Here is a 57,671-nt window from a genome sequence, read left to right as displayed (position 1 = left end):
CTCTTCGAGAAACACCTTGCCGATCGTGTCGTTCAGCTCCAGCGCAGAGGCGAGGTCGCGGCCGATCGGCTTTTCGACGACGATGCGGGTGGACTTGGTGATCAGCTTGTTGTCGCGGATGCGCTCGGAAATATCGCCGAAGATCGCTGGTGCCACGGCCAGATAGAAGGCGCGCACACGCTCCTTGCCCTCGTCGAGCAGATCCTTGAGCTCTTTCCAGCCGTTGTCGGACTTGGCGTCGACGGAGACGTAATAAAGGCGATTGCAGAAGGCCTTGACCTGGTCGGCATCGTATTCGCCGGGCTTCAGGTGTTCTCTCAGCGCCTCGTCGGCGAATTTGCGGTATTCTTCATGGGTGAGGTGGCTACGCGAGGCGCCAATGATGCGCGTCGGCTCGGTCAACTGGCCGTCCAACTGGCGGTGATACAGGGCGGGCAGAAGCTTGCGCTCGGCAAGATCGCCCGTGCCGCCGAAAACGACGTAATCGAACGGCTCGACTGGAATGATTTGGCTGCTCATGAAGCGTCTCTCAATCAGGCTGTTTGCGGGTCTTGTAATCTAATCGATTTAAAAACGCCAGCCCCTTTGATGAAAAAGAGTCTCAAACGGCGCGTCCCGCCGGTTTGACGGGCGGGACGCAGGCCTGTTTAGGTCGGTGTTCCCGGTTCAGAACCGGTCACGCAGCGCGTACCAGGTGAGCGCCAGGAACAGGAGCGGCGAGCGGAAACGCGGCCCTCCGGGGAAGGCCGGGATCTTCAGGGCGCGCAGGCCGTCCAGATCCGTCTTCGCCCCCAGGATTTCGTCGGCATAGAGCTTGCCGCAATAGTTCGACAGCATGACGCCATGGCCGGAATAGCCGCCGATCGAGGTGACGCCCGGCATCACCTCCCGCACGAAGGGCTGGCGCGGCAGCGTGATGCCGACGAACCCGCCCCAGGCATGGGTGATGTCGATTTTCTGAAGCTCCGGATAGAGCTCGCAGATCTGCCGGCGGATATGGATCGAGATGTCGCCGGGATCATCTTTGGTATAAGCCTCTCGGCCGCCGAACAGCAGTCGGTTGTCTTTCGTCTTGCGGAAATAGCGCACGACGAATCGCGAATCGGCAATCGATTCCCCACCCGGAATGATGTGCGGAAAATCGGTAAGCGGCGCGGTGGCGCCGATGAACGAGCCGATCGGCATCACATGCGCTGATGTGACCGGCTCCAGCCCGTCGATATAGGCATTGGTGGCGATCAGCACGCGGTCGGCGGTGATGCTGCCGCGCTCCGTCTCGACGACGATCTTGCCGCCGACCCGCTCGATCGATTTTGCCCGCGTCAGCTCGTGCAGCGAGGCGCCGGCGGCCTGCGCCGCCTTCGCCACGCCGGTCACCAGCTTCAGCGGGTGGATATGGCCGGTGCCGCTGTCGAACAGGCCGCAATGGAAGCGTTTGGAGCCGACCCGCTCTGCCGTCTCCGCCGCATCCATGAAGCGCATGTGCGGATAATTGTAGCGCGTCGCGGCGATCTCGACCTCGTCGCGATACTCCTTCTCGTGGCCCGGCTTGTGAGCGACGTTCATCTGGCCGGGATGGTAGTCGATGTCGATACCATGCTCGGCGGCGAAGGCGTGGAGATGGCGCTTGGCGTCCTCGGCCATGTCGAACAGGCGTTTTGCCGCTTCATAGCCGTATTTCGCTTCCATCTCCTCCGGGGTCCAGCGCTGGCCGGTGCCGATCTGGCCGCCGTTGCGGCCGGAAGCGCCGTCACCGAAGCGCGCGCCGTCGATCAGGGTGACCGAGACGCCCGCCTTCGCCAGATGATAGGCCGCCTGCAGCCCGGTGAAGCCGCCGCCGATCACGGCGACGTCCACCTGGCGCGAACCGTCGAGAACGGCATAGGCGGACCTTTCCCCCACGGACGCCTGATACCAGGAAATCCCCGGCGCGATGGGGCTCTGCCATGTCATGATGGTCAAGCTCCCCTCAGACGTTGAGAAGCAGGAACTCCCGCTCCCAGGGGCTGATGACCTGCATGAAGGTCTCGAATTCCCCCCGCTTGACGCCGGCATAGAGGCCGATGAACTCGGCGCTCAGCACATCCGTTAGTGCCGGATCGGATTCCAGCAGCGACACGGCTTCGAGAAGCCCGCGCGGCAGGTCGATCGATCCTTCGTTGGCGGTGTCCTCGGTCGGTGCGGTCGGCTCGATCCGGTTCATGATGCCGAGCAGGCCGCAACCGAGCGAGGCCGCCAGCGCCAGATACGGATTGGCGTCCGACCCAGGCAGGCGGTTTTCGACGCGCCGCGCCGCCGCATCCGACACCGGCACGCGGAAGGCCGTCGTGCGGTTGTCGTAGCCCCAGGCATTGTTGACCGGCGCCGACATGTCCGGCGTCAGGCGTCGATAGGAGTTCACATAGGGCGCCATCATCACCAGCGTCTTCGGCACATAGGCCTGCATGCCGCCGATGAAGTGGAAGAACTCCTTCGAGGCCGATCCATCCGGATTGGAAAAGACGTTCTTGCCCGTCTCGATATCCACCACCGACTGGTGGATATGCATCGCCGAACCCGGCTGGCCCTGCATGGGCTTGGCCATGAAGGTCGCATAGATCCCGTGCTTCAGCGCCGCCTCGCGGATGGTGCGCTTGAACAGGAACACCTGGTCGGCCAGTTCCACGGGATCGCCGTGGCGCAGGTTGATTTCAAGCTGCGCCGGGCCTTCCTCATGAATGAGGGTATCGATTTCGAGGCCCTGTTTTTCCGAGAAATGATAGATGTCGTCGATCAGTTCGTCGAATTCGTTGATGCCGGCGATCGAATAGCCCTGGCCGCCCTGGATGGAGCGGCCGGAACGGCCCTTCGGCGGATGCAGCGGATAGTCCGGATCCTCGTTCATGGCGACGAGGTAGAACTCGATTTCCGGCGCGACCACCGGCTTCCAGCCGCGGTCGCGATACATCTGCACGACGTTTTTCAGCACGTTGCGCGGCGTATAGGGCACGCTTTCGCCGGTCGAGCCGACGATGTCGCAGATCACCTGCGCGGTCGGATCGGTTTCCCACGGCACGACCGAAAGCGTCGACAGATCCGGCAGCAGCTTCAGGTCGCTGTCGCGCGGCTCATAGCGGAAATTGCCGGTTTCCTCCGGGTATTCGCCCGAGATCGTATGGCGATAGAGCGCCGACGGCAGCGCCAGCGAAGTGTTCGAGGTGAATTTCGACGACGGCATCATCTTGCCGCGTGGCACGCCGGCCAGATCCGGCGTGATGCATTCGATATCCTCGATGCCGCGGGTGCGCAGCCATTGGGCGGCATCGGCCCAGGCGGCGACGCCGCGCTTGGAGTCCATGGGATCGGGGGGGACACTCTCCAGATTCGATGCGGCGCCGAGTGCGTTGGGCATTCTCTTCTTGGGGGGCATGTCTCACCGGTTGGATGTTGATAACGCCGGCATCATAACCAGCTTCGCGCAATTGGCGAGGGGGCAAAAGCATTGACTTTTGCGAAACCATGGAAAAGACAAGGACCTTCAACGGGAAAGACGGACATGACCACACGAGGCGACGCGATCGTGATCGGCGCCGGCGCCGCCGGCATGATGTGCGCGCTCAGGGCCGGCAGCCGCGGCCGTAAAGTGATTCTGCTCGATCATGCGAAGGCGCCGGGCGAAAAGATCCGCATTTCCGGCGGCGGTCGCTGCAACTTCACCAATATCCATGCCGGACCGAAGAATTTTATCTCGGCCAATCCGCATTTCGCCAAGTCGGCGCTCGCCCGCTTTACCCCGCGCGATTTCCTCGGCATGGTCGAGGCCCACGGCATCGCCTGGCATGAAAAGACGCTGGGGCAGCTGTTCTGCGACGACAGCGCCAAGGACATCATCGCCATGCTGTTGAAGCTGATGCGCGAAGGCGGCGTTTCCCTGCGGCTCGGCTGCGCCATCGAATCGGTGGAGAAGGGGGAGGGCGGCTTTACCGTCAGAACCTCTGAGGGCGTCTTCACCGCCGGGCGGCTGGTGATCGCCACGGGCGGCAAGTCGATCCCGAAGATGGGAGCGACGGGCTTTGCCTATCGCATCGCCGAGCAATTCGGCCTCGGCCTTGTCGAGACGCGCCCCGGCCTCGTGCCGCTGACGCTGGAGCCGAACCTGCTGGCAAAACTCTCGGAACTGGCGGGCGTCTCGGTCTTCGCCGAGGTCGGCCATGGCAAGACTTCGTTCCGCGAGGCGCTGCTGTTTACCCATCGCGGCCTGTCCGGCCCCTCGATCCTGCAGATCTCCTCCTATTGGCGCGAGGGCGACGACATCCGCCTGCGCATCGAGCCGGACCTGGACTTCTTCGACCTGCTGAAGGCCGCCCGCAAGGCCAACGGCCGCCAGGCGGTGCAGACCGCGCTCGGCGACCACCTGCCGAAACGGCTGGCGTTATACATCGCCGAAGCCAATGCCGCCGCCGGCCCGCTTGCCGACCGCTCCGACAAGGCGCTGCAGGCGCTGGCCTCGGTCCTGTCGGACTGGACCATCCGCCCCGCCGGTTCGGAAGGCTATCGCACGGCGGAAGTGACGCTTGGCGGCATCGACACCGCCGGCCTCGATTCGCGCACGATGGAGGCGAAGACCGTGCCCGGCCTGCATTTCATCGGCGAATGCGTCGACGTTACCGGCTGGCTCGGTGGCTACAATTTCCAATGGGCCTGGGCGTCTGGCCATGCGGCGGGCGAGGCGCTGTAATCCATTCTTCATCATATGCGCCGGACAGTCGGGCCGCCGGTAGTTCCGGCCGTAGGGTTTTCAGATCTTGTTAATACACCGGGTGCAAGCTGGGGTTTACGCCGGCGCAGTTCGAGGACTGCCGACATGAGGTCTGGCTGGCGTGCCGGAGGACCGGCATGGTTTCGTCATTCCTGAAAGGCTTCGCTTATGAACACGCCGTCGCGTCGTGCCACTGCCATCGCCATTGCCGAAGACCGCCATGCCCGCCTGGTGTTTATCGCCCGGGCGCTGGTGAGCGCGCTGTGTGCCAGCGTCGCCCTTCTGAGCCTGTCCGGCATCGATCCGGTCTGATTTTTCTCGAAAGACCGATCCTTTTCCAGATGCCGGCCCTGCACCGGCCTTCGCGCGTTTCGCCGTGCCCGCGGCGGGCGATTGACCCGCCCTGCGACAATCCCGGCGCGTCGTTATCAGAATATTAACCCCGAAAACCAATCATCGGTCCCATTTGGAGCGCCCCGCCATCCGTCGCCTCGCCCGGCCTCGGGCAATGACGGCGTGGCGGCGCAAGCAAACAGCAAATGGCCAGGGCGAACGGCTGCGAGCAACGGGCGCGTAGGATGTCTGGGAAGGGAAAGCGGATGCAGGACAAGGTGAGGGCGCGATGATCGACAAGGTTCTTTCCCGCTTCAAGATCAAGACAAAGGTGGTGCTGTTCGTGCTGCCCTTCGTCATCTCGATCTCGGCCGTCGGCCTGACGGGGCTCTATGCCTCCGGCATGCTGCAGAGCCGCATGGAGATTTCCAACAACGTGCTGCAGTCGCTGACCGGCTTCAAGGAATTGTATGCCTCTCTGGATGCCTTCCTGAAGGACACGACCGAGGCCAACCGTGACAAGGTGCATGCCGATCTCGCCGATCAGGCAGCGGTTCTTGCGGTCACGCGCGGTCAGATCGGCGCGGGCGGCGTCGGCGCCGGCACGCTCGACGAGGCCGTGCAGCACGTCAATGTCGTCGACGGCATCGTGCAGAAGCTCTGGACGCTGAAATCGCAGCAGAACGACACCACCGCCGCCATCGACAAGGTGCGCCAGGAGGTGATCAACCGCCGCATCGCCGTCACCATGGCCGTCAACCAGATGGATCAGTCGATCCGCGCCGACGAAGGCAAGGCCAAGGCCGTGCTGCGCGACGCCGACAACCTGTGGAAGGGCGGCGACTATCTTGCCACCTTCGGCAACGATTTCCGCAACGTCTTCAATCCCGATGCCAAGCTGAAGCTGGTCGGCGAGCGCATGTCCGATCTTGGCCGTTACCAGCGCTCCGTCTCCGCCTCGCTGCCGCCGACCAAGAAGAATCTCGGTCAATCGCTGGAAACCACGGTCAAGGCGCTCGACGCCGCGCTCGGCGCCACGGACAAGCCGGTCGAGGACCGCGCCGCCGAAATCGGCAATCTCGTGTCCCGCTTCATGCAGACGTCGTCGCAACTCCAGCTCGTCGCCCAGGCCAAGGCGCGCGAGGCGACCCGCATCTTCGGCTCTATCGACCAGCGCGTCGTCACCGCGCAATCGATCCTCTCCGATACGCGCCAGCTCGTCGAAGCGGTGTACACGCTGGAATCGATCACCGGAAAATTCCTCAATGACCGCTCATCCGGCAACCTGACGCTGCTGAAGAACGCGGCCAGCGATGTCGCCGGCGCCATCGCCGTTCTCGGCGGCAATGCCTCCGACCTCGATTTCTACCGCGACCTCTCCGGCACCACCATGCCGCAGGTCAACAGCCTGCATAAGCTCGCCGACCAGCTCATCGCCATCGACGCCGAGCGCGAAGAGCAGTTCAAGGCCTCGCGCGTCGAGATCGACGCCATCTGGAACGGCTTGACCGCCTTTGCCGAATTGCAGAAGCAGACCGCCGGCAACGAGCGCCAGGAGGCGAACGGCATCTCCATCCTCGCCACTGCGCTCGGCATCATCCTCGCCATCTCCGGCGGCATCGCGCTGGTGCTGACCCTGCAGCGTCCGATCGGTCAGATCACCGGCGCCATGCGCCGTCTGGCCGAAGGCCGCCTCGACACCAGCATTTCCGGCGAGGCCCGCGGCGACGAGATCGGCGACATGGCGCGCGCGCTCGGCATCTTCAAGGAGAACGCGCTCGCCAAGATCCGCATCGAGGCCGAAGGCGAGCAGCAGCGCAGCGAAGCCGACGACGAGCGTCGCCGCAACGATGCCGAGAAGCAGGAGATCGACCGCCAGATCGGCTTCGCCGTCGATCAGCTCGCCGCCGGCCTCGGCCGTCTCGCCCAGGGCGACATCTCGACCACCATCGACACGCCGTTCACCGGCCGGCTGGAGCGCCTGCGCCAGGACTTCAACCAGTCGCTGGCCCGCCTGCAATCGACCATCAGCCGCATCAGCGACAATGTGCGGATGATCCAGGGCAACGGCAACCAGATGGCCTATTCGGCCGAGGATCTGTCGAAGCGCACCGAGCAGCAGGCCGCCTCGCTGGAGGAAACCGCCGCCGCCGTCGAAGAGATCACCGTCACGGTGCGCTCCTCGGCCGAGCGAGCCCGCGAGGCCGACGCCATCGTGCGCGACACCAAGCGCAGCGCCGACGATTCCGCCGTCGTGGTCGGCGACGCCATCCAGGCGATGCAGCGCATCGAGGATGCCTCGCGCCATATCGAGCAGATCATCGACGTCATCGACGAAATCGCCTTCCAGACCAACCTCCTGGCGCTGAATGCCGGCATCGAGGCGGCGCGCGCTGGCGAAGCCGGCAAGGGCTTTGCGGTCGTGGCGCAGGAAGTGCGCGAACTCGCCCAGCGCTCGGCCTCGGCCGCGCAGGAAATCAAGAGCCTGATCGACAAGTCGTCCGCCGAAGTCTCCAGCGGCGCGCGCCTGGTGCAGCAGACCGGCGAGGTTCTGACCCGCATCGGCCAGCAGATCGCCACGATCAGCCAGCATGTCGAGACCATCTCGACGGCGGCGCAGGACCAGTCGCGAGCGCTCGCCGAAGTCAACGGCTCCGTCAACCAGATGGACCAGATGACCCAGAAGAACGCCGCCATGGTCGAGGAAACCACCGCCGCCAGCCGCGAACTCGCCAACGAGGCCGATGCGCTCCTGGCGCTGGTCAGCCAGTTCAAGCTCGGCACCGCCCTCCACGGCCAGGTTGCCCGCGCCGCCTGAGCGGCCGGCATCGACACAAGCAAAAAGCCGCGCATCGGAGGGTGCGCGGCTTTGCGTCAAATCGGGTGCGGCCCCTGGATTTTGCCGCGCGTCCCTGCTTCAAAAAAACACCGAAACCCGGATGGCCTCTCCAAATCCGGGTTTCGGGTTGTGCGCCGCCGCCGGACAGGGCGGTATCAGGCGCCTTTCTGGGTCACGATGACCGGGATCATCAGGTCGCCCCAATTGCCCTCGCCGCTATGGTGGCGGCCGGAGCGGACGAGTTCGACGGAGACGCCGGCCTCGACGGCCTTCATGATCGAATGGTTGAGCCGGTGCAGGTCATTGGCCAGCATGCGGATGGCGGCCTGCTGATCGTCGCTCATGGCCGACGACTGTTCTTCGGCACGCTCTTTGACGCGGGTCTGGACGTTCATGGCATTTCTCCTCTAGCGGGGTTCTTGATGGGTTTTTTCACGCAATTCCGGACGCAAAACCGCTTCACACTTTTGCTGGAATTGCTTTGACTGATGATCTTGGGGGAGGGCTGCGGGAGGGACGCTCCCGCAGCGATGTCTTATTCTGCGGCCGGGAGGAACTGTTCGTGCTCGGTCGATTCATGCATTGCGGTCGTCGAGGACTGGCCGCCGGTGATCGCCATGGAGACGGCGTCGAAATAGCCGGTGCCGACTTCGCGCTGGTGCTTGGTGGCGGTGTAGCCGTTGGCCTCGGCGGCGAATTCCGCTTCCTGAAGTTCCGAATAGGCGGCCATCTGGCGATCCTTGTAGCCGCGTGCGAGTTCGAACATGCCGTAGTTCAACTGGTGGAAACCGGCGAGCGTGATGAACTGGAACTTGTAGCCCATCGCACCCAGCTCGCGCTGGAACTTGGCGATCGTCGCGTCGTCGAGGTTCTTCTTCCAGTTGAACGACGGCGAGCAATTATAGGCGAGCAACTTGCCCGGATGCGCCTTGTGGACGGCTTCCGCGAACTTGCGCGCCTGTTCGAGGTCGGGCTTGCCGGTTTCCATCCAGATCAGGTCGCAATGCGGCGCGTAGGCGATGGCGCGCGCGATGCAGGGCTCGATGCCGTTCTTGACCTGGTAGAAACCTTCGACCGTGCGGCCCTTGTCCCGGTCGACGAAGGGCTGGTCGCGCTCGTCGATATCGGAGGTCAAGAGCTTGGCCGCTTCGGCGTCGGTGCGGGCGACGATCAGCGTCGACGTGCCCATGACGTCGGCGGCCAGGCGCGCGGCATCGAGGTTGCGGATATGGGCCGCGGTCGGGATCAGAACCTTGCCGCCGAGATGGCCGCACTTCTTTTCCGATGCGAGCTGGTCTTCGAAGTGAACGCCGGCAACGCCCGCCTCGATGAAGGCCTTCATGATCTCGAAGGCATTGAGCGGACCGCCGAAGCCGGCTTCCGCGTCCGCGACGATCGGTGCGAACCAGGTATCGACGGAAAGGCCGTTGCCTTCGGCGGTCTCGATCTGGTCGGCGCGCTGCAGCGTGCGGTTGATGCGCTTGGCCAGTTCCGGTGCGGCGTTTGCCGGGTAGAGCGACTGGTCGGGATACATGGCGGACGCCGTATTGGCGTCTGCGGCAACCTGCCACCCGGAGAGATAGATCGCCTTCAGGCCGGCGCGGACCATCTGCATGGCCTGGTTGCCCGAGAGCGCGCCGAGCGCGTTGACGAAGTCTTCCTCATGAATGAGCTTCCAGAGACGGTTCGCGCCGTTTTCCGCCAGCGTGTAGCGGATCTGGACCGAGCCGCGCAGCTTCTCGACCGTCTCGGCTGTATAAGGGCGCTGGATTCCGTCGAACCGGCCTTTCGGCGCGCTGGGGACGAGGTTGTAAAAATCGGTCATAATGCTGTTTCCTTCTGGCGGTGAGAGCGTTTGCGGTCATTGCTGCGTCGGCTCTTGATGTGACTGAATTTACATTGCGTCGCAAAATACACCAGAAAAATAACGTAAATCGTCGCTGGAAACGGGTTATCTTGTCTTGCCTGTGACAGGTGGGCGGTGTAAATTTGTAAAAACTGTAAATCCGCATCTCGGACCGTTCCTGTCGAGACTGTGACAAAGGGCTGAAAAGACCCATGGCTGAAAACAAGATCTTCGCCGGCCCGCGCGTGCGCCGCATCCGCAACAGCCTCGGCTTGACGCAGACGGCGATGGCCGAGGCGATCGGCATCTCGCCCTCCTATCTCAACCTCATCGAGCGCAACCAGCGGCCGCTCACCGTCCAGCTCCTGTTGAAACTCGCCTCCGTCTACAAGGTCGATCTCGACGCGCTGCAGGGCGAGGCCGGCGGCGGCATGGCGGCGCTGAAGGAAGTGTTTTCCGATCCGCTGCTCTCGGGCGAGGTGCCGGGCGAGCAGGAGCTTCTCGAACTCTCCGAAGCCGCCCCCAATGCCGCCGGCGCCGTGGTGAAACTCTACCGTGCCTATCGCGAGCAGGCGGCGCGGCTGACCGATCTCTCCGAGCTCCTCGCCCGCGAGGGCCATGTGACGGCTCTGTCGGCGGCGCGCCTGCCGGCGGATGAGGTGCGCGACCTGCTGGAGCGCCGGCCGCATTATTTCGGCCTGATCGAGGAGGCGGCCGAAACCTTCTATGCCGGCCTGCTGGCCGGCGAGGAACGGGGTGCTGCGCTGAAAACCTGGCTGCGCAGCCAGCACGGCATTGCCGTGCGCAGCCTGCCGGCCCATGCCATGCCGACGCTGCGGCGGCGCTACGACCGCCATTCCATGCGGCTGTTCCTGTCGGAGCGCCTGTCGCCGGCCGACCAGTTGCGCGAGATCGCCGCCGAAACCTGCCTGCTCGCCTTTCCCGAGGCGATCAATGCCGAACTGGAGGCTCTGTCGCCCTCGACCTCGGAGGCGCGGCGCATCGCCCGTTTCGCGCTGGCGCGCTATGCCGCCCATGCGCTGATCATGCCCTATGACGCCTTTCTCTCGGCGGCACAGCGCCTGCGCTACGATGTCGAGGCGCTTGCCGCCCGCTTCCAGGTGTCCTACGAGCAGGCGGCGACGCGGATGACGACGCTGGCGCGGCCGGGGGCCGCCGGCATTCCCTTTTTCCTGATGGAGATCGACACTGCCGGCAACCGGCTGCGCCGCGCCGGCGCGCAAGGCTTTCCGCAGGCGCGTTTCGGCGGACAATGTCCGCGGCTTTCCGTCCATGCCGCCTTCGCGCAAGCCGGCCAGGTGCTGGCCGAGGCGGTGGAACTGCCCGATGGCGCCGTTTTCCTGACGGTGTCGCGGACGCTGGAAGGCCCGATGGCCGGTTTCGGCGAGCGCCTGCGCCGCACGGCGCTGCTTCTGGGATGCGATCTGAGCCATCGCGACGAGGTGGTCTACGGACAGGCCGCCCCCGCCGGAATCCGGCCGGTGCCGGTCGGCAGCGCCTGCCGCTTCTGTGAGCGTCAGGGTTGTCTGTCGCGCGCCGAGCCCCCCGTCACCCGTCCGCTCGGCCTCGACGAGATGGTCGCGGGCCTCAGCGTCTTCGATTTTCAGTAGAGGCCCGTGTGACGCGCGCCCAGACCGGTTTCCGTTCCATGCATGCTGCGAACGGGTTATGGTCTTTCCATGTTCCGAAGAAAAACGAAACACGTTCGCGTTAACTCTTGCAGAAAATTAGCAATTTCCGCTTGTCGAGCTGCCGGTTCCTTGTTTAGTCTGCCGCAAAAACAAGAGACGGGAACGGGGCAGGTGCTCGCCCGATTGTCCGAACAGGAGATTTTCATGAAGTCCACATTGCTTCGCATGACCGCTGCGGCCTGCTGCTCGGTTGTCCTTTCCGGCCCTGTTCTGGCCCAGGAAAAGGTCGTGCACGTCTACAACTGGTCCGATTATATCGATTCCTCGATCCTTGAAGATTTCACCAAGGAAACCGGCATCAAGGTCGTCTACGACGTCTTCGACAGCAACGAACTGCTGGAGACCAAGCTGCTGGCCGGCGGCTCGGGGTATGACGTGGTCGTGCCGACCGCGCCCTTCCTCGCCCGCCAGATCCAGGCCGGCGTCTTCCAGAAGCTCGACAAGTCGAAACTGCCGAACCTCTCCAACATGTGGCCCGAGGTGATGGAGCGGCTGGCGAAATACGATCCCGGTAACGAATATGCCGTCAACTATATGTGGGGCACGACCGGCATCGGCTACAATGTCGAGAAGGTCAAGGCAGCCCTCGGCGACGTGCCCGTCGACAGCTGGGACATCCTGTTCAAGCCGGAGAATGCCGAGAAGCTGAAGGCCTGCGGCATCAATATTCTCGATGCCTCCGACGAGACCTTCGCCATCGCGATGAACTACATCGGCAAGAACCCCGACAGCAAGGAAACGGCCGATCTGGAGGCCGGCGGCGAGGTTTATGCCAAGATCCGCCCCAATGTGAAGACCTTCAACTCGTCCGCCTATATCGACGAACTGGCCAATGGCGACAGCTGCATCAGCATCGGCTGGTCGGGTGACGTGCTGCAGGCCAAGAACCGCGCCGTCGAAGCCAAGAACGGGGTGAACGTCAATTTCGTCATCCCCAAGGAAGGCACCTATATGTGGTTCGACAATCTGGCGATCCCGGCCGATGCCAAGAATGTCGAGGAGGCGCACGCCTTCATCAACTACCTGATGAAGCCAGAGGTCATCGCCAAAGCGTCCAACTATGTCCAGTATGCCAACGGCAACCTGGCCTCGCAGAAATTCATCGACGAATCGGTCCTCAAGAATCCGTCCGTCTATCCGAGCGAGGAGATGATGAAGAAACTCTTCACCATCTCCCCCTACGGCCCGCGCGAGCAGCGCGTGCTGAACCGGATCTGGACGCAGATCAAGACAGGAAGCTGAGACAGCAAACGAAAACGGGGCGTTATCGCCCCGTTTTTTTCATGTCCGCCCGCTTGCCGGGCCAATCCCAAAAACTCGACAACGACAAAGCAGACACGACTGGAGCGGGGAATGGCGAAATCTCTTGGACCTGTGAAACGAAAATTCACGCCATGGACCGACCCCGGAGCCCAGCCTTTCATCCGCTTCGAGAACATCACCAAGCGTTTCGGCAATTTCGTCGCTGTCGACAACCTGACCCTCGATATCTACGAGAAGGAATTCTTCTCGCTTCTCGGCCCCTCCGGCTGCGGCAAGACCACGCTGATGCGCATGCTCGCCGGCTTCGAGGAGCCGACCGAAGGCCGCATCCTGCTGCAGGGCAAGGATATTTCCGGCGTGCCGCCCTATCGCCGCCCCACTAACATGATGTTCCAGTCCTATGCGCTCTTCCCGCATATGTCGGTGGAGAAGAACATCGCTTTCGGCCTGGAGCAGGACAAGCTGCCCAAGGGCGAGATCGAGACCCGCGTGCAGGAAATGCTGAAGCTGGTGAAGCTGGAGCAGTTCGCCAGGCGCAAGCCAAGCCAGCTTTCCGGCGGCCAGCGCCAGCGCGTGGCGCTCGCCCGCTCGCTCGCCAAGCGCCCCAAGGTGCTGCTGCTCGACGAGCCGCTCGGCGCGCTCGACCGCAAGCTGCGCGAGGAAACCCAGTTCGAACTGATGGACATCCAGCATACGCTCGGCCTCACCTTCCTGATCGTCACCCATGACCAGGAAGAGGCGATGACCGTTTCCGACCGCATCGCGGTGATGGACAAGGGCATTATCGTGCAGGTGGCGACGCCGGCGGAAATCTACGAGGCGCCGAACAGCCGTTACGTCGCCGACTTCATCGGCGACATCAACCTAGTCGAGGGCAAGGTGGTCTCGACCAGCGCCGCCGCCGGCCAGGCCGGCCGGCTGGCGCTCGATTGCGACGGCCTGAAGGTCGCCGTCGAGCAGGAATGCCCGGCACTCGCCGGCAATACGGTCGCCTTCGCCATCCGTCCGGAAAAAGTGCGCATCAGCCTCGACACGCCGGCCCAGACGGATGTCAACGCCGTGCGCGGCGAGGTCTGGGATATCGGCTATCTCGGCGATTTCTCGCTGTTCCTGGTGCGCACCGAGGATGGGCGCGTGCTGCGCGCGGCGCAGGCCAACGTCTCGCGCCTCGTCGACCGGCCGATCACCTTCGGCGACCAGGTCTGGCTGCACTGGTCGGCGGATGCCGGCCTCGTGCTGACGCGATAGGGGGCGGGCCATGTCGCAAGCTTCCGCCACATCGCCCGGAAAGGCCCGCTGGCTCGTCGTCGCCGTGCCCTATGTCTGGCTGATCCTCTTCTTCCTGATGCCCTTCGTCATCATTGTGAAGATCTCGCTGTCGGACACGGCGATTTCCATGCCGCCCTATACGCCCGTCTTCCAGGGCTTTTCGACGCTGCGCGATTTTATCTCGCAGCTCGATTTCGACAATTATCTCTTCCTGACCGAAGATCCGCTCTATGCGGAGGCTTATCTGTCGTCGCTGCGCGTCGCCGTGGTCTCGACTCTGCTGCTGCTGCTGGTCGGCTATCCCATGGCGCTGTGCATGGCGCGCGCCAACCATGGTATCCGCCCGACGCTGGTGATGCTGGTCATCCTGCCGTTCTGGACCTCCTTCCTGATCCGCGTCTATGCCTGGATCGGCATTCTCAAGCCCGAAGGGCTGCTGACGCTGCTGCTGCAGAGCCTGCATCTCTACGGTCCCGACGAGCAGGTGCAGATCTTCCGCACCCAGACGGCCGTCTATATCGGTATCGTCTATTCCTACCTGCCCTTCATGGTTCTGCCGCTCTATTCTGCGCTGGAAAAGCTCGACGGGACGCTGCTGGAAGCCGCCAACGATCTCGGCTGCCCGCCGTGGAAGGCCTTCTGGAAGATCACCTTCCCGCTGTCGCTGCCGGGCGTCATCGCCGGCTCGATGATCTGCTTCATCCCGATCACGGGTGAATTCGTCATTCCCGACCTGCTCGGCGGCGCGCAGACGCTGATGATCGGCAAGACGCTGTGGACCGAATTCTTCGGCAACCGAGACTGGCCGCTGGCGTCGGCCGTGGCGGTCATCCTGCTGATCGTGCTGGTCATCCCCATCGTCATCTTCCAGAACCAGCAGCGCAAGGCGGAAGGAGGCAAGGCATGAAGCCCGGCCGTTTCGATGCGACCGTTCTGACGATCGGTTTCGCCTTCCTCTATATCCCGATCCTCATCCTGGTGATCTATTCCTTCAACGCCTCGAAGCTGGTGACCGTCTGGGGCGGTTTTTCCACGCAGTGGTATCAACAGATGTGGCACAATGAGGCGCTGATGGATGCAGCCTGGGTGACGATCCGCGTCGCCGTGCTGTCGGCAAGCATCGGCACCGTGCTCGGCACGCTGGCGGCGCTGGCGCTGGTGCGTTTCGTGCGCATCCCGGCGCGCATGCTGTTTTCGGCGATGATCTATGCGCCGCTGGTCATGCCGGAGGTCATCACCGGCCTGTCGCTGCTGCTGCTGTTTGTCGCCGTCGGCGTCGATCGCGGTTTCTGGACGGTGGTGATCGCGCATACGACCTTCACCATGTGTTATGTGGCGATCGTCGTGCAGTCGCGTCTCGTCACCTTCGACCGCAGCCTGGAAGAGGCGGCGCTCGATCTCGGCTGCCCGCCGGTGAAGACCTTCTTCGCGATCACCCTGCCGCTGATCATGCCGGCCGTGGTCGCCGGTTGGATGCTGGCCTTCACCCTGTCGCTGGACGATCTCGTCATCGCCAGCTTCACCACGGGGCCGGGGGCCACGACGCTGCCGATCAAGATCTACAGCCAGGTGCGTCTCGGCGTCACGCCGGAGATCAACGCAGCCTGTACGCTGTTGATCGGCATCGTCACCATCGGCGTCATCATCGCCTCGGTCGCCACCAAGCGCCGCGAATACCAGCGCCAGCGCGACGAGCATCTGGCGACGACGGCGGCGTAGGCATGTCGCGCAAAAGTGTGCAGCGGTTTGCGCGACATGCGTAATAAATAAGACTCAAGGTTCGCCGTTGCGAAAGGTCGAGACCGGCGAGATCACCGGATCGGGCCAGGAGCCGCCGGCGAAGAATTGCAGCGCGGCTTGCGATGTATCCGTGGCTGGCGGTTTCCAGGTGCCGGCCAGCGCCATGCCGCTGGTGCCGTAGGGCACCATGCCCGTCAGCGTCAGGATGCCGTGACGGCCGCCGATCCGCGCATTGCGGATCTCGGCCGAGCCCTTGGCAAACTCGGCTTTGATCTCGGCGGTGTCGAAATCGAGATCGCCGCCGCTGGCATCGCTGATGCGGAAGAAGGGTTTCGTACCCGCCAGTGTGCGGAAGGCGGCCGCATCGAGCCGCGGAATCGTGCCGGAGGTGACATAGAGTTTGGCCGAGCCGGAGACGTCGGTGGCGGTGGTCTCCCAGAGCGGCCGGCTGGTGCTGAGGTCGACATCGAGCGAGCCGGTGCCCAGGGGAAGCGGTCCGGATATCGCCAGTTTTTCAGCCGCCGCCGCCAGATCGGCGTCGCGAATGGTGACGTCGAGATCGCCGCCGCCGCCGATCCCGCGCGTCGTACCGAAATGGGCGATGAGTTGCCCGCCCTCGAATTCGCTGTCGCCGATGTCGAAACTGGTCTTGCCGCCGCCGGAGAGGATGCTGGCGCCGATGTGGCGCGCCTCCAGTGGCCCGAAGCTGGCGGTCTGCGCCGAAAGCCGGAGGTCGATGTCCACCTGCTCGATCAGGCCGTTGCCCTCGGGGGCGGGATGCGGGCGCGCGCCGTTCGGCAGGGTGATCGACAATGCCGAGAGCGCCGAACGGATGTCCATCTGGTTGAAGGCGAGCGTGCCGGTCAGCTTCGGTGCCTTGCCGGCGTTGACGTTGAATTCCAGCGCCCCGGTAGCGCTGGTCTGGTCTATGGTGAAGCTCAGATTGTTGAGGCGCACGCCGCCACCGCTGGCGAGTATATTGCAGGTCAGCGACGCCGCTTTCAGATGCGTCGCCGCCGGCAACTGCGCGCCGCGCCAGGCGAGCAGCCCTGGAATATCCGGTGTGCTGAGTTCGACCGCGCCGGCGAGATAGGCTTCCTGCGCCAGGTTGGCGACACCCTCGAAGCGCCCGGAGAGCGTCTGCGATTGCAGCTTGACCATCAGGTTGCCGTTCTGCCCGGCAAGCAGCATCAGCGGCTGCGACGAGGCGAGGTCGAGCTTGACGTCCTGGTTGCCGAGCCGCGCCAGCACATAGGCCTTGGCGGGGTCGCCAAGCCGGGGCCAGTCGATATCGGCGCTGATGCCGCCGAGCGTGACGCGGCCGCCGAAGGCATCGTCGATATCGAGCGTGCCGTCTTCCACCGTCAGGGCGCCGATGCTGGGATTGAAGGTCGCATCAAGGGTCTGGGTGCCGTCAGGCCCCGGCCGGACCGCGGAGAGCGCCGCGCCGAACAGACCGCGCCCGGCCCAGGCAAGCGCGCCCTTTTCATCGCGCCGGAGATAGAGATGTGGCCGCTGGAAGCGAAAATTGTTGAATTTCAGATTGCCGACGAGCGCCTTCACCAGGTTGAAAGAGGCCGACATGCTGTCGATATGCGCCACCCGGCGCGGCGGGTCGGCGGTGGGATCCTCGATGGTCACGTCGGCGAGCGTGATGCGCGGGTTCGGCCAGAACACCACCTGCGGCGCGCCGTCGATGACCGCCTGATGGCCCGTCCATTGCGAGATCGCCCGCTCGATGCCGTTGCGCACCAGCCCTGTGGAGATGATGAAGGGGGCGGCGACGCGCGCCAGCACGAATGCGAAGGCCAGCACCCCGATGGCGACGACCGCCGCCGACACCAGCTTGCGCCAGAAGCGGCGGAACCAGTTCAGGAGCTTGCGCGGACGGCGGATGCGAAATTCGGTCATGGCTCGGCACGCTTGTGATAATCCGTTCCCGGTCGCTTCGTCGCGGAGGTAACGGATTTGTGACATCGACGCAAATATGGCGCACCCGGCATTGCCGCCACCGCCCTTATCATGCGCTGCAACAGGATATAGAGCCACATATCCCCCGGCGGAAGGGAGGATCGCCCGTGAAACCGGCGCAAGCCCCAGAAATCACGGGGGAAAGATGGCCTCGCGCGGTAACCTTTCGTTAATTTGCCAGGGTCCAAGGTGGCTTCACTTGGGGCCGCCCGATGACAGGGTGGCAGGGGCCTTTACCGGCTCCCGTGGCATGACGCATATCGGCTCAGGCTCTTGTTTTGAACAGCATTACCTCCACACAGGCGCCTTCGGGCGCCTTCTTTTTTGCCGGGTCGCCGTTTTGCTGCGCCGTCTATTCGGCAAGCACGCGCGGGGGAGGGAAGGTGACTTCCACCAGCGTGCCCTCGTTCGGCGCGGAATTGATCGAGAACTGCGCCCGATTGGCATCGACCATCGCCTTGGTCAGCGGCAGGCCAAGGCCGGTGCCGTCGCCGCGCTTGCGCGTGCCGGTCGTCACCTGCCGGAAGGGTTTCATCGCCTGTTCCAGCTCCGAGCGCGTCATGCCGACGCCGGTATCGCGGATGCGCAGCACGACGCTGCCATTCGCCTCGTAGGAGGTCGAGACGACGATCTGCCCGCCCGACGGCGTGAAACGGATGGCGTTGGACAGGATGTTGAGCGCGATCTGCTTGATCGAGCGCAGGTCGGCGACCACGTTCGGCACCGTCGTCGCCAAGGCCGTGCGGATGATCACCCGCTGGCCGTTGGCCTGCGGCTGCACCAGCGCCACGGCTTCCGAGACGGTTTCGTTGAGACCGACAGAGGTGAAATCGAGATCCATCTCTCCCGCCTCGATCTTGGAAATGTCGAGCAAATCGTTGACGATGTCGAGCACATGCCGACCCGAGCGGCCGATATCATTGGCATATTCGATATAGCGGGGATGGCCGATGGAGCCGAAGCGCTCCGTCGCCATCATGTCGGAAAAGCCGATGATGGCATTGAGCGGCGTCCGGATCTCATGGCTGACGCGGGCGAGGAAATCGCTCTTGTGGGCGTTGGCTGTCTCGGCGGCGCGCTTGGCGTTGCGCAGCTCGTCCTCAGTGCGTTTCCATTGGGTGATGTCGCGGATGACGGCGCAGTAACCGTCCGAGGCGCTGAGCCGGCCCATCGTCATGAACAGCGGAATGAAGCCGCCCGAGGCTTCGCGGCCAATCACCTCGCGCCCGTCGTTCAACACGCTGGCGACGCCATGGCCGGAGAGAGCGTTGAGATAATCGAGCACCGACTTCTGGCTCTCATGGGCAAACAGCATGACGAACGGCTTGCCGCCGGTTTCGGCATTGTCGTAGTTGAACAGGGCGCTGGCCGAGCGGTTCATCGAGCGGATCGTATGGTCGCAATCGAGGATGACCACGCCATCGGTCGCCGTCTCCAGCACGGAGCGCAGTTCCTCGACCTCGCCCTTCAGCTTTTCAAGCTGGTCGCTGGCGGGTTCACCGTCTTGCGAAGTCGGGAGGATGTCAGCCAGTTCGGCCTCTTCCGGAGCAGGGACGGCCTCGTCCATGTCGACTTCTGTTTCCGCTTCCGCCGGCAATTCGGGTTCGACCGCATCGAGGACTGTTTCCGGCTCGGCGTCCGTCGGTTCCGGCGCGTTGACTGCCGACTCGGACGGAACGGTCTTCGGCGCCTCCGCCGCGACAGGTGCTTCGGGCATCTCGTCAACGATGTCGGGCTGCGGCGCGGGTTCGAGCGCGCCGGTTTCAGGCAGCGCCGGCATCGGCATATCGATCGGCATCAGCGCCAGCATCAGCGCATGGCCCTGCTGCCAGCGCACCGATTGCAGCTTCGCCGTCACCCGCACCAGTTCGTCATCGGCGCGCAGCAGGGTGAGGCCGCCATTGGCATGGCCGAGATCCTCGCGCTGCAGCAGTGCGTCGAGTCCGCCGACCTCGATCAGTTCGGCGAGCGAGGAATAGCCGGTCAGGGCGAGGAAGGCAGGATTGGCATGCATCAGCCGGTCGCCGGCATGGATCAGCATCGGCACCGCCAGGTCGTCGATCTCGGCCGGCGTCAGCCCTTCGTTCATCTGCGAGCGCGGCGGCACCAGGCCGGCGAGCGCGTCAAGGCTGGCGGCCTCGCCGTCGATCTCGGCTTCGGGCTCCACAGTGGTCTCTTCGTCCACGAAAGGGGTCTCGTCCATACTCTCGTCGGGGATGGTTTCGACGGGCTGGATTTCGTCTTCCAGGACCGGGGTTTCCACCTGCGCTTCCGTCGGCGGCTCCGTTCCGGCGTCCTGCGGCGGCTGCGTCAAGGTCTCCAGTCGGCGGGCGATTTCGCGGAAGGCGGCCTGCTCGCCGGCGGTCAGCGGCTCGCCGCGGGCGCGGCGCTCCTCCAGCATCACAACCTTGTCGGACTGGCGGCGATTGGCCGTTTCGCTGATTTTTAGCGCCGGGATCTCGCCCCAGGGCATGCGCATGAAGCTCTGTTCAGTGCCTTCGGTTTCCGGCGCGCCATCGTCCTCCGGCTCCGGGTTCTCCTCGCGCACGGTGTCCACCAGAAGAGCGTCGGGTTCGATTTCGGTCGGCAGGCCGGCTTCCGCTGATGGCTCGGGCAGCGGCGTGGCTTCGTCCGTCGCTTGCGGTTCGGCCGGTTCGACGGGTGCGGCGAGATCGGCGAGCCAGTCGGAGGCGGGCGCACTGCCGGCCAGGGTCACGCCGAGTTCGAGCGGATCCGGCACGGCATCGGCGGGGCGCACGATGCCGAAGCCGCGAAACCCGTCGAATTCGCGGTTGCGGGTATATGTCGGCAGGGCGGCGAGATCGACCGGGACACGCAGGCTCGTGCCTTCGACCGGCCAAAGGATGGTCTTGCCCGACCAGGTGTCGCGCTTGCCGAGCAGTTCGGCGATAGTGCCGTCGGGATCGAGCTGGAACAGGTGGGCGATATCGGTGAAGGCAGCGCCGCGCACCGAGGCTGCATGCGGGCCGACCGCTTTGGCGAATTCGCCCGATACGTCGCTGAACCGTCCCTCCGCATCGATCTTCCAGACGAAACGAATGGCGCGTGCAGCAGGATTGAAGACGAAGCCGTTTTCCGATGGGGCAAATGAGCGGAGCGGGGCCGGGGTTTCGACCGGCTCGCGTGCGACCCCGGCGGCAACTTCGGGACCAGCGGCGGAGGGAACCTCCGGCGCGGACTCGACCATCTCCTGCTGGGCTTCGGCGTCCGAGACGGTCTCGGGCTCCGCCGTCAGCGGCGCGACAGGCGCCTCGGCGAGCGCCACCGGTTCGTCCATATCTTCGGTGTCTTCCTCGACCTCGACGATGCCGGAGACGGCGTCGAGCGCTGCGTCCAGCGAATCGGCCGCCGGCATTGCCGGTTCCGGTTGAAGCGGAGCAGGCGCCGGCCTGGCGGGCGTCGGGGCAAAATCCTCGGTCGGATCGAGATTGCCGATCACCATCTCGACGACGAAAAGAAGGTTGAGGCCCGGCTCGTCCGAGAGGCGGCCGATGGCGGCGGGCAGGTAGCCGCGCCCGGTGGGAATCGGCCGCTTCATCAGCCGGTCGGGATGGTGGCCGACCATGGTCACCAGCATATGGGCGGTATGGCTGGTGACGCCGAGCGAGGCGAAGCCCTTGGAGGCGGCGACGATCTCACCGTCGCCGCCGAGCACCGCCATATGGGTATCGTCGTCGTCGAAACCCTCGAGCATTTGCCGGGCGCGTTCGGCGAGCGGCAGTGGTTCGGCGCACAGCGGAACGGAAAACAGCACGGCCGGCTCCCCCGCCGGCGTCGAAATGCGCTCGACATGGGCCTGCACGCCGAGACGGCGGAACCCTTGCGCGATGCGGATGGTCAGAGACCGCCGGTCGCCGTCCTCGGTCAATTGACGCGCGCTCGCCTCGACCTGACGGAAGGTAACGTCGTGCCCGTTCGGGCCTTCCTCCAGAAAATCGTAGATCGCAGCATTGCCGAACAGCCGGGCGCCAGCACCGTTCGCCCACAGGACATGGTCCAGGCCGGCGCTGAACAGGACGATGGCTTCGCCGCGCGCGAATCCGTCTCTGACCCGTTCATGGACGGCAATATCGATGAAGGGATACTGGACTGCGGGCATGACGATACCTGTAACGCGCCGGGGTGTCGGAAATATGGTGTTTAACGGATTTTTAATACTCCCGCAGCCGGTGCCCGGTCCAGTCGCCGGCCGCTGTTCCGTTAAACAAGGTTAATGCATTGTGCGTTGCAAAATCATGTTGCAATGCACAATAAAATGATCTATATGATCCTCATAACGACCGATAAGCCCGGCCGAACGGGTATCCCAGCGAAACAACAAGGAGCGTGCCATGACCAAGACCAACGACGTATTCTCTTTCTCCTCCATCGACCCGTCCAAGTTCACCGACAGCTTCCGCGAATTCGCCGAAAAGGGCGTCTCGCAGTCCAAGGACGCCTTCGCCAAGATGAAGACCGCTGCCGACGAAGCCGCCAAGACTGTCGAAGCCACTGTTCAGACGGCCCAGGCCGGTTCGATCGACCTCGGCCTGAAGGCCATCGACGCCCTGCGCACCAATGCCGAAAACTCGCTCTCGCACATGGAAGCCCTGCTCGGCGTCAAGTCGGTCTCCGAGTTCTTCGAACTGCAGACCGCCTTCCTGCGCAAGCAGGCCGAAGTCGCCGTCGAGCAGACCAAGGCCATGCAGGCCGCCACCCGTAGCCTGGCTGAAACCGTCTCCAAGCCGGCCAAGGACGCTGCCGAAAAGGCGATCAACGGCTTCAAGGCCAACTGATCCTCCTTCCCTCCACCTTGACGATGCGGCCGGGCTTTTTAGCCCGGCTTTGCATTAAATCTGCATCAGGGACTTGCAAATCCCGAAAACTCGCCGTATGTGACGGTCCAACGGCGCCGGCAGGCGTTCTGTGCGGTTGTAGCTCAGTTGGTTAGAGCGCAGGTTTGTGGCACCTGAGGTCGGAGGTTCGAGACCCCCCAACCGTACCATTTCCCCTTGAAGGCGATATTCCCTTTCTCGACACGCTGTTGAGCGGTTTTCCTCGTTTACCGTCTGAGTTTTTCCTTCCCGATCCGGCTTGACTTTGGTTTGTCTTGGAACAAAATAAGAACAAATCACGCAAAGAGTCAAGCCGGCAAAGGAAGGGCAGCAAGTTGGGGACGCGGGAAATTGGAGAGGGACGGGGGCTTGCGAGTCTGCTATGCAGGTCGCGCGCCAGAACGACATACGGACCCTGTCCCGATGTAGCCGGCGCCGAAACGATCGGAGACCGGATGCTCGACAAGGCCGAAGCCGAAAACCTGCCGGCGGACGATTTCCGCAAGTTCGTGGACGGACGCCGCTTCGCGACGATCATGGCCGATCCGCCATGGCAGTTCGTCAACCGCACCGGAAAGGTCGCGCCCGAGCACAAGCGCCTGTCGCGCTACGGCACCATGGCGTTGCCCGACATCATGGCGCTGCCCGTGGCCGAAGCCTGCGCCGCCACTGCCCATCTCTATCTCTGGGTGCCGAACGCGCTGCTGCCGGAAGGCCTTGAGGTGATGCGCGCCTGGGGGTTCCAGTACAAGGCCAATATCGTCTGGCACAAGGTGCGCAAGGACGGCGGCTCGGACGGACGCGGCGTCGGCTTCTATTTCCGCAACGTTACCGAAATCATCCTGTTCGGCACGCGCGGGAAAAATGCCCGCACGCTGCCGCCGGGGCGTTCGCAGGTGAACTACATTTCCTCGCGCAAGCGTGAGCATTCGCGTAAACCCGACGAGCAATATCCGCTGATCGAAAGTTGCTCGCCAGGCCCTTATCTGGAAATGTTCGGCCGCGGCGTGCGTCCCGGCTGGGCGACCTGGGGCAACCAGGCGGATGCGGATTACGAACCCTCGTGGAAGACCTACGCCTATAATTCCGCCAGCGACCAGATCGCCGCAGAGTAAGCGGAAGCTTACAGAAACGGCAGGATTCCGTCGCGCGCCATCGCCTCTTCCCGGTCTGCGATCTCTTCCAGCGATAGGCCTTCGCCGAAGGTGACGATGCGCGCCGGCAGGCCGATCAGCACCAGCGGGCAGGGATTGCCGACGCCGCGATGCACGCGGTCCTCCAGCTTGCTCCAATGGGTGGTGGCGGCGCCGAACTTGTCGCTGACGAACAGCGACGACCAGGCATCAGCGAACTGGCCGCCGGCGGCGACCCGCTTGTCCACCGCCTTCTTCTGGCGCGGCGTGCGCGTCATGCCGAGCGCCTCGAGATCGGCATTGCAGCCGATCTTGCGGTCACGGGCGAAGCGCATCACCATGGCGCGCATCTCGTCCTGCATCGAGGTGCCGCGCGTCACGATGATGCCGACAGAGATGGCGCCATCGGCATGCAGTCGCTTGAAGTTTTCGAGATCGCGGTCGAAGAAGGGATCCTTGTTGTTCCACTCGATCTCCAGCGCGATGACGCCGTTTGCGAAACGCTTGACATGATCGATCTCGTGCGAGATTGCCTCGCGCGCCACGCCGTTGATGCGTTTCTCGACGACGAAATTCATCTTGGTCCAGCCGATATCGGCAAGCCCGCGCCGCAGCCGCTGCGTCCCTTGCGTCTCGCCGCCGCCCGAGCCGATGATCTCCTCGATCGGGATGGTCAGCCCGCCGATCACCCGCTCCAGCTCCGCCACCGCGTCGGGAAAATCGACGCTGAGGATCGCCTGCGCATGCGAGTGGATTTCGATCTGGAAGCCGAGGGTTTTGAGCGTGTCGAACATGGGGCTCCGCCGGAGTATTTCCAGGAAAAGGATGAAACGGTTTTCCGTCCGAACATCCGTAAGGGTTGGTTTTTGATTCGTCGTCCGCCAGTTAAGGCCATCCGCTGGCGAATGCGCAGCGATTTCGACGTCGGCGGGCGCGACCGTCCGGTTTCGCGACGCACCGGCGGCGATCTCGTCGGTTCTGTCGCGAATTGGAACGGCCCAGGCGAGCGCGCCCGCTGTCGATCCCTGCACCGCAGGACTTCGCCATTCGCCGTCAACCTTTCCTTTACCAATGCCGGGCCGGGCCGGGCATATTTTAGCGATTGATTCAGGATTCCCCCGTAACGGTTGAGTTGAGATTGCAGACCCGGCGGACATGAGGTCGGCTGGTGCAGAAAAACGGGGTTTGCACATGATGTGCGTGAAGTGGCTGGCGCTCGGCGCCGGCATGCTGGGACTGTTCGTACTCTGGTTGCCCCTCAGCCTTCAGGCGCAACTCATCCTCAGCTTTGCGGTGCTCGGTTTCATGTTCCTGGCGATGACCCGCCCGGACAGCAAGCCGCTCAGAATGATGACCTTCGTCTTCGCCGGCATCATCGCCTTGCGTTATGCCTATTGGCGCACGACGCAGACCCTGCCGGATATATCCGAGCCGCTGAACTTCGTGCCGGCGATCATTCTGTATCTCGCAGAAATGTATTGCCTGGCGATGCTGGCGGTCAGCCTGTTCATGCTTGCCGATCCGCTGCGCCGCGTGGCGCCGGTGCCGAAATCGCGCGAGGCGCTGCCGACCGTCGACGTCTTCATCCCGAGCTACAACGAGGATCCCGAGCTTCTGGCGCTGACGCTCGCCGCCGCCAAGTCGATGATCTACCCGAAGGAAAAACTCACCGTTTACCTGCTCGACGACGGCGGCACCGAGCAGAAGCGCAGCCAGAAAGATCCCAAGCTCGCCATGTCCGCCCAGCGCCGGCATGAGAAGCTGAAGGCGCTCTGCGCCGCCATGGATGTGCGCTACCACACCCGCAAGCGCAACGAACACGCCAAGGCCGGCAATCTCAACGAGGGCCTGGCCGTCTCCACCGGCGAACTGGTCGTCGTCTTCGATGCCGATCATGCGCCGGTGCGCGAATTCTTGAAGGAGACCGTCGGCTTCTTCGCCGAGGACGACAAACTGTTCCTCGTCCAGACCCCGCATTATTTCCTCAATCCCGATCCGCTGGAAAAGAACCTCAGGACCTTCGCGCGCATGCCGTCCGAAAACGAGATGTTCTATTCTATCCTGCAGCGTGGGCTGGACAAGTGGAACGCCGCCTTCTTCTGCGGCTCGGCCGCCGTGCTGCGCCGCAAGGCGCTGGAAACGACAGGCGGTTTTGCCGGCCAGTCGATAACAGAGGATTGCGAAACGGCGCTGGCGCTGCATTCGAAGGGCTGGCATAGCGTCTATGTCGACAAGCCGCTGATCGCCGGGCTGCAGCCGGAAACCTTCGTTTCCTTCATCGGCCAGCGGGCGCGCTGGTGCCAGGGCATGTTGCAGATCCTCATCCTCAACCGCCCCTTCCTGGCGCGTGGCCTGACGATGGCGCAGCGCATCTGCTATGCCGGCATCAATCTCTTCTGGCTGTTTCCGCTGTCGCGGCTGGTCTTCATGTTCGCGCCGCTGCTCTACATCTTCTTCTCGCTGGAGATTTACGAGGCGAACATCATGGAGTTCGCCTCCTATGCGCTGACCTACCTGGTCTCCTCCTTCGCCATGCAGAGCTATCTCTATGGCCGGGTGCGCTGGCCCTGGGTGTCGGAACTCTATGAATATGTGCAGTCGGTCATGCTGTTCGGCTCGATCCTCAGTGTCGTGCGCAATCCGCGCAAGCCGACCTTCAACGTCACCGCCAAGGGCCAGACGCTGGACAAGAGCGGTCTCTCGGCGGTGGCGCGGCCCTATTTCCTGATCTTCTTCCTGCTGCTGGCCGCCGCCCTTTACTCCGCCTGGCGATATGTGACGGAGCCGGCCGCCTCCGAACTGCTGCTGATCGTCGCCGGCTGGAACCTCATCAATCTCGGCCTCGCCGGCGCCGCGCTCGGCGTCGTTGCCGAACGGCGCGAGCTGCGCCGCAACCAGCGTCTGCCGGTGCGCCGCCATGCGCTGATGCATATCGGCGGGAGGCTGCATTCGATCCTGATACACGATGCCTCCAGCGGCGGCATTTCCGTCGAGTTCATCGAGGGCGATGCCCCGCAGGCGACGGCCGACGCGCCGCTGGCCGGCATGGTCGAGCTGCGCCGCAACGGCCAGGAACTGACCTTCGACGTGGTGCAGCGCGGCGCACGCGGCAGCGACGGCGCAATCCAATACGGCTTTGCCTATGCCGAGCGTTCGCCGCGCACCTTCCTGGCGATCGCCGAACTGATGTATTCCGATCAGACGGTGCTGCAGGAGCGGTTGACCCGTCGCCAGGTGCGGCTCGGCTTCTTTGCCGGGACATTTCGCTTTGCCGGCTGGACGATCGGCGAAACCCTGCGCGCCATGCGCTATGCCATCGGCCTCATTCGCGAGCAGGCGGTCAAATCCGTGGACGATGCGCCGATGGTCCTTCCCGCGAAGGACATGCCCGAACCCATGCCGGCCCCGGTCGCCGCTCCTCTTGCTCCTGCCGTCGATGGAGTTCGCGCCTATGGTTGAGACCATGTCGATCCGCCGCCTTGGCCTGACGCTGCTGCTGACCGGAGCGCTTTCGCCCGCCGCTTTCGCCGGCAGTTTCCGCCTGTTGCCGGAGGCCGAGACGCCCCCGGTCGCACCCGCCGCGCCGGCCCTGGCCATACCGACCGCCGCTGCATCGACCCCCTCCGCATCGACCCTGGTCGTCCCCGCTGCGCCGGAAAAACCCGCCGTCTCGCTGCTGCCGGCCATGCCGCAAGCCCCGGCCAAAGCTGCCGTCTCCGCCGCGCCGTCCAATCTCGTGCCTTTCGAGCAGGGCGCGAACCGGCTGGAACTGACCGGCGAGGACGACACCACGGTCCTAAGCTTCTATGCGAGCGCCGAGCAGGTCGCCGCCGGCGGCGGCCTGCAGATCGCCTATCGCAACGCTGTTTCGGTGCTGCCCGATACCGGAACGGTCGAGGTCGGCGTCAACGGCCGCCCGGCCGGTTCCTTCGCCATCCGCTCGCCGAACGGGCTGAAGCTCGAAACCCTGCCGCTTTCTGCCGGCAGCCTGAGGATCGGCCGCAACGAGGTGAGCTTGCGCGCGCGCCAGCGCCATCGCGTCGATTGCAGCATCGATGCCACCTATGAATTGTGGACGCGGCTCGATCCGACGCTGAGCGGCTTTCTCGCGGGTGCGCCGGTGCGCTTCTCGGCCCTGGACGAACTGATGGGCCTTGGCCGCAATGCCGCCGGGGTCACCGATATCCGCCTCGTCGTCGCCAGAGGCGCGAGCGCCGCCGCCCTCAGCGAAAGCGCCAGGGTCGTGCAGGCGCTTGCCCTGTTTCTCAATCGCGACGATCTCGTCGTCAGCACAGGCGAGACCGGAGGCCAGGGATCGGGCATCGATCTCTATGTCGGCGCCGCCATCGATCACTTCCAGACCGAGGAGGGCAGGCGGCTGCTGTCGGCGGCTCCGGCCGGGCTGTCGCTGCGTGCGGGGTCGGTTCCCGGGCGCGCCATCGTGCTGCTCCAGGGGGCGACGGGGGCGGAGCGAACCGCCAACCTGCTCTCGGCGCTGCGCGGGCCAATGCGCGCCGGCCTCGAAAGCGGCGTCATTTCCGGGCGCTGGGGCGAAGTCGCCGGCGAAGCCGGAAGTCGCTTTACACTCAAGGAAGCGGGCTATGTGACGGCGCCGTTCGCTGGCCGCCTGGCGCGCACCGATTTCGACCTGCGCATGCCCGCCGATTTCTATCCCGCCGACTACGATACGATCGATTTCTACCTGCATGGCGCGACCGCGCCGGGGCTGCTGCCGGGCGCGAAGCTGCTGGTGAGGGTCAACGAGCGGGTGGTGACCAGCCTGCCGCTTCGCGATTCCAACGGCGAACAGTTCGACCGCAAGCGCGTCAAGCTGCCGATGCGCGCCTTCCGCCCGGGCGTCAACCGCATCGACATCATGGCCGAGCTGCCGGTGGCGGCGGATGGTGTCTGCGCGCCGCAGATGGCGGCGCAGGAAAAGCCGCGCTTCATCCTGCTCGACGATTCCACGATTGAAATTCCCGCGCTTGCCCGCCTCGGCCGGCTGCCCGATCTCGGGGCGCTCTCCGGCTCGGCCTATCCCTTTGGCGACGGCAAGCCCTTCGACGTCTTCATCGACAGCCAGGAGCCGGCCGCCATCGCCGGCGCGCTGACGACGGTGGCGCATCTCAGTCTGGCCGCCCGCAAGCCGCTCGGCGCCGATATCCGCTTCGGCGCTCCGGCGGAAGAGGAAGGCCGCAATGCGCTGGTCATCGCCACCCGTGCGGTCCCGGCCACGCCGCTGCCGTCCGATGGCCCGGCCAAGGATGGCGATCCCTTTGCCAGCCTCGGCGCTGCGGCGGCACCCGATGCCATGACCACCGCCACCGTCAGCGCCGCACCGGCCACGCCGGTTGCCGATACGCAGGAGTTGCTGCAAGCCTTCCAGGAATCGACAGCCGTCGATCAGTCGCAGACCGGCTGGACGACACAGGCGCAGACGCAGGTGGTATCGCTGCTCAGCCGCTTCCGTCATTGGCTGAACTACGAGGATGCCTCCGCCGCCGACGCCTCGGCCGAGACCGGGGCGTTGCTCACCGTCTCGCAGAGCCTGTCGCCGTCCGGCCTGTCCAACTGGACGACGCTGCGCGCCGCCTCGGCGGGCGAGCTGGAAAAGGGCGTCGCCCTGCTGTCGAAACCCGGCGTCTGGCCGCGGCTGGAGGGCGGTCGCGCCGTCATCCAGAGCGGCGATGGCGTCCTCGTCAGCCGTGCGGCCGTCGACCGGGTGATCACCGCCTTTCCCGATTCCAGCTTCGGCAATCTGCGCCGGCTCGCCGCCGCCTGGTTCTCCGATAATTTCCAGATTTATGTCGTGCTCGTCCTTGTGCTGATGGGCGGGTTCGGCGCCTGGCTCGGCCTTGCCGTGCCGAAGAAGGGCGTGAGGACCGATCAATGAGGCGTTTGCGTCAATCCGTTGCCGCGCTTCTTGCCGCAAGCTGCCTTGCTGCGCCGCTGCCGGTCTGCGCCGGGCAGGTGAGCCTCGCCGATTTCGCCGCGCCTGTCACCGAAAAGCCGGCAGCGCCCTTTGTCCCCGTCACGGCGACAGGTCCGGACGAGGTCGATCTCGCTGCCCTCTATTATTACGCCGACCAGGGGCAGGAGGAGCGGGTGCAGGCCGAGCTTGCCCGGCTCCAGCTCAAATTCCCCGGTTTCGAGCCCCCCAAGAACCTGTATATGCCGGCCGCGCGCCGCTCGATGAACGAGCAGCCGCTGTGGGCGCTCTACGAAAAGAGCGATTTTTCCAGCATCGAGGCGGAAATCGCCCGCCTGCAGGCCGCCAATCCCGGCTGGAGTCCCTCGGAGGATTTTTCCGGAAAGCTGGCGCGGCGGAAAATACGTGTCCAGATGACCGCCGCGGTCGCCGCCAGGGACTGGGCGGGCGTGATTGCCGCCGGTGAAGCCATCGATCCGGCCGGCGAAGCCGAAATTGACCTGCTGTGGATGCTGGTCGACGCCTATCACGAGACCGGCATGCGCGAGCAGATGGCCGAGGTCTGCAAGGCCATCCTGTTCCGGCAGGGAGAGGCGCGTTTTCCCGACGATCTTCTCGCGGTGACGCTGCAAAAGGCCGCGCAGGATTTTTCCGCCGAGGAGATCGACGCGGTCATCAAGGCGCTGTGGCCTCAGCCGGCCAGGGTCGCGGCGCTGGCGCCGGTCACCGATGCGCTGCTGCGCCGCCGCGTCGCCGATTTCACCGCCAACGACGCCCTGACCGCGCCGTTGCCGGAGGCCGATCTCCAGCGTCTCGCCGCGCAATCGGATACGGCCGGCGATGACATCCTGTTCGGCTGGTATTTCCTCAAGGTCAAGCAATTGCCATCCGCCGAACAGGCCTTCGGCAAGGCGATGGAGAGGGCGCCCGGCGCCGAGGCCGCCAAAGGCCTGTATCTCAGCCTTTCCCGGCAGGGCCGCGACGCCGACGCTTATCGATGGGCCGCCGGTCATCTCGACCTGTTTGCCGGCGAGCCGGAACTCTTGATGGCGGCGCTGGCGCCACGCCTGTCCAAGCCGGAGCTGGGCGCGCTGGAGCCGCAGGCGATTGCCGCCTATTCCGCGGCGATCGGCGAAACGCAATCGGCCGACCATGCCGAGATACTCGGCTGGTATGCCTATAATTCCAAGCAGTTCGCCGCCGCCGAAGCCTGGTTTGCCAAGGCTTTCGAATGGCAGGAGAAGCCGGAGCGCCTCAAGGGCCTGGCGCTCAGCTATCTGCGTGAAAACAGGAAGAAGGATTTCGCTGCGCTGCGCAGCCGTTACGGCGAGCGCTACCCCGATCTCTGGGCCGAAATCGCCAGCGCCCCGCCGCCGCGCGGCCTTTCGGGCGCCACCGTCGGCAAGCCGGCCGCCGGCGACGCCTCCGGTTATGCCGCCGCCCTCCGGGACAAGCGCTACGATGCCTGCATCCGCGAGTTGCAGCGGCAGGAGGATCGCGGCGGCCTCTCCGCCGAGGCGTCGCTGGCGCGCGGCTGGTGCTTCATGGGCCTGAACCGCTCCTCCGATGCCCGCGTCGCCTTCAATGCGGCGCTGGCGGGGCGCGGCGTGACCCGCCAGGACGCGGCCTATGGCCTGGCGCTCGCCGCCTTGCGCGACAAGCTGACCGATCAGGCCGAAGCTGCGCTTTCGGCCACGCCGCTGTCTGCGGTGCGCGACCGGGAAATTCGCGCCGAAATCTACTGGCAGCGCGCCCGCGCCGCCTTCGATATCGGCCAGTACGAGCAGGCCCTGGCGGCACTGAATGCCCGCATGCAACTGGTGCCGGAGCCGACCGACATGAGCAAGTTGCGCGCCTGGGCGCACCAGAAACTCGGCCACAAGGCCGAAGCCAAGGCGATCTTCGAGCGCCTGAGCATGCACCTGTCCGACCGCGCCGTCGCGCAAGGGTTGACGGCGGTGGAGCAATCGCAACGATGAAATCCCTTGGCGTTTTCCTCACGCTCACTGCCCTCGCTTTGCCGCTTGCGGCCTGCACCTCGACGACGCAGGATCCGTTCCTGACGGCGGCGACCGGCCTTGCCGCCGCGCCGCCGATCTCGGCGGAGGTTTCGCCGCAATTCGCGCTCGCGGCCCTGCCGCCATCGGCCGGGCGCATCGTCTCGGTGCAGCAGGTCGCCCGCGAAAACGGCCTCGGCCAGACCGTCGTCTATGCCAACCGCACCGCTCTTTCCGGCGACAATGCCCTGACGATCGAGGTGTCGAATGCCGATGCCGCGACGCGACCGGTGCGCGCTCCGACGCGCGGCGAGATCCGCAAGGAGATGGCCGAAACCCTGCCCGGCATCGCCATGCGCATCGACGACGTCATCGGCGACAATGCCCAGGGCGTCTTCGGTTATGCGCTGGGGACCAGCGGGGGCGCACACTGCCTTTATGGCTGGCAGGTGGTCAAGAGCGGCGCGGCCGTCCAGCGCCCCTATGCGGCCAGCTTGCGCCTGCGCTTCTGCGACCCGTCGATGAGCGAGGCGGAACTGGTGTCGCTGATGCAGGGCCTGCGCCTGTTGCCGGTGTCGAAGGAAACCGTGGCCATGCTGCGCAAGGCGCCGGGTCGCGCCTATGTCATGCCGGCAAGCCTTGCGCCGGAAGTGATCGCCGAACCGGTCTCGCCACGCCGCAGCCGCCCGCGCCAGAACACAGCCGCCCCTGACGAGCAGGCGGACGCCGTCGCCGTGCCGCTGCCGGGCGAAGCTTCGGCAAGGCCGGCCGCCATGACCGCACCGGCGAAAATGCCCGCGCCGTCGTCGGAGATCGGCAACGCCGCGATCGTGCCGCTGCCGCAATAAGGCCGCCGGACCGGCAACGGGCAAAAAATTTTCTTGAGTATTGCATTCATGAAAAGCCGTAGCGCTTCAAGGCGTTACGCGCTATCTGTCGGGAGTTGATCCTGGAATTCATCTTTTTGGAATTGTTCAAATCTACGAGACGTCCTATATACGTGCCGGACGTCTCGATTCAGGGAGAACGACATGCGTTTGACGAAGCAGACCAACTATGCCATCCGCATGTTGATGTACTGCGCGGCCAATGAAGGACGATTGAGCCGAATCCCCGAGATTGCAAGGGCTTACGGGGTTTCCGAACTGTTCCTTTTCAAGATTTTGCAACCGCTCAACAAGGCTGGCATCGTCGAGACGGTGCGTGGCCGCAACGGCGGCGTGCGTCTGGGTCGCGCCGCGAACGCCATCAGCCTGTTCGACGTGGTGAAGGTCACGGAAGACAATTTCGCCATGGCGGAATGCTTCGAGGAAGGTGTGGTCGAGTGTCCGCTGGTCGATAGCTGCGGCCTCAATTCGGCGCTGCGCAAGGCGCTGAACGCGTTTTTCGGGGTGCTGGCGGAATATTCCATCGACGATCTCGTCAAGGCGCGCCCGCAGATCAATTTCCTGCTGGGCCTGCCAGAGCGCATGGAAAAGAACGGCGTGGTGGCCGCCGCCCCGGCTGCCTGATCGAACCCTTTCTAATCGATTTGCTTTTATGGCCCCGCGCGCCTGCTCCGGGGCCATATTCATTTTGCGCCAAAAGCGGTCGCAAGCCGCTTTCGGATTATGATTATTTCGATTTCACAGAGGTTCGTGTTAAAAAATTTCTAATTTTGTCCGTGTGGACAAAATTTCGCCCGCATCTGTTGCTTTCGACGGGCAAATATCGTTCCATCCCCAGATGATCCGGCTCCGAGGCCTTCGGTATCTGTGCGATCAAAACAAAAACAATCTGGGAAACGATATCATGAAAAAGCTCTCTTTCCTGCTCGCCGCGACCGCGCTCGCCTCGGTCATGGCGACGACGGCATGGTCCAAGACGCTTGTCTATTGCTCCGAGGCGTCGCCGGAAGGTTTCGATCCGGGCCTGTACACCGGCGGCCAGACCTTCGACGCTTCTTCGCGCACCGCCTATAGCCGCCTCGTCGAATTCAAGCATGGCAGCACCGAGCTTGAGCCCGGCCTCGCCGAGAGCTGGACGATTTCGCCCGACGGTCTCGAATACACCTTCAAGCTGCGCAAGGGCGTCAAGTTCCAGACGACGGAATACTTCACCCCGACACGCGAGCTGAACGCCGACGACGTGATCTTCTCCTTCGAGCGCCAGCTTAAGGCCGACAATCCGTGGAACAAGTATGTCGATGGCGCCTCTTGGGAATATGCTGCCGGCATGGGCTTCCCGGAACTGGTCAAGTCGGTCGAGAAGGTCGATGACCTGACGGTCAAGTTCGTGCTCAACCATCCGGAAGCGCCGTTCCTCGCCGACCTCGGCATGGACTTCGCCTCGATCATGTCGAAGGAATATGCCGACAAGCTCGCCGCCGACGGCAAGATGGGCCAGCTTAACCAGATGCCGCTCGGCACCGGCCCCTTCACCTTTGTCGCCTATCAGGCCGATGCGGTGATCCGCTACCAGGCCAACCCCGACTACTACAAGGGCAAGGAAAAGATCGACGATCTCGTCTTCGCCATCACCACCGACGCCGCCGTGCGCGCCCAGAAGCTCAAGGCCGGCGAATGCCATATCATGCCTTACCCGAATGCGGCCGACGTCGCCGAGCTGAAGAAGGACGAGAACCTCACGGTTCTGGAGCAGCCGGGCCTCAACGTTGCCTATCTCGCCTACAACACGCTGCAGGCGCCGTTCGACAAGCCTGAGGTGCGCCGCGCCCTCAATATGGCGATCAACAAGCAGGCCATCGTCGACGCCGTCTTCCAGGGCGCCGCCGCTGTCGCCAAGAACCCGATCCCGCCGACCATGTGGTCGTATAACGACAAGGTCGAGGACGACAAGTACGATCCGGAAGGCTCCAAGAAGGCTCTCGAAGCCGCCGGCGTCAAGGATCTGAAGATGAAGATCTGGGCGATGCCCGTCTCGCGTCCCTACATGCTGAACGCCCGCCGCGCCGCCGAACTGATGCAGTCGGATCTGGCCAAGGTCGGCGTCTCCGTCGAGATCGTCTCCTATGAGTGGGCCGAATACCTGAAGCTGTCGAAGGACAAGAACCGCGATGGCGCCGCCATCATGGGCTGGACCGGCGACAACGGCGATCCGGACAACTTCCTGGATACGCTGCTCGGCTGCGAAGCCGTCGGCGGCAACAACCGCGCGCAGTGGTGCAACCAGGAATTCGACAAGCTGGTGAAGGCGGCCAAGAAGTCGTCCGACCAGGCCGAGCGCACCAAGCTCTACCAGGAGGCGCAGGTCGTGTTCAAGAAGGAAGCCCCCTGGGTCACGATCGACCATTCGATCGCCTTCGGCCCGGTCAGCAAGAAGGTCAGCGGCTATCACATGGATCCGCTCGGCATTCATCGCTTCGACGGCGTCGATATCGCCGAATAATCGATCATTCTCGGAAACTGCCCGGCCTGCCGGGCTTAACCGGCGGTCGGGATAACCCTGACCGCCGGACTTTATCAGGTAACTAAAGCCATGATGCGCTTTCTCCTCGGACGCCTCGCGATTCTCATCCCGACGTTCCTGGGCGTGTCGTTGATAGCCTTCTCCTTCATCCGTATGCTTCCAGGCGACCCGGTCATGCTCATGTCCGGCGAACGCGTGATGTCGGAGGAAAGGCATAGCCAGATCATGCATGATCTCGGCCTCGACCGTCCGATGTATGTTCAATATTTCGACTATCTCGGTTCCGTCCTGCAAGGCGACCTCGGGACTTCCATCGTCAGCAAGCGGCCTGTCTTCGACGACTTCAAGGCGCTGTTCCCGGCGACGCTGGAGCTGTCGCTCTGCGCCATCATCGTCGCGATCTGTCTTGGCATCCCCGCCGGCGTGCTGGCGGCGGTCAAGCGAGGCACCTGGCTCGACCAGACGGTCATGGGCGTCGCCCTCGTCGGCTATTCCATGCCGATCTTCTGGTGGGGCCTGCTGCTGATCATCTTCTTCTCCGGCTATCTCGGCTGGACCCCGGTTTCGGGGCGCATCTCTCTGATGTATTTCTTCAAGCCGGTCACCGGCTTCATGCTCATCGACAGCCTGCTGTCCGGGCAGGCGGGGGCCTTCAAATCGGCGCTCTCCTATCTGATCCTGCCGACGATCGTGCTCGCCACCATTCCGCTCGCCGTCATCGCCCGCCAGACGCGCTCGGCGATGCTGGAAGTGCTGGGCGAGGATTATGTGCGCACCGCACGGTCCAAGGGCCTGACGCCGCTGCGCGTCATCGGCGTCCATGCATTGCGCAATGCGATGATCCCGGTCATCACCACCATCGGCCTGCAGGTCGGCGTCATGCTCGCCGGCGCGATCCTGACCGAGACGATCTTCTCCTGGCCGGGCATCGGCAAATGGATGGTGGATGCGGTGTTCAAGCGTGACTACGCGGTGGTGCAGGGCGGCCTGCTCATGATCGCCGGCGTCATCATGCTGGTCAATCTCCTCGTCGACGTCGCCTATGGCTTCGTCAACCCGCGCATTCGCCACTAGGAGCGCTTCCATGAGCACGGTCACTGCAAAAACCGGCCACCCTTCGGCGCTGGCGGAATTCTGGTATTATTTCTCGCGCAACAAGGGCGCCGTCCTCGGCCTCGCGGTCTTTCTGCTGGTGCTGTTCGTGGCGATCTTCGCGCCCATCGTCGCCCCGCACAGCCCGAGCGATCAGTTGCGCGACAGGCTGCTGGCGCCGCCGGCCTGGATGGCGGGCGGCAGCTGGAGCTATGTCCTCGGCACCGACGCCGTCGGCCGCGACATTCTCTCGCGCCTGATCTACGGCGCGCGTTTCTCGCTGTTCATCGGCCTCGTCGTCGTGACACTTTCGGTGCTGTCGGGCGTGCTGATCGGCATGGTCGCCGGCTATTTCCGCGGCCGCATCGATATCGTCATCATGCGTGTGATGGATATCATCCTCGCTTTCCCGTCGCTGCTGCTGGCGCTGGTGCTGGTCGCGGTGCTGGGGCCTGGCCTGACGAATGCGATGATCGCCATTTCCATCGTCAACCAGCCCCATTTCGTGCGCCTGGCCCGCGCCTCGGTCATGACCGAGCGCGAGAAGGAATATGTCATCGCCTCGCGGGTCGCCGGCGCCGGCACGATGCGGTTGATGTTCCTGACGATCCTGCCGAACTGTCTCGGGCCGTTGATCGTGCAGGCGACGCTTGCCTTCTCGGCGGCGATCCTCGATGCGGCGGCACTCGGCTTCCTCGGGGTCGGCGCGCAGCCGCCGACGCCGGAATGGGGCACCATGCTCGCCGAAGCGCGCGAGTTCATCCAGCGCGCCTGGTGGGTCGTCACTTTCCCCGGTCTTGCCATCCTCGTCACCGTGCTTGCCATCAACCTGATGGGCGACGGGTTGCGCGATGCGCTCGATCCCAAGCTGAAGAGGTCGTGATGCCGCTTCTTGAAATCGAAAACCTCACGGTCGAATTCCAGACCGCCTCCGGCCTGTTCCGCGCCGTCGATCGCGTGTCGCTGACCTGCGACAAGGGCGAAATCCTGTCGATCGTCGGCGAGTCCGGCTCCGGCAAGTCCGTTTCCATGCTGGCGACGATGGGTCTCCTGCCGTGGACGGCGAAGATCACCGCCGACAAGCTGTCCTTTGACGGCAAGGATCTCATCGGCCTTTCCGCACGTCAGCGGCGCAAGATCATCGGCAAGGATATCGCCATGATCTTCCAGGAGCCGATGTCGAGCCTCAATCCGTGCTTCACGGTCGGCTACCAGCTCGGCGAGACGCTACGCGTCCATATGGGCCTCGACCGCAAGGCACGGCGCGAGCGTGCCATCGAGTTGTTGCGCCTCGTCGGCATCCCGGCGCCGGAAGATCGCCTGTCGAACTTCCCGCACCAGATGTCGGGTGGCATGAGCCAGCGCGTGATGATCGCCATGGCGCTCGCCTGCAATCCGAAACTGCTGATCGCCGACGAGCCGACCACCGCGCTCGACGTCACCATCCAGGCGCAGATCCTCGATCTCCTGGCGCGCCTGCAGCGGGAAAACGGCATGGCGCTGGTGCTGATCACCCACGACATGGGTGTGGTGGCCGAAACAGCCGAACGCGTCCAGGTGCAATATGCCGGCCAGAAGGTCGAGGAACAGCCGGTGCGCGACCTGTTCCGCGATCCGCATCACCCCTATACCGCGGCCCTTTTGGCGGCGCTGCCGGAGCGGGCCGAGATCGGCCAGCGCCTGCCGTCGATCGCCGGCGTCGTGCCGGGCCAGCATGACCGGCCGACGGGCTGTCTGTTCGCGCCGCGCTGTTCCTTCGCGACCGCCGAATGCGACCGCGGCGTGGTGCGCCAGGATGCCTCGCTCGGTCTGGCGCTGTGCAACTATCCCCTGATTCAGGGCAAGCCGAAGAACCATCCGGGGCTTGTCGAACTGGCGAAAGCCGGAGGTGACGCATGAGCCAGGCTGTTCTCGAAGGCCGCGACCTGCAGCGGTTTTATTCCGTCAAGCGCGGCATGTTCAAACCCGAGGCGACGGTCAAGGCGCTGAATGGCGTCAGCTTCAGCCTCTATTCGGGCCGCACGCTCGCCGTCGTCGGCGAATCCGGTTGCGGCAAGTCGACGCTCGCCCGCCTCGTGACCATGATCGAGGATCCGACCGCCGGCGAATTGCTGATCGACGGCAAGGCGGCCCGCATCGGCGATGCGTCGCTGCGCAGCCAGGTGCAGATCGTCTTCCAGAACCCCTATGGTTCACTCAATCCGCGCCAGAAGGTCGGTTCGATCCTGGAAGAGCCGCTGAAGATCAACACCCGTGACGACGCCGCCACCCGCCGCCGCAAGGCGGAGGAGATGATGACCCGCGTCGGCTTGCGCACCGAGCATTACGACCGCTATCCGCACATGTTCTCCGGCGGCCAGCGCCAGCGCATCGCCATCGCGCGGGCGCTGATGCTGCGGCCGAAGGTGCTGGTGCTCGACGAGCCGGTCTCGGCGCTGGATCTCTCGATCCAGGCGCAGGTGCTGAACCTGCTGATGGACCTGCAGAAGGAGATGGGCCTTGCCTATCTGTTCATCTCGCATGGCCTGTCGGTGGTGCGCCATATCGCCGACGACGTCATGGTGATGTATCTCGGCCGCCCGGTGGAGGTCGGCACCTCCGACGAGGTGTTCACCAATCCGCGCCATCCCTATACGGCCGCGCTGCTTTCGGCGACGCCGATCGCCGATCCGGAGCGGGAAAAGAACCGCATCCGCCTGCAGGGCGAACTGCCATCGCCACTGAAGCCGCCGCTCGGCTGCCACTTCAATCCGCGCTGCTGGAAGGTGCAGGATCATTGCCGCAAGGTCGAGCCGCTGCTCGGCGACACCGGCAATCACCGTTATGCCTGCCATTTCCCGCTGGAACGCGGGGAGGGATAACAATCTTGGCGCAGGCATAACAGCCTGCCCCTTACCCTAACCCTCTCCCCGCACGCGGGGAGAGGGGACTTGCCTCACCGTCCGTTCTTGTTTGGGGAAACCAGTGCGGCATATCCCCTTCGCCCCGCTTGCGGGGAGAAGGTGCCGGCAGGCGGATGAGGGGTAAACCGCCGCCTCGAAAAAATAATCAGCCCCCCTGACGGTTGACCCCTCAAGCCATTGCCATAAAAGGAACGCGGACCCGTTCGGGCCGCTTTGTCCCAAAATTGCTTGAGGCGGCATGGCTATCATATCAGACGTCGATCCGCGCCGCGCGGCGCTGACCCTTGCCATCGGCGCGGTCGGCGCTGTCATCGCGCTGTTCGCCGCCTTTCCCGCACCCTATCTGCTCGGCCCGGCCATCGCGCTGACCATCGCCAGTTTCGCCGGCCTGCGGCTCGGCGTGCCGATGGCGCTGCGCAACGTCTGTTTCGTGGTGATCGGCATCACCATGGGCACCAGCGTCACGCCGGCGGTGATCGAAGCGGCGCGCACCTGGCCGGCGAGTTTCCTGCTGCTGATGCCGGCCATCGCCGTGATCTTCTATGGCGCCTATGCCGTGCTGGAGCGCGGCTTCGGCTACGACCGACGCACGGCGATGCTGGCGGCCTCGCCCGGCCATCTCAGCTTCATCATCAGCCTCAGCGCCGATACCAAAAGCGATATCGCCGCCATCTCGATCATCCAGAGCGTGCGCGTCCTTGCCCTGACGCTGATGGTGCCGCTGATCGTGCAGGTCTTCGATCTCGTCAGCGTCGCGCCGCCGCTGTTGCTCGCCGACATGCCGCTGGCGGTGCTGGTGGCGGAGATCCTCGCCTCGGTGGCGGTCGGCATGCTGTTCCTGCGCTGGCGCTTTCCGGCGGCGCTGCTGCTCGGCGGCGTCGCGGTGTCGGTGTCAAGCCATATCAGCGGCCTCGTTTCCGGCGGCGTGCCGGCCTGGCTGACGATACCGGTCTATGTCGTGCTCGGCTGCGTCATCGGCACCCGCTTTTCCGGCCTGTCCTTCTTCGCCATGCGCCGCGCCTTCGTCGCCGGCGCGGTGACGACGCTGCTCGTCACCCTGCTGGCCGGCTTGGCCTCCTGGCTGGTGTCGTGGCTGACCGGCGTGCCGCTGAATGCGGTGCTGATCGCCTTCGCCCCCGGCGGGCTGGAAACCATGGCGGCGATGGCGGTGATGATGCATGTCGATGCCACCTATGTCGGCAGCCATCATGTCTTGCGGCTGCTCTTCCTTTCGGTTTTCATGCCGCTGGTCGTGCGAGACCGAAAGGACAAGACGTCCTGAGTCGCCGCCGAAACCCGAGAGGAACGCCATGCCAACATCCCGTTTTCTTGCCGTCTGCGTCATGGGCGTCAGCGGCTCCGGCAAGACCTCCATCGGCGAGGGGCTGGCGGCGCGGCTTGGGTATGCCTTCCTGGAGGGCGACCGGCTGCATCCGGCCGCCAATGTCGAGAAGATGTCGAAGGGCATTCCCCTTGTTGATGACGACCGCTGGCCGTGGCTGGATGCCATCGGCGCCAAGATCGGCCGTCATCTGGCGGCAGGCGAGGGGCTGGTCCTGTCCTGCTCGGCGCTGAAGCGCGCCTATCGGGACCGCCTGCGCAAGGCTGCCGGCGGCCGGCTCGCCTTCGTCTATCTCGACGGCTCCCGCGCACTTCTCGGCGCGCGCATGGGGGCGCGCGAAGGCCACTTCATGCCGCTGTCCTTGCTCGATAGCCAGCTGGCGACGCTGGAGGTGCCGACCGGCGAGCCGGGCGTTGTCACCGTCGCCATCGATGCCGATATCGACACCATCGTCGCGCGCGCCGTGGAGGGCCTCGCGGGGCTGTGAAACCTCCGCTTGCTTGCATTGTTTCGGCAATTACTATACGCGTGTATAACAATAACATTGCGGCATGGAGAGGGGACGCGAGATGATCAGCACGGGCATGTATCTGACGAAACTGCTGGAGGCCTATGGCGTCGACACGGTGTTCGGCATTCCGGGCGTGCATACGGTGGAACTGTATCGCGGCCTCGCCGGCAGCTCGATTCGCCATGTGACACCCCGCCACGAGCAGGGCGCCGGCTTCATGGCCGATGGTTATGCCCGCGCCAGCGGCAAGCCGGGCGTCTGCTTCATCATCACCGGCCCCGGCATGACCAATATCGTCACCGCCATGGGCCAGGCCTATGGCGATTCGGTGCCGATGCTGGTCATCTCCACTGTCAACCAGCATGGCCGCATGGGCTCGGGCGAGGGCTGGCTGCATGAGCTGCCGAACCAGCAGGCGCTGGTCTCGCAGGTTTCCGCATTCAGCTACACCGTCAACCGGCCGGAAGAACTGTCCATGGCGCTGGCCCGCGCTTTCGCCGTCTTCGACAGCGAGCGCCCGCGCCCGGTGCATATCGAGCTGCCGATCAACGTCATGCTCGCCCCGGCCGATCACCTGCCCGTGCCGCACAAGGTCGTGCGCCTGAAGCGCCCGAGCGGCGATGCAGCCGCCATCGGCGACGCCGTCGCGCTCCTGAATTCGGCGAAGGCCCCGGTGGTGCTGGTCGGCGGCGGCGCGGCGCGCGCGGCAAGCGAAGTGCGCGCGGTCGTCGAGGCGCTGGATGCGCCGCTGATCGCCGCCACCAACGGCCGCGGCATCCTGCCGCCTGAGCATCCGCTCAACATCGCGCTGTCGCCCTGCTGCCCGTCGTCGCGCAAGCTGGTCGAATCCGCCGACGTGGTTCTCGCCGTCGGCACCGAATTCGGCCCGACCGATTACGACATGTATGAGGATGGCGGCTTCTCGATCCCCGGCAAGCTCATCCGCATCGATATCGATCCGACCCAGATCATGCGCACCCGCGCCCCGGAAATCGGCATCGTCGCCGACAGCGCGAGCGCTCTTTCGCTGATCTCCGGCGGCCTGACGCCGGCCAGGCGCGATGGCGCCGCCCGCGTCGCCGCCGCCCGCAAGGAAGGCGCCGCCGACCTGACGCCGGCGATGATCGGTGACCTCAAGATCCTCGCCAAGGTGCGCGACACGCTGGAAAACGTGCTGTTCGTCGGCGATTCCACCCAGCTCGTCTATGCCGGCAATCTCGGTTTCGCCTCCGGCGGCCCGGTGAGCTATTTCAACTCGGCGACCGGCTACGGCACGCTGGGCTACGGCCTGCCGGCGGCCATCGGCGCCAAGCTGGGTGCGCCGGAGCGTCCTGTCGTCGCGCTGGTCGGCGATGGCGGCTTGCAGTTCTCGGTCTCGGAACTGGCCTCGGCCACCGAAGCGAAAGTGCCGGTCATCATGATGCTGCACAACAACAACGGTTACGGCGAGATCAAGTCCTACATGGTCTCGCAGAATATCCCGCCGCTCGGCGTCGACATCTACACGCCGGACCTGGAAGCGATCGGCAAGGCCTATGGCTGGCAGACGGAAGTCGTCGCCCATTTTGCCGACCTGCCCGCCGCGCTGGAACGCGCGGCGAAGAATGACGGGCCGACCATGCTGCTGTTCGGTGACGAACTGCGAAACGAGGCAATGGCCGCCTGAACCGCTTTGCCAACGCTGCCTTCCTGTTCTACAACTCGGACGGCGTGTTGCCCAAGGGGAGAACGGGAATGGCAGTGGTTTGCGATCCGGGTTGGAAGGGCACTTCCACCAATGGCAAGTGGGACAATCACGAAAGCAATCTCGGCGAAGCGGAGATGATCGCGCTCGGCGAGGCGATCATCGATCTCGCCGAAATGAAGGCCCTGCCGACCTCGACCCGGCGATGCTTCAAGGATCTGTCCGCCGCGCTGACCGGCGGCACGGTGACGATCACCAAGGGCATCCACCAGCGCGACGACAAGGTCCATTTCGACGTCAAGATATCGAGCGGCGTCGCGGGCACGTTCCACGTCTTCCTCAAGACCGGCGAGGAGGCGAACGTTATTTCGCCGCCCGTGCAGCCCGGCTGGGGTATTTCCGACACCATCAAGGGAAAGACGGTGACGCGTTCGCTGTTCAAATACCAGATCAGCGGGCTTTCCTATCGCGCCTCGCCCGGCGTCGATTATCTTTACCCGCCGCTGTTCGTGACGCTGAGCGAGCTGGAAAAGCCGATCGGCCGCCCGCGCCGCTCCAGTTTCTGCCAGGGCAACGCCACGGCGGCCGTGACCCGCAGCGAAATGGCAACCATCACGTAGTCACCCCGCCGCAAACACCTTGGCCCTGATGATACGGACCATGCCGCGATCGCCGGCCTTGACGACCGTTTCCGGGGCAACGTCGAATTCCAGCGTGTCGCCTTGCACTGTTGCCGCGAGGATGCGGCGGTTGCCGGGGCGGTCAAGCACCTGATGGACGTCGGCGGGAATGCCGGCGCCGTCGCTCGCCCAGTCGAGATCGCCCGGCCGCACGAAGACCTCGGCCGGTCCGTCCGGGCAGCCGGGGGCATCGATCTCGCCGGCGGGAAGTTGCGCCTTGCCATTGGCGACGGTGGCTTTCAGGCTGTTGGTATCGCCGAGGAAACGCATGACGAAGGCGGAATTCGGCTGGCGGCAGACCTGTTCCGGCGTGCCTTCCTGCACGATCTGCCCGCCATTGAGGATGACGACGCGGTCGGCCAGATCCAGCGCCTCTTCCTGGTCGTGGGTGACGAACAGCGTGGTGATGCCGAGTTCGGCATGGATTTCGCGCAGCCAGCGGCGAAGATCGCGCCGGACATTGGCGTCCAGCGCCCCGAAGGGCTCGTCGAGCAGCAGCACCTTGGGATCGACGGCGAGCGCACGCGCCAGCGCCACGCGCTGGCGCTGGCCGCCGGAGATCTGCGCCGGAAACCGGTCCTGAAGCCCGTCGAGCTTGACCAGCCGCAGCAGATCCTTGACACGCGCCTCGATTTCTTCGGTGCTGCGTTTAAGCTTCGACACCTTCATGCCGAAGGCGATGTTTTCGCCGATGGTCATATGCGGGAACAGCGCATAATGCTGGAAAACGAAGCCGACGCCGCGGTCGCGGACGGGAATGTCGGTGGCGTCCTGATCGCCGAAATAGATGTGGCCGCCATCGGAATATTCGAGCCCCGCGATCATGCGCAGGATGGTGGTCTTGCCCGAGCCCGAGGGGCCGAGCAGCGCCACCAGCTCGCCGCTTTCGATATCGAGCGAGACGCCATGCACGGCGCGGAAGGTATCGAAGGTCTTGACGACGTTTTCGAGGCGGATTTTCACTTGGCGACCTCCGGGGCGGGGGTGACGATAGGCGCGCGACGGCGGCGGCCGGCGCCGCGCCGTTCGAGCGCCACCTTGGCGATGATGGTGACGACGGCGAGCAGCGTCAGGATGAAGGCGGCGGCAAAGGCCCCGGTCGTCTGGTAATCGTGATAGAGCAGCTCGATATGCAGCGGCAGCGTGTTGGTCTGGCCGCGAATATTGCCGGAGACCACCGAGACCGCGCCGAATTCGCCCATGACGCGGGCATTGCAGAGGATGATGCCGTAGAGCATCGCCCAGCGGATGTTCGGCAGCGTCACCGAAAAGAAGGTGCGCCAGCCGGACGCGCCGAGCGAGGTCGCCGCCTCCTCCAGATCGCGCCCCTGCGCCTGCATCAGCGGGATCAGCTCGCGCGCCACGAAAGGCGCGGTGACGAACATCGAGGCGAGCACGATGCCGGGCAGCGCAAACAGGATTTTGATCGAATAGGCATCGAGCAGCGGGCCGAACAGGCCCTGCAGGCCATAGACGAAGAGATAGGCGACGCCGGCGACGATGGGCGAGATCGAGAAGGGAATCTCGATGACGACCAGCAGCAGTCGCCGCAGGGGAAAATCGAACTTGGTGATCGACCACGCGGCGGCGACGCCGAAGGCGGTATTGATCGGCACGGCGATCAGCGCCGTCACCACGGTCAGCAGGATGGCATGCAGCGTATCGGGATGGGCGATGGCGGCGGCGAACACCTTCCAGCCCTCGGAAAAGGCCTGCACGGCGATGATCAGCAGCGGCGCGAGGATCAGCAGCGCGCCGAGCAGGAGAGTGATTGCAATCAGTGCGCGACGCATGGCGGGGGCATCGCCGACGCGCGGCGGCTTTTTCGAACGGGTTGCCTGCATCGATCAGCCCCTTGCCGTGTAGCGCAGGGCGCGCGCTTGCATGACATTGGTGAGCGCCAGCATGGAAAAGGCGGTGATCAGCAGCACCGAGGCGATGGCGGCGGCCGCCTGGTAGTCATATTCCTCCAGCCGGATGAAGATCAGAAGTGCTGTGATTTCCGTCTCGAACGGCTTGTTGCCGGCGATGAAGATGATCGCCCCGAATTCGCCCAGCGACCGGGCGAAGGACAGCGACAGGCCGGCGAGCAGCGCCGGCTTCAGCAGCGGCAGGATGACCTTGCGAAAGATCGTCCAGTCGCTTCCCCCCAGCGATTGCGCCGCTTCTTCCAGCGCCGGATCGAGATCCTCCAGCACCGGCTGCACGGTGCGCACGATGAAGGGCAGGCTGGTGAAGATCATGGCGATCATGATGCCGAGCGGCGTATAGGCGACCTTGATGCCGAGGGGGGCAAGCGCCGCGCCGAACCAGCCATTGGCGGAAAACAGCGTCGTCAGCGCAATGCCGGCCACCGCCGTCGGCAGCGCGAAGGGCAGGTCGACCAGCGCATCGACGAAACGCCAGCCGGGAAAACGATAGCGTGTCAGCACCCAGGCGAGCGCCAGCCCGAAGAACAGGTTGAAGACGGTGGCGGCCAGAGCGCAGAGCACGGTGACGCGATAGGTGGCGACGGCGCGCGGCGAGGAGACGATTGCCCAGTAATCCGCCGGTCCCAGGCTCGCCGCCTTGAACACGAGGGCTGCCAGCGGCAGCACCACGATCAGCCCGACATAGAACAGCGTGACGCCCAGCGACAGCCGCAGCCCCGGCAGAACATTCCGTCTCAAGACGCTTTCCTTCTCATATGTCTTTGTTTTATCGCATTTCCTGACGCAAAACCGCGTCACACTTTTGCTGGAACTGCTTTAAACGTCAAAAGACCCGGCGCGCTTTTGGCCGCCGGGTTTCGTTTCTGTCAACAGCCTTTACGGTTCAGCGCGCGCCGTAGAGCGTGTCGAGCGTGGCGCCGGAGGCGAAATGCTCGGCCTGGATCTTCTTCCAGCCGCCGAACACGTCTTCGACATTCACGAGGCGGATTTCGGGGAACTGGTCCTTGAATTCGGCGGCGACCTTTTCATTGTGGACGCGGTGGCCGAACTGCGCGGCGATGCGCTGGCCGTCCTCGGTATAGAGGAAATCGAGATAGGATTTGGCGAGTTCGCGCGAGCCGCGCTTTTCCACCACCTTGTCGACCACGGCGACCGGGAATTCGGCGAGCAGGCTGACCGAGGGCACGACGCTCTCGAACTTGTCGGTGCCGTATTGCTTGGCAATCGAGCGGGTCTCGGCCTCGAAGGTGATGATGACGTCGCCGATTTCACGCTCGACGAAAGTGGTGGTGGCGGCGCGCCCGCCGGTGTCGAAGACCGGCACGTTGTCGAAGATTTTCTTGACGAAGGCCTGCACCTTCTCCGGATCGTCCTTGAAGGCTTCCTTGGCGTAGGCGGTTGCCGCCAGATAGGTGTAGCGGGCATTGCCGGAGGTCTTCGGGTTCGGGAAGATCACCTTGACGTCGTCGCGCACGAGGTCGTTCCAGTCCTTGATGTGCTTCGGGTTGCCGGCGCGCACCAGGAAGGAGGGGAAGGAATAGAAGGGCGAGGCGTTGTTGGCGAAATCCTTCTGCCAGTCGTCGGACACGAAGCCGTTCTTGACGAGGAAATCGATATCCGTGACCTGGTTGAAGGTGACGACGTCGGCTTCCAGCCCTTCGACGATGGCGCGCGCCTGCTTGGAGGTGCCGGCATGCGACTGGTCGACGGTGACGCCCGGATGCTGCTTGACGAAGGCCTCGTTCTCGGCGGCGAAGAGTTCGCGGGCCACGTCATAGGAGGCGTTGAGCAGGGTAGCAGGCGATTGCGCGAAGGCCTGGCCTGCAAGGGCCAGCGCGGCGACACCGATCAGCAAAAGGCGCTTCATGAAAATCTCCAGAAAAAGCAACACGGTATAGTGCCGCAACCTAACGGCCCGGTCCGGGCGATGCGAGGCAATCGCCACCCGATGCCCGTCGCGACGTAGAAAGATCGTCTAAGCTTCGAACACTTTTAGGGACAGGATTTCAGGAGCCGTGCGGGCTGGCCATGGCGCTCGGCGGCTGAAGATGCTATCGGCGCGGCAAGAAACGCTGCGCCGCAACAATCCGGACCCGTCGCCCATGATCCGCATCGAAAACATCTCCAAGCAGAACAGCCACCGCATCCTGTTCATCGAGGCTTCGGCCGCGCTCAATCGCGGCGAGAAGATCGGCCTTGTCGGCCCGAACGGCGCCGGCAAGACGACGCTGTTTCGCATGATCACCGGCGAGGACCAGCCGGACGAGGGCCAGGTCAGCGTCGACAAGGGCGTGACCATCGGTTACTTCGACCAGAATGTCGGCGAAATGGCTGGCCGCAGCGCCGTCGCGGAAGTGATGGACGGCGCCGGCCCCGTCAGCGTGGTCGCCGCCGAACTGCATGAACTGGAAGCGGCGATGGTCGACCCGGATCGTCTCGACGAGATGGATGCGATCATCGAGCGCTACGGCGAGGTGCAGGCCCGCTATGAGGAACTCGACGGCTACGGTCTCCAAGGCCGGGCGCGCGAGGTTCTGGCCGGCCTGTCCTTCACCGAGGAGATGATGGACGGCGACGTGGGAAAGCTTTCGGGCGGCTGGAAGATGCGTGTCGCGCTCGCCCGCATCCTGCTGATGCGCCCCGACGTCATGCTGCTCGACGAGCCGAGCAACCATCTCGACCTCGAAAGCCTGATCTGGCTGGAGCAGTTCCTGAAAACCTATGACGGCGCGCTTCTGATGACCTCGCACGACCGCGAGTTCATGAACCGCATCATCAACAAGATCATCGAGATCGACGGCGGCTCGCTGACCGTCTATTCCGGCGATTACGGTTTTTACGAGCAGCAGCGCGCCCAGAACGAACGCCAGCAGCAGGCGCAGTTCGAGCGCCAGCAGGCGATGCTCGCCAAGGAAATCAAGTTCATCGAGCGCTTCAAGGCCCGCGCCTCGCACGCCGCGCAGGTGCAGAGCCGGGTGAAGAAGCTGGACAAGATCGACCGCGTCGAGCCGCCGCGCCGCCGCCAGACGGTCGCCTTCGAATTCCAGCCGGCGCCGCGCTCGGGCGAAGACGTCGTCAGCCTCAAGAATGTCCACAAGACCTATGGCAGCCGCAACATCTATGCCGGGCTGGATTTCATGGTGCGCCGCAAGGAGCGCTGGTGCATCATGGGCGTCAACGGCGCCGGCAAGTCGACGCTTCTGAAGCTGGTGACCGGCTTTGCCGAGCCGGACGAAGGCCGCGTCAATATCGGCGCGAGCGTCAAGCTCGGCTATTTCGCCCAGCATTCGATGGAATTGCTCGACGGCGACGCCACCATCCTGCAATGGCTGGAAGAGGCATTTCCGAAGGCCGGGCAGGCGCCGCTGCGGGCGCTCGCCGGCTGCTTCGGCTTCTCCGGCGACGATATCGAGAAGAAATGCCGGGTGCTCTCCGGTGGTGAAAAGGCCCGCCTCGTCATGGCGCGCATGCTGTTCGACCCGCCGAATTTCCTCGTCCTCGACGAGCCCACCAACCACCTCGACCTCGACACCAAGGAAATGCTGATCAAGGCGCTCAGCGATTTCGAGGGAACCATGCTGTTCGTCTCCCACGATCGGCATTTCCTCGCAGAACTGTCGAACCGCGTGCTGGAACTGACGCCGGACGGTATCCACCAGTACGGCGGCGGCTACACCGAATATGTCGAGCGCACCGGGCAGGAAGCGCCGGGCCTGCGAAGCTAGGGCCGCGCGAATTCATCATACTGAAGGCCAAGGCATCCGGGATTCCCCAGGATGGCTCTGGCGCTTTCGGGGTCGCCTCTCCCAACGCGGATGCGTTCGCATATATCGAAAAATCATGGCAGCAGGGTTGCAGTTGCCGGCAAAGATCGTTAGTCGAATGAGTGTAATGGTATTACATTACCAATCACAATCATTTCTCTTCCGATAACGAACGAGGTTGACGATGCAAAATCCACCCGTGCCCGGCCGTGCCAAAGCTCTTGCCCTCCACGCTCTGCTGGCGCTAGCCGTCGTGACGCTGCCGGCGGCAGGCGTCCACGCCGCCTCCCACAGCCACAGCCATTCGGAAAACGCCAAGGACGTCTATCACGGCTATTTCGAGGACGATCAGGTCAAGGCCCGCCCTCTCTCCGATTGGCAAGGACAGTGGCAGTCGGTCTATCCCTATCTCGTCGACGGTACGCTCGATCCGGTGATGGAGCACAAGGCGGAGGGCGGCGAAAAGACCGCTGCGCAATACCGCGCCTATTATGAAACCGGCTACAAGACGGATGTCGACCGCATCGAAATCGACGGCGACAAGATGACCTTTACCCGCGAGGGAAAGCCGATCACGGGGCAATATGCCAGCGACGGCCAGGAAATCCTGACCTATGAAAAGGGTAATCGCGGCGTCCGTTTCGTCTTCAAGAAGACCGGCGGCGACGCGGCCGCGCCTGCCTTCGTCCAGTTCAGCGACCACAAGATCGCGCCGGAAAAGGCCGATCACTACCATCTCTACTGGGGTGACGATCGCGCCGCCCTGCTGAAGGAAGTCACCAATTGGCCGACCTATTATCCGGCCTCGCTGGATGGCAAGCAGGTCGTCGAGGAAATGCTGCAGCATTGAGCCGCATTCCCCGGTAAGCCTATGCGCCGCCGCCTTTTATCAGGCGGCGGCGTTGCTGTTTCGATCAGGCCCATTCGCCCTTGCGCATGACCGGCACGCGGCTGCCATCGGCATTGACGCCGTCGATATCGACCTTGTCGGAGCCGATCATCCAGTCGATGTGGATCAGGCTGGAATTGCCGCCCTGCGCCTTGATCTGTTCGGGCGTCAGATGCGCGCCGTCGACGAAGCATTTCGAATAGCACTGGCCGAGGGCGATGTGGCAGGAGGCGTTTTCGTCGAATAGCGTGTTGAGGAACAGCACGCCGCTTTTCGAGATCGGCGAGGAATGCGGCACCAGCGCCACTTCGCCGAGGCGGCGGGCGCCTTCGTCGGTATCCAGCACCTTGTTCAGCACTTCGGCGCCACGGCTGGCCTGCGCCTCGACGATGCGGCCGCCTTCGAAACGCACGCGAATGTCCTCGATCAGCGTGCCCTGATGCGACAGCGGCTTGGTGCTCGACACATGCCCTTCGACGCGCAGCGCATGCGGGGTCGTGAACACCTCTTCGGTCGGGATGTTGGGGTTGCAGGTGATGCCGTTCTTGGCGGTGGACTGGCCGCCATGCCATTCATGGCCGTCGGCAAGGCCGACCGTCAGGTCGGTGCCGGGGCCGGTGAAGTGCAGGGCGGAGAAGCGCTGCCCGTTCAGCCAGGCGGATCGCTTGGCGAGTGCGGCATTGTGCTCCTCCCAGGCCGCGACCGGATCGGCGACATCGACGCGTGAGGCGGCGAAGATCGCATCGGCCAAGGTCTGCTGCGCTTCGATTTCCCCCAGATCGGGAAACACCTGCCGCGCCCAGGAAAGGCTGGGATAGGAGACGATGTTCCAGTTGATGTCGAAATTGGCGATCTTTTCCAGCGCCGGCTTGTAGGCGGTCGAATTGGCGCGGTTGGCGCGCGCCACCTTGGCGGCATCCTCGCCGGAGAGCAGCAACGGATTGTCGCCGACGATGGCGAGCCGCGCGGTATTGGCCTCGAATGCCCTGGCCATGCCCTCGTAGAGCCAGCCGGCGGCGCGGTCGAAGCTTTCGTCCGGCGCGTTTGCGTAGCGGGCGAGCGTCGCCTCCTCGTCATTATAGAAGGTGGTGACGAGACCGGCGCCGGCCTTGTAGGCGTGCCTGGTGATCGACCGCACCAGCGGGAGGGCGGCGATCGGCGCGGTGATCAGCAGATCCTGCCCCTTTTCCAGCCGCAGGCCGACCTTGACGGCGACTTCGGCGAGTTTGTCCAGTTTCTGGGGATCGACGGGAGAGGAGGTCATGGATGCGCCTTTTCGTTCTGCGTTGCTGCACCCTATGTAGGACAGGCCAACTGAAAACTGAATGCGGCGGGGCGGAATTTTACGGCATCCGCCTGCCATGCTATAGAACCCGCCAACCTCAACCCGACGACACCGTGATGACCCCAACGACGCCCGATCAGGACAGTCTCGGCTTCCGCAGCTATGGCGGCGAGGCGAAGCTGCATTGCCACGATTTCCACCAGATCGTGCTGCCGCGCCACGGCGCGCTGGAGCTGGAAATCGGCGGACGGGGCGGGCGGGTCGAGGGAAGGCAGGCGGCCTTCATCGCTGCCGGCACCCGCCACGCCTTTCGCGCCGAGGGCGGAAATCGCTTCGTGGTGCTCGATACCAGCGATCCCGCCTTTGGCGAGGCAGCCCTCGACCGGCTGGCGCGCGCCGCCTTCTTCCCCATCGGCCAGCCAGTGCTGAGCCTCATCGATTTTCTTGGGAGCATGACGGCGGATGCCGTCGCGGGTCCGCTGCGCGCCCATTGGTGCGGCCTGTTCCATGCGGCGTTGACGGGCGGGCCGGCGGGTAATGAAAGCGGTGCGCTCGACCGGGCGCTTGCTTTCATGCGCGCCCGGCTCGACCAGCCGATCACCATCCGCGACATCGCTCGCGAGGCGGGCCTGAGCGAAACCCGGCTGCACGCCCTGTTCCGCGCCGAACACGGTATGGCGCCGCATGCGGCGCTGATCGAGATACGCCTCGACCGGGCGCTGGAGCTTCTCGCCACGACGCGGCTCCCGGTTGCTGAAATCGCCCTCCTGACCGGCCATGGTGACCAGAGCGGCTTGACGCGCCGCCTGCGCCAGTCGCGTGGCCTCACACCCGCTGCTTTCCGCCGCGTGCAATCGGCGGGTTCTGCATAGGATCGGGCAGTTTTCGCCTAGCCGCCTCGGCGCAACCGGCCTATGGGCTGAGGGAAGCGAAAACGAACGGAAAGCATTCATGACACAGGCGGGACGGTCGCGCGCGACCCTGATCGGCATCGTCGCCATTCTTCTCTGGGCGGCCTTGGCGCTGCTGACGGCGACGGCGGGGGCGCTGCCGCCCTTCGAACTGATGGCGCTGACCTTTGCCGTCGCCTTCGTCAGCGGCTTTGCGCTCTTGTCGCTGCGCGGTCGCGCGGCCCTTGCCGAAATGCGCCAGCCGCTGGCGCCGTGGCTCACCGCCTTCATCGGCATTTTCGGTTATCACGCGCTGTATTTTTATGCCTTGCAAACGGCGCCGGTCGCCGAGGCCAGCCTCGTTGCCTATCTCTGGCCGCTGTTCATCGTGCTGTTCTCGGCGCTGCTGCCGGGCGAAGGGCTGCGGGCGCGGCATGTCATCGGCGCGGTGCTCGGCTTTGCCGGCACGGTGCTGATCATCACCGGCCGCGACGGCGGTGCCGGCGGCACCGGTGCGGTCACGGGCTATCTCGCCGCCTTTGCCTGCGCGCTCACCTGGTCCGGCTATTCGGTGCTGAATCGTCGTTTCGAGGGTACGCCAAGCGGCATGATCGTCGGCATCTGCGGCGCGGTGGCGCTGGCCGGCGGGGTCTGCCATCTGCTGTTCGAAGCCACGGTCGCCCCGGATGCAAAACAATGGCTGGCCATCGTCGCGCTCGGCCTTGGCCCGGTCGGCTTGGCCTTTCTCGCCTGGGATCACGCCACCAAGCATGGGCATCTGCCGCTGCTCGGCGCGCTCTCCTATCTCGCGCCGCTGATTTCCACCGCGCTTTTGGTGGCGACCGGCGCGGCGCCTGCGACGATCACGCTCGGCCTGGCCGCCCTGCTGGTCATCGGCGGCTCGCTGCTGGCGACGGGCATCGGCGGCAAGCGCGCGCAAAAACCGGTCCTGGAGTAGTTTCCGCTCGACAATTTCCGCCCGCCTATATCTATGCAGGGGTGGAAATGTAGTAGGAGGCGGATGCATGATCCTGGTCACCGGCGCGACCGGCTTTGTCGGCCGCGCCCTTCTGGGCGATCTCGCCGTGCGGGGATTGGCTTTCCGCGCCGTCAGCCGCAGGCCTCTGGATGGTTTCCTCGACGTCGGTGAATTCACCGCTGCTACCGACTGGCGCGAGGCCTTGGCCGGCATCGACACCATCATCCATCTCGCCGCCCGCACCCATGTCATGCACGAGACGGAAAGCGATCCGCTTGCCGCCTATCGCGCTCTCAATGTCGAGGCGACGGTCAATCTTGCCGAACAGGCGGTGCTTGCAGGCGTGCGCCGTTTCGTTTTTCTAAGTTCCATCAAGGTCAATGGTGAAGAGACGCCGCCCGGCCGGCCGTTCACCGAGGACATGCCGCCCGCACCCGAGGATGCCTATGGCCAGACCAAGCTGGAGGCGGAAGCGGCATTGTTCGCGCTTGGCCGCCGCAGTGGCATGGAGATCACCGTCATCCGCCCGCCGCTGGTCTATGGACCCGGCGTCGGCGCCAATTTCGAACGGCTGATGCGGCTGGCGCTGAAAGGCTGGCCGCTACCCTTCGGCCGGACCAGAAATGCCCGCTCGCTGATCTATGTCGGAAACCTGACCGATCTTCTCTGCCGCGCGGCAACGCAAGAGGACGCCGCCAATGCCGTCTTCCTCGCCGCCGACGACGAAGCGCCCTCGACCGGCGCGCTCGTCTCCCGCATCGCGCGCGCCGCCGGAAAGCCGGCGCCGAAACTGCTGCCGGTGCCGCTTTTCGCGATGCGGCTTGCCGCCGGCCTGATCGGCCGAGGCGCGATCGCCCGCCGCCTGTTCGGCTCGCTGGTCGTCGATGCCGGCAGGGCGAAGCGGGTGCTGGGCTGGGCTCCGCCCTTTTCGCTGGATGAGGGCTTGCGGCGGACCGTCGAGGCCCGCTCGCATATGTGAGGCTTAGATGCCGAGCTTGTCGCGCATCCCGTACCACCATGCGCCGAGCACGGTGAGCGGCACGCGAAACGTCTTGCCGCCGGGGAAGGGGTAGTTCGGCAGCGAACTCCACACATCGTAGCGGCCGGAATGGCCGGCGACCGCCTCGCCGAGGATCTTCCCGAGCAGATGGGTGGTGGTGACACCGTGTCCGCTGTCGCCATGCGAGAAATAGACATTGTCCGACAGCTTGCCCATATGCGGAATGCGCGTCAGCGTCAGCGCGAAATTGCCGCTCCAGGCGTATTCGATGCGGAAGCGCGACAGTTCGGGGAAGGTTTTCAGCATGTTCGGACGGATGACGCTGGTGAGGTCCGCCGGATCTTGGCCGCCATAGCCGATGCCGCCGCCATAGAGCAGCCGGTTGTCGGCCGTGCGGCGATAATAGTCGAGCACGTAATTGGCATCCTCGACGCAGTAATTGGCCGGCAGCAGGCTTTCGATCAGATCCTTCGGCAATGGCTCGGTCGCCATCACCTGGCTGGAAACCGGCATCATGCGGTCGCCGATTTCCGGCAGCAGTTTGCCGAGATAGGCATTGCCGCAGACCAGCACATAATTCGCCTTCACCGAGCCGCGCTCGGTGGTAACGACGGGATTGGCACCCATCTTCAGTGACACCACGCGCGAGTTTTCGAAGATGCGCGCGCCAAGGCTTTCAGCGGCTTGCGCCTCGCCCTGCACCAGGTTCAGCGGATGGATATGGCCGCCGAGCGTGTCGATCATGCCGCCGACATAGCGGTCGCTCTTCACATATGTGCCGACTTCGGCCTTGGAAACCATTTCGAGGCCGGTATGGCCGTGCTTTTCCCAATTGGCCTTGTGCTCGGCCATCTCGCGCACCTGCTTGGGCGTAAACGCGGCGAAGAAGCCGCCGGCGACGAGATCGCAGGCGATATCGTATTTGGCGACGCGCTCGCGAATGATATTGCCGCCTTCCAGCGACATTTCGCCGAGACGGGCGGCCTTTTCCGGGCCGTAACGGCGGGCGATGGTTTCGAGGTCGCGGCTGTAGCCGTTGACGATCTGGCCGCCATTGCGGCCGGACGCGCCGAAGCCGACGCGGGTCGCTTCGAGCACGATCACCTTGTAGCCGCGCTCGGAAAGTTCGAGGGCTGCGGAAATGCCGGTGAAGCCGGCGCCGATGATGCAGACATCGGCTTCCAGCGTGCCCTCCAGCGCCGGGCGGGGCGTGTGGTCGTTGGCGCTGGCGGCATACCAGGAGGCGGCGTGGCCGGGATTGATGCTGGTGGCGGAAAGGGGGGCGTTCATGTCATACCGTCCTGATGTAAGCGTCATACTCGACATCGGTGACGCGGAAGGAGAATTCGGAGAGTTCCTGCTGCTTGCAGGCCGTGTAGAGCGTGCGGTAGCGGGGCCCGAGCGTTGCATAGGCGAAGGTCGACCTGGCGAATTGCTGCAGGGCATAATCCCAGTTGGTCGGCAGCGGCTGATGGCTGATGGCATGGTCGTCGCCGGTGATCGCCCCGCCGGGGTTGAGCTTTTCCTTCATGCCGGCCAGCGCCGCGTTGAGGATCATGGCGAGCACCAAATAGGGATTGGTGTCGGCGCCGGCCACGCGATGCTCGATGCGGGTCGCGGCCTTCGGGGTGGTGATGACGCGCACGGCCGCCGAACGGTTGTCGAAACCCCAGGAGGCATAGGTCGGCGCGTGTTCGCTGGGGCGCAGGCGGCGATAGGAATTGGCGTGCGGCGCGAACACCGCCATGCTCTCGCCCATGTTGGCGAGCAACCCTCCGACCGAATGCATCAGCGCATCCGACGGGCCGTCCTGGCCGACATAGATGTTGTTGCCATGCTCGTCGAGCACGGAGAAGTGGACATGCATGCCGCTGCCGGCCTGCTGGCCATAGGGCTTGGCCATGAAGGTGGCGTCATAGCCATGCTTGCGGGCCACGCCCTTGACGATGCGCTTCAGCAGCACGGCGAAATCTGCGGCGCGCAGCGCATCGGGAACGTGGTTGAGGTTGATTTCGTACTGGCCGGGGCCGTTTTCGCGCAGCGTCGTATCGGCGGCGACCTGCTGCGCCCGGCAGGCGAGCGAGATGTCGTGGAAGACGTTTTCGAAATCATGCAGTTCCGAGATCGACAGAACCTGCGTCTGGCCGGTGTGCCAGCGGCCTTCGCGGGTGTTCGGCGGACGCACCGGATCGAGCGCCGAGCGCACATGGTCGATCAGGTAGAATTCCAGCTCGGTGGCGACCACCGGCGTCAGCTTCAGCTTGGCATAACGATCGAGCACGTCGGCGAGAACCTGGCGCGGATTGGCGAAATAGCCTGTGCCGTCGGTGTTCTTCATCGACAGCATGACCTGCGCCGTGGGACGGTTGAGCCAGGTAACGCGCGACAGCGTCTCGGGAACGGGATAGCAGATCCCGTCCGGATCGCCCGTGCCTTCGGCCAGACCGGCGGCGTTGACATCGCGGCCCCAGACGTCGAGGGCGTAGACGGAGCGGGGGATGGCCATGCCCTTGGTGAGCACGTCGAGCGCCCGCTCACGCGGGATCCACTTGCCGCGCGGCACGCCGTTGACGTCGATCACGAAGGCTTCGAGCACTTCGATATCGGGATTATCCTGCAGGAATTCCTGCGCATAGGTCATGTTGTCCATAAGGCACCAGTTTTAAAAGTCCGATTGTCCCTGTCGGGCACGGGGTCTCGTCACGCCCGCCCCGGATGAGTGGCCCTTGCCAGGGCCGGAAATCGCACTCGATTTCTGAAAAACGCGAAGGTTTGCGCGCCGTCCGCCATCCGTAGGGCGGATATGAGGGCGCGCGGGCGCTCTACCCCGGTCCGGGGGGCTGCTCCGCGTGAAAGATCAGAAATCGTAACATTGAAGTGCCTCCGCCCCCGCTTGAGGGGGCGGCTCCTGTTTCAAGCTTTGCTCATGCCTCGAAGGTGATCCGGCCGTCGCAGATGGTCTTCACCGGGCGAACGCCGGCGAGATCGGCGGAAGCCACCGCCTCGACATCGCCGCCGAGGACGACGACGTCGGCAAGATAGCCGGGTTTCAGCACACCCTTGCGGTCTTCCATGAACTCGACGTAAGCGCCGGCCCTGGTATAGGCCGCCAGCGTTTCATGCAGAGACAGGCGCTCGTCCTTCATGCCCTCCTTCCAGACGTCGCGGGTCATGGCGGCTTCGATGCAGTTCATCGGGTCGAGCGGCGAGACCGGCCAGTCGGTGGCGAAGACGATCGCTGCACCGGCATCGACCAGCGTCCGCCAGGCAAAAGCGTAGGGCCAGCGTTCCTCGCCGATATAGGTGAGATAGGGCTCGGTCGGCAGGCCGGCGCTGCCCGGCGGATGCACCGGCTGCATCGAGGCGACGGCGCCGAGTTCGGCGAAGCGCGGGATGTCATCGGGATGGATGACCTCGACATGCTCGACGCGGTTGCGGCTGTCGCGCTTGCCGTTGGCCTTGGCGGCGGCCTCGTAGCCGTTCAGCACCATGCGCACCGCGCCGTCGCCGATGGCATGGACGGCGATCTGCAGGCCGAGCTTGTCGGCGGCCGTGGCGATCTCGTTGAAATGCTCCTGTGAAAACAGCGGCTCGCCCTTCCAGCCGGGCTTGTGGCTGTAATCATCGACGAAGACGGCGGTCTCGCCTTCGGTGACGCCGTCCATGAACATCTTGACGAAGTCGCATTTCAGCCGGTCGGTCTGGAAG

At 64.4% G+C, this 57,671-nt stretch carries 46 protein-coding genes and 1 tRNA gene (2 of these 47 only partly in view); 31 read left to right on the top strand and 16 right to left on the bottom strand.

Going from position 1 to position 57,671, the window contains the following annotated elements; translation table 11 throughout:
* The 3 genes from zwf to P7F60_RS02110 all read right to left on the bottom strand — a co-directional run.
* Positions 1-519, bottom strand: partial view of a glucose-6-phosphate dehydrogenase gene (gene zwf, locus P7F60_RS02120; protein WP_277916044.1) — the beginning only. The gene continues 954 nt to the left of window position 1, outside the view; the window shows 519 of its 1,473 coding nt (coding positions 1-519); it begins with the start codon at positions 517-519; its stop codon lies off the left edge, out of view.
* Between the two features lie 147 nt (positions 520-666).
* Positions 667-1,953, bottom strand: coding sequence for an FAD-binding oxidoreductase (locus tag P7F60_RS02115; RefSeq protein ID WP_277916043.1), 1,287 nt, complete (start codon positions 1,951-1,953; stop codon positions 667-669).
* 16 nt (positions 1,954-1,969) lie between these two features.
* Positions 1,970-3,391 (bottom strand): glutamine synthetase family protein, encoded by a 1,422-nt coding sequence (locus P7F60_RS02110; protein WP_277916042.1) that lies wholly within the window; start codon positions 3,389-3,391, stop codon positions 1,970-1,972.
* A 144-nt stretch (positions 3,392-3,535) separates the two neighbouring features.
* Between P7F60_RS02110 and P7F60_RS02105 the strand changes: the two genes are divergently transcribed.
* The 3 genes from P7F60_RS02105 (at position 3,536) to P7F60_RS02095 (ending at position 7,889) form a co-directional block, all read left to right on the top strand.
* Positions 3,536-4,717: an NAD(P)/FAD-dependent oxidoreductase gene (locus tag P7F60_RS02105; RefSeq protein WP_277916041.1), complete on the top strand. Its 1,182-nt coding sequence runs from the start codon at positions 3,536-3,538 to the stop codon at positions 4,715-4,717.
* A gap of 189 nt (positions 4,718-4,906) precedes the next feature.
* Positions 4,907-5,050: a hypothetical protein gene (locus P7F60_RS02100; RefSeq protein ID WP_277916040.1), complete on the top strand. Its 144-nt coding sequence runs from the start codon at positions 4,907-4,909 to the stop codon at positions 5,048-5,050.
* 310 nt (positions 5,051-5,360) lie between these two features.
* Positions 5,361-7,889 carry a methyl-accepting chemotaxis protein gene (locus P7F60_RS02095; RefSeq protein ID WP_277916039.1) on the top strand — a complete coding sequence of 843 codons (2,529 nt, stop codon included), beginning with the start codon at positions 5,361-5,363 and terminating at the stop codon, positions 7,887-7,889.
* Positions 7,890-8,065: 176 nt separating this feature from the next.
* Here P7F60_RS02095 and P7F60_RS02090 read toward each other — a convergent pair whose 3' ends face one another.
* Together P7F60_RS02090 and aceA are read right to left on the bottom strand one after the other, a co-directional pair.
* Positions 8,066-8,305 (bottom strand): hypothetical protein, encoded by a 240-nt coding sequence (locus P7F60_RS02090; RefSeq protein WP_277916038.1) that lies wholly within the window; start codon positions 8,303-8,305, stop codon positions 8,066-8,068.
* 140 nt (positions 8,306-8,445) lie between these two features.
* On the bottom strand, positions 8,446-9,735 hold the full coding sequence (aceA, locus tag P7F60_RS02085; protein ID WP_277916037.1) for an isocitrate lyase: 1,290 nt from the start codon (positions 9,733-9,735) through the stop codon (positions 8,446-8,448).
* 233 nt (positions 9,736-9,968) lie between these two features.
* Here aceA and P7F60_RS02080 point away from each other — a divergent pair, with 233 nt between their 5' ends.
* The 5 genes from P7F60_RS02080 to P7F60_RS02060 all read left to right on the top strand — a co-directional run bounded on the left by P7F60_RS02080 (position 9,969) and on the right by P7F60_RS02060 (position 15,719).
* Positions 9,969-11,387, top strand: a complete 1,419-nt coding sequence (locus P7F60_RS02080) for a short-chain fatty acyl-CoA regulator family protein (protein WP_277916036.1) — start codon at positions 9,969-9,971, stop codon at positions 11,385-11,387.
* Positions 11,388-11,612: 225 nt separating this feature from the next.
* The gene (locus P7F60_RS02075; protein WP_277916035.1) at positions 11,613-12,710 is read left to right on the top strand and encodes a polyamine ABC transporter substrate-binding protein; all 1,098 of its coding nucleotides are present in this window, start codon (positions 11,613-11,615) and stop codon (positions 12,708-12,710) included.
* A 111-nt stretch (positions 12,711-12,821) separates the two neighbouring features.
* Positions 12,822-13,979: an ABC transporter ATP-binding protein gene (locus P7F60_RS02070; protein WP_277916034.1), complete on the top strand. Its 1,158-nt coding sequence runs from the start codon at positions 12,822-12,824 to the stop codon at positions 13,977-13,979.
* A 10-nt stretch (positions 13,980-13,989) separates the two neighbouring features.
* The gene (locus P7F60_RS02065; protein ID WP_277916033.1) at positions 13,990-14,907 is read left to right on the top strand and encodes an ABC transporter permease subunit; all 918 of its coding nucleotides are present in this window, start codon (positions 13,990-13,992) and stop codon (positions 14,905-14,907) included.
* Positions 14,904-15,719 (top strand): ABC transporter permease, encoded by an 816-nt coding sequence (locus P7F60_RS02060; RefSeq protein WP_277916032.1) that lies wholly within the window; start codon positions 14,904-14,906, stop codon positions 15,717-15,719. Before P7F60_RS02065 ends, P7F60_RS02060 begins: the two co-directional genes overlap by 4 nt.
* Positions 15,720-15,773: 54 nt before the next feature.
* On the opposite strand, the gene P7F60_RS02055 is transcribed toward P7F60_RS02060, so the two are convergent.
* Together P7F60_RS02055 and P7F60_RS02050 are read right to left on the bottom strand one after the other, a co-directional pair.
* Complete coding sequence (locus P7F60_RS02055) at positions 15,774-17,651, bottom strand: AsmA-like C-terminal region-containing protein (RefSeq protein ID WP_277916031.1); 1,878 nt, start codon at positions 17,649-17,651, stop codon at positions 15,774-15,776.
* 412 nt (positions 17,652-18,063) lie between these two features.
* On the bottom strand, positions 18,064-21,831 hold the full coding sequence (locus P7F60_RS02050; RefSeq protein WP_277916030.1) for an ATP-binding protein: 3,768 nt from the start codon (positions 21,829-21,831) through the stop codon (positions 18,064-18,066).
* Between the two features lie 232 nt (positions 21,832-22,063).
* On the opposite strand from P7F60_RS02050, the gene P7F60_RS02045 reads away from it, so the two are divergent.
* From P7F60_RS02045 to P7F60_RS02035, 3 genes are all read left to right on the top strand, one after another.
* A complete protein-coding gene (locus P7F60_RS02045; RefSeq protein WP_277916029.1) occupies positions 22,064-22,507 on the top strand; it encodes a phasin in 444 nt (147 codons plus the stop codon).
* 132 nt (positions 22,508-22,639) lie between these two features.
* Positions 22,640-22,716, top strand: a tRNA-His gene (locus P7F60_RS02040).
* 285 nt (positions 22,717-23,001) lie between these two features.
* The gene (locus P7F60_RS02035; RefSeq protein WP_277916028.1) at positions 23,002-23,661 is read left to right on the top strand and encodes an MT-A70 family methyltransferase; all 660 of its coding nucleotides are present in this window, start codon (positions 23,002-23,004) and stop codon (positions 23,659-23,661) included.
* Positions 23,662-23,669: 8 nt separating this feature from the next.
* Here the strand turns inward: P7F60_RS02035 and P7F60_RS02030 are convergent, their stop codons facing one another.
* Positions 23,670-24,473: a BglII/BstYI family type II restriction endonuclease gene (locus tag P7F60_RS02030; protein ID WP_277916027.1), complete on the bottom strand. Its 804-nt coding sequence runs from the start codon at positions 24,471-24,473 to the stop codon at positions 23,670-23,672.
* Here P7F60_RS02030 and P7F60_RS02025 point away from each other — a divergent pair.
* From P7F60_RS02025 to P7F60_RS01955, 15 genes are all read left to right on the top strand, one after another.
* Complete coding sequence (locus P7F60_RS02025; RefSeq protein ID WP_277916026.1) at positions 24,423-24,785, top strand: hypothetical protein; 363 nt, start codon at positions 24,423-24,425, stop codon at positions 24,783-24,785. The two genes, P7F60_RS02030 and P7F60_RS02025, sit on opposite strands and share 51 nt — an antisense overlap.
* An 85-nt stretch (positions 24,786-24,870) precedes the next feature.
* Complete coding sequence (bcsA, locus tag P7F60_RS02020; RefSeq protein ID WP_277916025.1) at positions 24,871-27,138, top strand: UDP-forming cellulose synthase catalytic subunit; 2,268 nt, start codon at positions 24,871-24,873, stop codon at positions 27,136-27,138.
* A complete protein-coding gene (locus P7F60_RS02015; protein WP_277916024.1) occupies positions 27,131-29,572 on the top strand; it encodes a cellulose biosynthesis cyclic di-GMP-binding regulatory protein BcsB in 2,442 nt (813 codons plus the stop codon). The genes bcsA and P7F60_RS02015 overlap by 8 nt, the downstream gene beginning before the upstream one ends.
* Complete coding sequence (locus P7F60_RS02010; RefSeq protein ID WP_277916023.1) at positions 29,569-31,587, top strand: hypothetical protein; 2,019 nt, start codon at positions 29,569-29,571, stop codon at positions 31,585-31,587. Before P7F60_RS02015 ends, P7F60_RS02010 begins: the two co-directional genes overlap by 4 nt.
* Positions 31,584-32,453, top strand: coding sequence for a cellulose biosynthesis protein BcsN (gene bcsN, locus P7F60_RS02005; RefSeq protein WP_277916022.1), 870 nt, complete (start codon positions 31,584-31,586; stop codon positions 32,451-32,453). The genes P7F60_RS02010 and bcsN overlap by 4 nt, the downstream gene beginning before the upstream one ends.
* Before the next feature lie 183 nt (positions 32,454-32,636).
* Positions 32,637-33,116 carry an iron-responsive transcriptional regulator RirA gene (rirA, locus tag P7F60_RS02000; protein ID WP_277916021.1) on the top strand — a complete coding sequence of 160 codons (480 nt, stop codon included), beginning with the start codon at positions 32,637-32,639 and terminating at the stop codon, positions 33,114-33,116.
* 280 nt (positions 33,117-33,396) lie between these two features.
* Positions 33,397-34,992 (top strand): ABC transporter substrate-binding protein, encoded by a 1,596-nt coding sequence (locus tag P7F60_RS01995; RefSeq protein ID WP_277916020.1) that lies wholly within the window; start codon positions 33,397-33,399, stop codon positions 34,990-34,992.
* Between the two features lie 90 nt (positions 34,993-35,082).
* Positions 35,083-36,087 carry an ABC transporter permease subunit gene (locus P7F60_RS01990; protein WP_277916019.1) on the top strand — a complete coding sequence of 335 codons (1,005 nt, stop codon included), beginning with the start codon at positions 35,083-35,085 and terminating at the stop codon, positions 36,085-36,087.
* A gap of 10 nt (positions 36,088-36,097) precedes the next feature.
* Positions 36,098-36,988, top strand: coding sequence for an ABC transporter permease subunit (locus P7F60_RS01985; RefSeq protein ID WP_277916018.1), 891 nt, complete (start codon positions 36,098-36,100; stop codon positions 36,986-36,988).
* Positions 36,988-38,004, top strand: coding sequence for an ABC transporter ATP-binding protein (locus P7F60_RS01980; protein ID WP_277916017.1), 1,017 nt, complete (start codon positions 36,988-36,990; stop codon positions 38,002-38,004). The genes P7F60_RS01985 and P7F60_RS01980 overlap by 1 nt, the downstream gene beginning before the upstream one ends.
* Positions 38,001-38,966, top strand: coding sequence for a peptide ABC transporter ATP-binding protein (locus P7F60_RS01975; RefSeq protein WP_277916016.1), 966 nt, complete (start codon positions 38,001-38,003; stop codon positions 38,964-38,966). The genes P7F60_RS01980 and P7F60_RS01975 overlap by 4 nt, the downstream gene beginning before the upstream one ends.
* A gap of 280 nt (positions 38,967-39,246) precedes the next feature.
* Complete coding sequence (locus tag P7F60_RS01970; RefSeq protein WP_277916015.1) at positions 39,247-40,290, top strand: AbrB family transcriptional regulator; 1,044 nt, start codon at positions 39,247-39,249, stop codon at positions 40,288-40,290.
* Positions 40,291-40,318: 28 nt separating this feature from the next.
* Entirely contained in the window at positions 40,319-40,837 is a 519-nt protein-coding gene (locus tag P7F60_RS01965; RefSeq protein WP_277916014.1) for a gluconokinase, read from the top strand.
* Between the two features lie 82 nt (positions 40,838-40,919).
* Positions 40,920-42,527 carry a 5-guanidino-2-oxopentanoate decarboxylase gene (locus P7F60_RS01960; RefSeq protein WP_277916013.1) on the top strand — a complete coding sequence of 536 codons (1,608 nt, stop codon included), beginning with the start codon at positions 40,920-40,922 and terminating at the stop codon, positions 42,525-42,527.
* A gap of 68 nt (positions 42,528-42,595) precedes the next feature.
* Positions 42,596-43,165 (top strand): hypothetical protein, encoded by a 570-nt coding sequence (locus tag P7F60_RS01955; RefSeq protein ID WP_277916012.1) that lies wholly within the window; start codon positions 42,596-42,598, stop codon positions 43,163-43,165.
* Here P7F60_RS01955 and P7F60_RS01950 read toward each other — a convergent pair whose 3' ends face one another.
* The 4 genes from P7F60_RS01950 to cysP all read right to left on the bottom strand — a co-directional run bounded on the left by P7F60_RS01950 (position 43,166) and on the right by cysP (position 47,023).
* Positions 43,166-44,188 carry a sulfate/molybdate ABC transporter ATP-binding protein gene (locus tag P7F60_RS01950; RefSeq protein WP_277916011.1) on the bottom strand — a complete coding sequence of 341 codons (1,023 nt, stop codon included), beginning with the start codon at positions 44,186-44,188 and terminating at the stop codon, positions 43,166-43,168.
* Positions 44,185-45,069 (bottom strand): sulfate ABC transporter permease subunit CysW, encoded by an 885-nt coding sequence (gene cysW, locus P7F60_RS01945; RefSeq protein ID WP_277916010.1) that lies wholly within the window; start codon positions 45,067-45,069, stop codon positions 44,185-44,187. Before cysW ends, P7F60_RS01950 begins: the two co-directional genes overlap by 4 nt.
* Positions 45,070-45,072: 3 nt before the next feature.
* Entirely contained in the window at positions 45,073-45,894 is an 822-nt protein-coding gene (gene cysT / locus P7F60_RS01940; RefSeq protein WP_277916009.1) for a sulfate ABC transporter permease subunit CysT, read from the bottom strand.
* A gap of 145 nt (positions 45,895-46,039) precedes the next feature.
* Positions 46,040-47,023 (bottom strand): thiosulfate ABC transporter substrate-binding protein CysP, encoded by a 984-nt coding sequence (gene cysP, locus P7F60_RS01935; protein WP_277916008.1) that lies wholly within the window; start codon positions 47,021-47,023, stop codon positions 46,040-46,042.
* 235 nt (positions 47,024-47,258) lie between these two features.
* Between cysP and abc-f the strand changes: the two genes are divergently transcribed.
* Together abc-f and P7F60_RS01925 are read left to right on the top strand one after the other, a co-directional pair.
* Positions 47,259-48,881 carry a ribosomal protection-like ABC-F family protein gene (gene abc-f, locus P7F60_RS01930; protein WP_277916007.1) on the top strand — a complete coding sequence of 541 codons (1,623 nt, stop codon included), beginning with the start codon at positions 47,259-47,261 and terminating at the stop codon, positions 48,879-48,881.
* A gap of 223 nt (positions 48,882-49,104) precedes the next feature.
* On the top strand, positions 49,105-49,770 hold the full coding sequence (locus P7F60_RS01925) for a metal-binding protein ZinT (protein WP_277916006.1): 666 nt from the start codon (positions 49,105-49,107) through the stop codon (positions 49,768-49,770).
* Positions 49,771-49,834: 64 nt separating this feature from the next.
* Here the strand turns inward: P7F60_RS01925 and P7F60_RS01920 are convergent, their stop codons facing one another.
* The gene (locus tag P7F60_RS01920) at positions 49,835-51,073 is read right to left on the bottom strand and encodes an aminopeptidase (RefSeq protein WP_277916005.1); all 1,239 of its coding nucleotides are present in this window, start codon (positions 51,071-51,073) and stop codon (positions 49,835-49,837) included.
* A 137-nt stretch (positions 51,074-51,210) separates the two neighbouring features.
* Between P7F60_RS01920 and P7F60_RS01915 the strand changes: the two genes are divergently transcribed.
* The 3 genes from P7F60_RS01915 (at position 51,211) to P7F60_RS01905 (ending at position 53,942) form a co-directional block, all read left to right on the top strand.
* On the top strand, positions 51,211-51,966 hold the full coding sequence (locus P7F60_RS01915; protein WP_277916004.1) for an AraC family transcriptional regulator: 756 nt from the start codon (positions 51,211-51,213) through the stop codon (positions 51,964-51,966).
* A 79-nt stretch (positions 51,967-52,045) separates the two neighbouring features.
* Positions 52,046-52,942 (top strand): EamA family transporter, encoded by an 897-nt coding sequence (locus tag P7F60_RS01910; protein ID WP_277916003.1) that lies wholly within the window; start codon positions 52,046-52,048, stop codon positions 52,940-52,942.
* A 67-nt stretch (positions 52,943-53,009) separates the two neighbouring features.
* Positions 53,010-53,942, top strand: a complete 933-nt coding sequence (locus P7F60_RS01905; protein ID WP_277916002.1) for an SDR family oxidoreductase — start codon at positions 53,010-53,012, stop codon at positions 53,940-53,942.
* A gap of 3 nt (positions 53,943-53,945) precedes the next feature.
* Here the strand turns inward: P7F60_RS01905 and P7F60_RS01900 are convergent, their stop codons facing one another.
* The 3 genes from P7F60_RS01900 to P7F60_RS01890 all read right to left on the bottom strand — a co-directional run.
* Positions 53,946-55,253, bottom strand: a complete 1,308-nt coding sequence (locus tag P7F60_RS01900) for an FAD-binding oxidoreductase (RefSeq protein WP_277916001.1) — start codon at positions 55,251-55,253, stop codon at positions 53,946-53,948.
* Between the two features lies 1 nt (position 55,254).
* Positions 55,255-56,613, bottom strand: a complete 1,359-nt coding sequence (locus P7F60_RS01895) for a glutamine synthetase family protein (protein WP_277916000.1) — start codon at positions 56,611-56,613, stop codon at positions 55,255-55,257.
* A gap of 274 nt (positions 56,614-56,887) precedes the next feature.
* On the bottom strand, positions 56,888-57,671 hold the 3' portion of the coding sequence (locus tag P7F60_RS01890; protein WP_277915999.1) for an amidohydrolase. Its footprint extends 887 nt past the window's final position; only the last 784 of its 1,671 coding nucleotides appear in the window; its start codon lies beyond the right edge, outside the window; the stop codon is at positions 56,888-56,890.

Origin of the sequence: Rhizobium sp. YJ-22 (assembly GCF_029601685.1) — a bacterium.
GTDB lineage: Bacteria > Pseudomonadota > Alphaproteobacteria > Rhizobiales > Rhizobiaceae > Metarhizobium.
Note: the sequence above shows the minus strand (reverse complement) of the source record. Positions and strands in the feature narration are given on the sequence as shown.

What these genes read in the sequence shown, in the direction of transcription:
- P7F60_RS01980 (WP_277916017.1), top strand. Translation starts at nt 36,988, where the DNA reads ATGCCGCTTCTTGAAATCGAAAACCTCACGGTCGAATTCCAGACCGCC.
- bcsN (WP_277916022.1), top strand. Translation starts at nt 31,584, where the DNA reads ATGAAATCCCTTGGCGTTTTCCTCACGCTCACTGCCCTCGCTTTGCCG.
- P7F60_RS01975 (WP_277916016.1), top strand. Translation starts at nt 38,001, where the DNA reads ATGAGCCAGGCTGTTCTCGAAGGCCGCGACCTGCAGCGGTTTTATTCC.
- bcsA (WP_277916025.1), top strand. Translation starts at nt 24,871, where the DNA reads ATGATGTGCGTGAAGTGGCTGGCGCTCGGCGCCGGCATGCTGGGACTG.
- P7F60_RS01955 (WP_277916012.1), top strand. Translation starts at nt 42,596, where the DNA reads ATGGCAGTGGTTTGCGATCCGGGTTGGAAGGGCACTTCCACCAATGGC.
- P7F60_RS02050 (WP_277916030.1), bottom strand. Translation starts at nt 21,831, where the DNA reads ATGCCCGCAGTCCAGTATCCCTTCATCGATATTGCCGTCCATGAACGG.
- P7F60_RS02100 (WP_277916040.1), top strand. Translation starts at nt 4,907, where the DNA reads ATGAACACGCCGTCGCGTCGTGCCACTGCCATCGCCATTGCCGAAGAC.
- P7F60_RS02110 (WP_277916042.1), bottom strand. Translation starts at nt 3,391, where the DNA reads ATGCCCAACGCACTCGGCGCCGCATCGAATCTGGAGAGTGTCCCCCCC.
- P7F60_RS01985 (WP_277916018.1), top strand. Translation starts at nt 36,098, where the DNA reads ATGAGCACGGTCACTGCAAAAACCGGCCACCCTTCGGCGCTGGCGGAA.
- P7F60_RS02010 (WP_277916023.1), top strand. Translation starts at nt 29,569, where the DNA reads ATGAGGCGTTTGCGTCAATCCGTTGCCGCGCTTCTTGCCGCAAGCTGC.
- P7F60_RS02075 (WP_277916035.1), top strand. Translation starts at nt 11,613, where the DNA reads ATGAAGTCCACATTGCTTCGCATGACCGCTGCGGCCTGCTGCTCGGTT.
- P7F60_RS01925 (WP_277916006.1), top strand. Translation starts at nt 49,105, where the DNA reads ATGCAAAATCCACCCGTGCCCGGCCGTGCCAAAGCTCTTGCCCTCCAC.
- P7F60_RS02030 (WP_277916027.1), bottom strand. Translation starts at nt 24,473, where the DNA reads ATGTTCGACACGCTCAAAACCCTCGGCTTCCAGATCGAAATCCACTCG.
- P7F60_RS01910 (WP_277916003.1), top strand. Translation starts at nt 52,046, where the DNA reads ATGACACAGGCGGGACGGTCGCGCGCGACCCTGATCGGCATCGTCGCC.
- P7F60_RS01960 (WP_277916013.1), top strand. Translation starts at nt 40,920, where the DNA reads ATGATCAGCACGGGCATGTATCTGACGAAACTGCTGGAGGCCTATGGC.
- P7F60_RS02070 (WP_277916034.1), top strand. Translation starts at nt 12,822, where the DNA reads ATGGCGAAATCTCTTGGACCTGTGAAACGAAAATTCACGCCATGGACC.
- P7F60_RS01990 (WP_277916019.1), top strand. Translation starts at nt 35,083, where the DNA reads ATGATGCGCTTTCTCCTCGGACGCCTCGCGATTCTCATCCCGACGTTC.
- P7F60_RS02115 (WP_277916043.1), bottom strand. Translation starts at nt 1,953, where the DNA reads ATGACATGGCAGAGCCCCATCGCGCCGGGGATTTCCTGGTATCAGGCG.
- P7F60_RS02035 (WP_277916028.1), top strand. Translation starts at nt 23,002, where the DNA reads ATGCTCGACAAGGCCGAAGCCGAAAACCTGCCGGCGGACGATTTCCGC.
- P7F60_RS02045 (WP_277916029.1), top strand. Translation starts at nt 22,064, where the DNA reads ATGACCAAGACCAACGACGTATTCTCTTTCTCCTCCATCGACCCGTCC.
- cysP (WP_277916008.1), bottom strand. Translation starts at nt 47,023, where the DNA reads ATGAAGCGCCTTTTGCTGATCGGTGTCGCCGCGCTGGCCCTTGCAGGC.
- P7F60_RS02080 (WP_277916036.1), top strand. Translation starts at nt 9,969, where the DNA reads ATGGCTGAAAACAAGATCTTCGCCGGCCCGCGCGTGCGCCGCATCCGC.
- rirA (WP_277916021.1), top strand. Translation starts at nt 32,637, where the DNA reads ATGCGTTTGACGAAGCAGACCAACTATGCCATCCGCATGTTGATGTAC.
- P7F60_RS01920 (WP_277916005.1), bottom strand. Translation starts at nt 51,073, where the DNA reads ATGACCTCCTCTCCCGTCGATCCCCAGAAACTGGACAAACTCGCCGAA.
- P7F60_RS02055 (WP_277916031.1), bottom strand. Translation starts at nt 17,651, where the DNA reads ATGACCGAATTTCGCATCCGCCGTCCGCGCAAGCTCCTGAACTGGTTC.
- P7F60_RS02060 (WP_277916032.1), top strand. Translation starts at nt 14,904, where the DNA reads ATGAAGCCCGGCCGTTTCGATGCGACCGTTCTGACGATCGGTTTCGCC.
- P7F60_RS01900 (WP_277916001.1), bottom strand. Translation starts at nt 55,253, where the DNA reads ATGAACGCCCCCCTTTCCGCCACCAGCATCAATCCCGGCCACGCCGCC.
- P7F60_RS01965 (WP_277916014.1), top strand. Translation starts at nt 40,319, where the DNA reads ATGCCAACATCCCGTTTTCTTGCCGTCTGCGTCATGGGCGTCAGCGGC.
- P7F60_RS01970 (WP_277916015.1), top strand. Translation starts at nt 39,247, where the DNA reads ATGGCTATCATATCAGACGTCGATCCGCGCCGCGCGGCGCTGACCCTT.
- P7F60_RS01905 (WP_277916002.1), top strand. Translation starts at nt 53,010, where the DNA reads ATGATCCTGGTCACCGGCGCGACCGGCTTTGTCGGCCGCGCCCTTCTG.
- P7F60_RS02090 (WP_277916038.1), bottom strand. Translation starts at nt 8,305, where the DNA reads ATGAACGTCCAGACCCGCGTCAAAGAGCGTGCCGAAGAACAGTCGTCG.
- P7F60_RS01895 (WP_277916000.1), bottom strand. Translation starts at nt 56,613, where the DNA reads ATGGACAACATGACCTATGCGCAGGAATTCCTGCAGGATAATCCCGAT.
- P7F60_RS02015 (WP_277916024.1), top strand. Translation starts at nt 27,131, where the DNA reads ATGGTTGAGACCATGTCGATCCGCCGCCTTGGCCTGACGCTGCTGCTG.
- abc-f (WP_277916007.1), top strand. Translation starts at nt 47,259, where the DNA reads ATGATCCGCATCGAAAACATCTCCAAGCAGAACAGCCACCGCATCCTG.
- P7F60_RS01915 (WP_277916004.1), top strand. Translation starts at nt 51,211, where the DNA reads ATGACCCCAACGACGCCCGATCAGGACAGTCTCGGCTTCCGCAGCTAT.
- aceA (WP_277916037.1), bottom strand. Translation starts at nt 9,735, where the DNA reads ATGACCGATTTTTACAACCTCGTCCCCAGCGCGCCGAAAGGCCGGTTC.
- P7F60_RS01995 (WP_277916020.1), top strand. Translation starts at nt 33,397, where the DNA reads ATGAAAAAGCTCTCTTTCCTGCTCGCCGCGACCGCGCTCGCCTCGGTC.
- P7F60_RS02025 (WP_277916026.1), top strand. Translation starts at nt 24,423, where the DNA reads ATGCGAGTGGATTTCGATCTGGAAGCCGAGGGTTTTGAGCGTGTCGAA.
- P7F60_RS02105 (WP_277916041.1), top strand. Translation starts at nt 3,536, where the DNA reads ATGACCACACGAGGCGACGCGATCGTGATCGGCGCCGGCGCCGCCGGC.
- cysW (WP_277916010.1), bottom strand. Translation starts at nt 45,069, where the DNA reads ATGCAGGCAACCCGTTCGAAAAAGCCGCCGCGCGTCGGCGATGCCCCC.
- P7F60_RS02065 (WP_277916033.1), top strand. Translation starts at nt 13,990, where the DNA reads ATGTCGCAAGCTTCCGCCACATCGCCCGGAAAGGCCCGCTGGCTCGTC.
- P7F60_RS02095 (WP_277916039.1), top strand. Translation starts at nt 5,361, where the DNA reads ATGATCGACAAGGTTCTTTCCCGCTTCAAGATCAAGACAAAGGTGGTG.